Source organism: Paracoccus sp. Z118, from assembly GCF_019061185.1.
Lineage (GTDB): Bacteria > Pseudomonadota > Alphaproteobacteria > Rhodobacterales > Rhodobacteraceae > Paracoccus.
In genome coordinates this window covers 109,451-164,330 of the sequence record NZ_JAHQZU010000002.1, presented here as the reverse complement: position 1 = coordinate 164,330, position 54,880 = coordinate 109,451, and the positions used below count along the sequence as shown (strand labels likewise).

Sequence of the window (54,880 nt, the reverse complement as noted above, 5' to 3'; positions counted from 1 at the left end):
GATGCTGGCGGAACTGATGCGCCTGAAATCCAACATCGCCATCGCCGGAACGCACGGCAAGACCACCACCACGACGATGGTGGCGACCCTGCTCGACGCGGGCGGGTTCGATCCGACCGTCATCAATGGCGGGGTGATCCACGCCTACGGCTCCAACGCGCGGGCCGGGGCGGGTGAGTGGATGGTGGTCGAGGCTGACGAATCGGACGGCAGCTTCAACCGCCTGCCCGCGACCATCGCCATCGTCACCAACATCGACCCCGAGCACATGGATCACTGGGGCAGCTTCGACAAGCTGCGGCAGGGGTTCGTCGACTTCGCCTCGGGCATCCCCTTCTACGGCCTCGCCGTCTGCTGCACCGACGATCCCGAGGTGCAGGCGCTGGTCGGCAAGCTGACCGACCGCCGGGTCGTGACCTTCGGCTTCAACGCGCAGGCTGATGTGCGCGCGATCAACCTGCGCTACGAGAACGGCACCGCGCATTTCGACATCGCGTTGCAGGGCGAGCGCGAGGATGACGGCACCGTGCCGCTGATCGAGGGCTGCACCCTGCCGATGCCGGGCGATCACAACGTTTCCAACGCGCTGTCGGCGGTGGCCGTGTCCCGGCATCTGGGCATCAAGAAGGACGAGATCCGCACCGGCCTCGCCAAGTTCGGCGGGGTGGGGCGGCGCTTCACCAAGGTAGCGGAAATCGACGGCGTGACGATCATCGACGATTACGGCCATCACCCGGTCGAGATCGCGGCGGTCCTCAAGGCCGCACGGCAGGCCACCAAGGGCCGCGTGATCGCCGTGCACCAGCCGCACCGCTATTCGCGCCTGTCGAGCCTCTTCGACGATTTCTGCACCTGCTTCAACGAGGCTGATGTCGTCGCAATCGCCGATGTCTATGCGGCGGGCGAAGAGCCGATCCCCGGCGCCAGCCGCGACGATCTGGTGCAGGGCCTCATCGCCCACGGCCACCGCCACGCCCGCGCGGTGATGGACGAAGCGGATCTGGTCCGTCTGGTGCGCGAGCAGGCGCGGCCCGGCGACATGGTGGTGTGCCTCGGCGCGGGGACGATCTCGGCCTGGGCGAACGCCTTGCCCGACCAGCTGCAGGTGCGCGCGGCATGACGATCCTGCAGCCTCAGCTTTGCGCGGCGATGGCGGTCCTGTGGCTGATCGCCGCAGCCTTCGCAGGCCGTCTGCCACCTGTGCGCCACTGGCAGGCGCTATGGGCGCTGATCGTGGCCGGCGTGCCGCTGCTCGGCTGGCTGACGCTGCACTGGGGCCCGATCGCGGGGCTTGCGGTGTTCCTGATCGGCGCGGTCCTGCTCGCACGGCGGGGGCAGGAGCCCGAATCGGGCGAGCGCGGCGACGGGATGGCCGATGGCGAAGGCGACGTGGCGCGATGATCGACGACTATGCCTTGCCTGCCGCGCTGGCTGTCACGCTGCCCGGTCTGCTCGCATGGCTGGCCGCGCGGCGCTTCGGGCTGTCCGGGCTGATGGGGGTGCTCGTGATCTGCGCCGTCGCGGCGGTTGCGGGCTGGTCGCTCACGCGTGACGTGCTGACGGGCGATCCGCATCTGCGCCGCTCGGGAATGATCTTCTTCGTGATCGTGCCGGGGCTGGTGTCGCTGGTCCTCGGTGCCGTCGCCGGCTTCTGGGAGGCGCTGCGCAGGCGCTGACCCCGCGCCGGGCCCGCAAGACGCTTGACGGGTGCCCCTGCCGGTGAAAGCCGGCGACGAAGGGTGCCGCGCCCGACAGCCAGGACCCCACGGCCTGTCTTTCCCGGCCGGTTGCGCGCGCCTTCCCTGTCGCCTAAGGCCACGCCCGAGCGAAGGAGACACGCCATGCCCGACCTTCCGACCCCGCGCGGCACGCTGACCGAAGGCCGACCCCTGGCCGACCTGACCTGGCTGCGCGTCGGCGGCCCGGCGGACTGGCTGTTCCAGCCGGCCGATCAGGCCGACCTGTCCGCGTTCCTGCGCGGCCTCGATCCCCGCGTCGAGGTCTTCCCGATGGGCGTCGGCTCGAACCTGATCGTGCGCGACGGCGGCATCCGCGGCGTCGTGATCCGGCTGGGACGCGGCTTCAACGACATCACCGTCGAAGGCGACCGGGTGACAGCGGGGGCGGCGGCGCTCGGCACCCATGTTGCCCGTAAAGCGGGCGAGGCGGGGGTGGATCTGACCTTCCTGCGCACCATCCCCGGCAGCGTCGGCGGCGCGGTGCGGATGAACGCGGGCTGCTATGGCACCTACGTCGCGGACGTGCTGGCCGAGATCGAGGTGGTCGCCCGTGACGGCGCCGTGCTGCGGCTGGAGCCGCAGGATCTGGACTTCTCCTACCGGGCCTCGTCGCTGCCCGAAGGCTGGGTGGTGACGCGCGCGACCTTCCGCGGCGGCCTTGGCGATCCGGCGGAACTGGCCGAGCGGATGCGCCAGCAGATCGCCCGCCGCGACGAGAGCCAGCCGACGCGCGAACGCACCGCCGGCTCGACCTTCCGCAACCCGGCGGGCTTCAGTTCCACCGGTCGCGCCGACGACACGCACGAGCTGAAGGCGTGGAAGCTGATCGACGAGGCGGGGCTGCGCGGCTACGCGCTCGGCGGGGCGCAGATGAGCGAGAAGCACCCCAATTTCCTCATCAACACCGGCGGGGCGACGGCGGCCGATCTCGAGTCGCTGGGCGAGCTGGTGCGCGAGCGGGTCCGGGCCGTGACCGGGCGCAAGCTGACCTGGGAGGTGATCCGGGTGGGGGAGCCGCTGCCGACCCCGGCCATCGTCCGCGCCGGATGACTCCGCAGCTGTCTCCCCGGCTGGCGGCGGCGGTTCACGCCCTGCCCCTGCGCGAGGGGATGGCGGTGCTGGAGATCGGCTGCGGTCCGGGGGCGATGGCGCGAGAGACGGCGCGGATCGTTGGCGGCTCGGGGCATGTGCTGGGACTCGACCGTTCGGCCAGGGCCATCGGGCAGGCACGTGCCGCCGGCGGGCCTGCGTGGCTGGACTATGCCGAAGGCGCGATCGAGGATTTTGCCCCTGCGGACCTTGCGGGCCGATTCGATCTGGCCGTCGCGCTCCGCGTCGGCGTGCTGGACGGCCGCCACCCCGAGGGTGAGACCGCCGCGCTGCGCTGCATCGCCCATCTGCTGGCGCCCGGCGGGCAGCTCTTCATCGACGGGCAGGACGCCACGGCTCGCCTTCCTCGCTGAAACCCGCTGCGCGCCGCTCATGCCCCCTTCCGCTGTGCACCGCTTTGTGACTATCATGCCCGCATGACGTGCCGACACAGGCGCGCATCGGGGTTCAGGCAGGCCCCGACAACGATCACCGGGACAAACCCGGCGTGAACGAGGCGAAGACGTGGCGGGCGAGTCGAGCAGGACAGCCCACACCGTAGCGGTTCTGATGGGTGGCCCCTCGGCTGAGCGCGAGGTGTCGCTGTCGTCGGGGCGCGAATGCGCGCATGCGCTGCGGGTGGCGGGGTATCAGGTGGCCGAGATCATTCTCGGCCCGCAGGAGGGCGCGAGCCTTCCCGCCCGGCTGGCCGACGCCCGGCCCGATGTCGTCTTCAACGCGCTGCACGGCAAGATGGGCGAGGATGGGCGCGTTCAGGGCCTGATGGACTGGCTCGGCTATCGCTACACCCATTCGGGCGTGCTCGCCTCGGCGCTGGCGATGGACAAGACCCGCGCCAAGCAGGTGTTCCGCGACGCGGGCCTGCCGGTCGTGGAAAGCCGCCTCGCCTGCGCCGCCGAGGTCCGCGCGCGTCATGTCATGCCGCCCCCTTACGTGGTCAAGCCGAATGACGAGGGATCGTCGGTCGGCGTCTATATCGTGCGCGAGGGGAACAACGGCCCCGCGCAGCTTTCCGGCGACATGCCTGAGCATGTGATGGTCGAAGCCTACGCGCCGGGGCGCGAGCTGACGACCGCCGTGCTGGGCGACCGGGCGCTTGGCGTGACCGAGATCATCACCTCGGGCTGGTATGACTACGACGCCAAATACAGCACCGGCGGCTCGCGCCACGTCATCCCGGCCGAAATCCCGGCCGAGATCGACGCCGCCTGCCGCGACTTTGCCGTGCGCGCCCATGCGGCGCTGGGGTGCCGCGGCCTCAGCCGCACCGATTTCCGCTGGGACGACTCGCGCGGCCTTGCGGGGCTGATCCTGCTGGAGACGAACACCCAGCCGGGCATGACGCCGACCTCGCTCGCCCCCGAACAGGCGGCGCATGTCGGCATGGATTTCACGGCGCTCTGCCGCTGGATCGTGGAGGAAGCGCTGTGCAGGGACTGACGCCCTCCGACCGACCCGTGGCCATCGGCGGCCGTCCCGCGCCCGTCCGCCCGGTCGGCAGCCGCCCCCAGCCGCAGGCCAAGCCCGCGCGGCGCGACCCGGCGCCGTCGCGGCTGGCCTACCGGCTGCACCGGATCTGGCTGACCCCGATCTATCGCCGTGTGCTGCGGGTCGGCCTGCCCGCCTTCGCGTTGGCGATGGTGGTGGGCCTGTATCTGTCGGACGAGACGCGCCGGGCCGAACTCAGCGGCGGCATCACCGCGCTGGTCGAGAAGGTGCAGACCCGCGACGAGTTCATGGTCCACACGCTGCGGGTCGAGGGCGCCTCTCCGGTGGTCGAGAAGGGCCTGCAGGGAATGCTGCCGGTCACGCTGCCCGCGTCCAGCTTCGACATCGACCTCGCCGCGCTGCGCAGCCAGGTGATGAACCTCGACGCGGTCGAAAAGCTGGAATTGCGGATCATGCCGGGGGGCGTTCTGTCCGCCGTCGTGACCGAGCGGACGCCGGCGATGCTGTGGCGCCATGCGCGGGGGATCGAGCTGCTGGACGCGGGCGGGCACCGCGTCGCCTCGGCCACCTCGCGCGACGTGCGCCCCGATTTGCCGATGATCGCGGGCGAGGGGGCGGATGCGGCCGCCGTCGAGGCGATGGCGCTGATCGAGGCCGCCGGGCCGATCCTGCCGCGCCTGCGCGGGCTGGAACGCCGCGGCGCGCGCCGCTGGGACGTGGTGCTGGACCGGGGCCAGCGGATCATGCTGCCCGAGGACCGCGCCGTGCAGGCGCTGGAAAAGGCCATCGCGCTGGACCGGACCGGGGCGCTGCTGTCGCGCGACGTGACGGTGGTTGACCTTCGCGACGCCGATCGCCCGGCCCTGCGGATGGGGATCACCGCGCAGAACACGCTGCGGCGGGCGCGGGGCGAGCCGGAGCTGGGGCCGGACGGGCGGGTGATCGACCCGGAGGAAGCGGCGAAGGCCGCGGCGCAGGCGAAGACGGCGGGCAGCCCGCAGAACGGCTGAGACACCAGGGCACGGGAACAGGGACAAGGGGCGGGCAGTGATGCGGGATCTTTATCAGGCACAGCGGGCGATGCGGCAGATGCGCCGGGCGGCGCTGGCGCGCGGCGTCATGGCGGTGCTGGATATCGGCACCTCCAAGATGTCCTGCATCGTCCTGCAATTCGACGGCCCCGGCCAGTTCCGCGAAGAGGACGGCGTTGGCCCGATGGCCGGGCAGTCCAACTTCCGCGTGATCGGGGCCGCCACCACCCAGTCGCGGGGAATGCGCTTCGGCGAAATCGAGACGATGGCCGAAACAGAGCGGGCCGTCCGCACGGTCGTCTCGTCGGCGCAGAAGCGGGCCGGGGTGCGGGTCGATCACGTCATCGCCTGCCTCTCGGGCGCGCGGCCCTCGTCCTACGGGCTGGCGGGCGAGGTCACGCTGGAAAGCGGCAAATGCACCGAACACGACATCGGCGCGGTGCTGGCCGCCTGCGACGTGCCCGATTTCGGGCGCGGGCGCGAGGTGCTGCACGCCCAGCCGGTCAACTTCGCCATCGACAGCCGCTCGGGCCTGTCCGATCCGCGCGACCATGTCGGCAACCGCCTCGCGGTGGACATGCATGCGCTGACCATCGACAGCGACGCGGCCGGCAACCTCGTCCACTGCATCCGCCGCTGCGATCTGGAACTCGCCGGGGTCGCCTCGGCCGCCTATGTCGCGGGCCGCGCGGCGCTGGTCGAGGACGAGCAGGAGCTGGGCAGCGCCTGCATCGACATGGGGGGCGGGGTCACGGGCGTTTCGATCTTCGTGCGCAAGCACATGATCTTCGCCGACGCGGTGCGGATGGGCGGTGATCTGGTCACGCAGGACATCTCGCGCGGGCTTCGCGTCTCGGCACAGATGGCCGAATGGCTCAAGACCCGCCACGGCGGGATCGAGGCGACGGGCCGCGACGACCGCGAGATGATCCAGGTGGATGGCGGCCAGGAGACGGGCGACTGGGAGCATGACCGCCGCACCGTCAGCCGCGCCGACCTGATCGGGATCATGCGCCCGCGCGTCGAGGAGATCCTCGACGAGGTCCGCGCGGTGCTGGACGCCGCCGGATTCGACCAGCTTCCCAGCCGCCAGATCGTGCTGACCGGCGGCGGCAGCCAGATTCCGGGGCTGGAGACGCTCGCCGCCCGCATCCTCGGCCAGAATGTCCGCATCGGACGGCCGCTGCGGATCCAGGGGCTGGCGCAGAACATGACGACGCCGGGACATGCGGCGACGGTGGGCCTCGCGCTGTTCGCGGCCCATCCGCAGGACGAATGGTGGGACTTCGAAATGCCGGTATCGAGCCACGGCGCGCGCAGCCTCAAGCGCGCGGTCCGGTGGTTCCGCAACAACTGGTAATCAGCGGGAAGGGGTCGGCGATGCCGATTCCACCAGATGATGAGGCGTGAGCAACATACCGCCGAACGAGGCGGTGCCTTACGCCATATTTTGTGGATAAACGGCGTTTCCAAGGTGACGCTGGGTGCAAATCGGGCTAGGGTTGTGGGGAAGCGGGGATTCGACCGGGCGCCCAGACCCGGCGGAAGCGAAAAAGGGCAACGGCGATGAATCTGAACCTGATGATGACCGATCATGACGAGCTGAAGCCGCGGATCACGGTGTTCGGCGTCGGCGGGGCCGGCGGCAACGCGGTCAACAACATGATCGACAAGCAGCTGGAAGGCGTGACCTTCGTCGTCGCCAACACCGACGCGCAGGCCCTGACCCAGAGCCGCGCCGAAAGCCGCATCCAGCTCGGGCCGAAGGTCTCCGAAGGGTTGGGCGCGGGCGCCAAGCCCTCGATCGGCGCCAAGGCCGCCGAGGAAACGATCGAGGATATCGTCGATCACCTGATGGGCGCGCATATGTGCTTCATCACCTGCGGCATGGGCGGCGGCACCGGCACCGGCGCCGCCCCGATCATCGCCCAGGCCGCGCGCGAGATGGGCATCCTGACCGTCGGCGTCGTGACCAAGCCCTTCCAGTTCGAGGGCGTGAAGCGGATGCGCCAGGCCGACGAGGGGCTGGAGGCGCTGCAGAAGGTCGTCGATACGCTCATCATCATCCCCAACCAGAACCTGTTCCGGCTGGCGAACGAAAAGACCACCTTCACCGAAGCCTTCGTCATGGCCGACGACGTGCTGTATCAGGGCGTCAAGGGCGTGACCGACCTGATGGTCAAGCCGGGCCTCATCAACCTCGACTTCGCGGATGTCCGCTCGGTCATGGACGAGATGGGCAAGGCGATGATGGGCACGGGCGAGGGCACCGGCGACAACCGCGCCGTCGAGGCGGCGGAAAAGGCGATCGCCAACCCGCTGCTGGACGAGATCAGCCTGAACGGCGCCAAGGGCGTGCTGATCAACATCACCGGCGGCTACGACCTGACCCTGTTCGAGATGGACGAGGCGGCCGAGAAGATCCGCGAGAAGGTCGATGCCGACGCCAACATCATCGTCGGCTCGACGCTCGACCCGACGATGGAAGGCGCGATCCGCGTCTCGGTCGTCGCGACCGGCATCGACGCCGCCAAGGCCGAGGAGCCCGTCAACCGCCGCAACCTGCGCGAGCCGCTGACCCAGACCCCGCCGGTCGCCCAGCGGGTCGCCCCCGAGGACGACCTGCCGGTTCCCGCCCGCCGCAGCCCGATCGTGGCCGAGCAGCCCGCCCCGCGTCCCGCCGCCCGGCACGAGCAGGAGGCCGAGCTGCCCGCCCCGGCCTATCGCCCGCGCGAGGCAGAGCCCCGCGCCGAGCAGCCTGCCCCCCGGATGGAGCCTCGGGCGGAGGTCCGTCCCGACCCGCGCCACGATCCCCGGATGGCCGACCGGCTGAACGACCCGGCCGAGGCCTATACCGCGCCGGTCCGCCCCGCAGGTCAGAACCGCCCCGAGGCGCAGGACCGCCTGTCCGGCATCCTGGCCCGCGCCGCCGAGGCCCGCGCCGAGAAGGCCCGCCCGCAGCAGCGCGCCCCCGAGCCGCAGCCCGAAGCGCCGCGCGGCCCCTCGCGCATGGCTGGGCTGGGCCGGATGCTGGAGCGGATGACCCATCAGGGCGAAGCCCCGGCCGCGACCCGCGCCCCGACCGGCTCGATCGCCGAGCGGGTCAACGACCGGATGAACCGCGCCCGCGCGACCGAGGCCGACTTCGACGACCTCGCCTCGCCCGACGCGGCGGATGACAACGTGGAAATCCCCGCCTTCCTGCGCCGGCAGGCGAACTGATCTCCACCACCGGATGAACGATCCGCGACAGGCCGCCCCCACCGGGCGGCCTGTCCGCTTTCAGCGCCGGGCTGCGGGCCGCCGATGCCTCACAGGCGCTTGAGCCATCTGCGATTGTTACAGACCGTCACAAATCGTTAATTGTTGGAATCGCACAGCTTTCCTAAATGAGAGTGCAGGCCGGCATGAGATCGGTCGGACAAGCTGGATTCAAGGCGCGACGAAAATGCAGAAGACATTGGCAAGACCGGTCGAGTTCAAGGGCGTCGGCCTGCACTCCGGTGCGGCGGCGCGCATGGTTCTGCGCCCGGCCCCCGCGGGTCACGGCATCGTCTTCCTGCGCACCGACGTGGACGGCGGCGCCCGCATTCCCGCCCGCTGGGATCTGGTGACGCCCTCGCGGCTCTGCACGCTGCTGGAAGGCAAGGGCGGGGTCACGATCTCGACCATCGAACATATCATGGCCGCGCTCGCCGGCACCGGGGTCCACAACGCCCTGATCGAGCTGGACGGGCCGGAAGTCCCGATTCTCGACGGATCGGCCGCGCCTTTCGTGAACGGCATCCTCGAAGCCGGGTTGCGCGGCCAATCCGCCCCCCTGCGCGCCATCCGCGTGCTGAAGACGGTCGTCGTGCGCGAGGGCGAGTCCTACGCCTGCCTGACCCCCGCCGACCATCTGGAGATGGCCTTCGCCATCGATTTCAGCGACGAGGCGATCGGCGCTCAGAAGAAGGAACTGGACCTCGCCAACGGCGCGTTCGTGCGCGAGCTGATGGACAGCCGCACCTTCTGCCGCCAGTCGGATGTCGAGGCGATGCAGGCCAACGGGCTGGCGCTCGGCGGGACCTATTTCAACGCCGTGGTGGTGGACGGCGACCGGGTGCTTTCGCCCGGCGGCCTGCGCCACGAGGATGAGCCCGTGCGCCACAAGATGCTGGACGCCGTGGGCGATCTGGCGCTGGCCGGGGCACCGCTTCTGGCCCGCTATGTCGGCCACCGCGCCGGTCACGCGCTGACGAACCGGCTGCTGCGGGCGCTGTTCGCGGACCCGGACGCCTGGGAATGGACCACCTGCTCCCCCGATCTGGAGGGGCGCCTGCCGGGCGCGGGCGTGACGGCCCCCGCGCCCGTTCCGCCCCAGCGCGCCGTCGCCTGAATCCCGACGCCGGCGCATGACGATTCGCAAGCTCTCCGGCCCGCGCCCTGCAACGGCGCGGGCCTTGCGCGGTTTGCGCCGCAAGGCCGTGACTTGGCTGGCAAACGTCACGGCTTTGCGCTTTTGCGTGGCCTGTTTTTGTATGCTAGTGACAGCCGAGCCGCGTGGTGCATCATCGCCGGCAAGGGTCCAGCGACAGACGGGTGCGGCATGGCAGGTTTGAAATCGGCAGCACGGCATGGGCTTCTTGCCCTGTCCATTGCGGCGCTGGCGGCCTGCGGGGGTTCCCGCGCGGGCGGCGACGGCGACCGGCCGCCGGTCGAGGACTTCACCGCCGAGCAGATCTACAAGCGCGGCGAATACGAACTGGAAAACAGCCGCGACCCCGAGAACGCGGTCTATTTCTTCAGCGAGATCGAGCGGCTCTACCCCTATTCCGAATGGTCCAAGCGTGCGCTCATCATGCAGGCCTACAGTTACCACCGCGACCGCCAGTATGAGGAGGCGCGGGCCGCCGCGCAGCGCTTCATCGACACCTATCCCGGCGACGAGGACGAGGCTTACGCCAGCTATCTGCTCGCGCTCGGCTATTACGACCAGATCGACGAGGTCGGCCGCGACCAGGGCCTGACCTTCCAGGCGCTGCAGGCGCTGCGCGACGTGATCGAGGGCTATCCCGACACCGAATACGCCCGTTCGGCGATCCTGAAATTCGACCTCGCCTTCGACCATCTGGCCGGCAAGGAAATGGAGATCGGGCGCTACTACCTCAAGCGTGGGAACTACGCTGCCTCGATCAACCGCTTCCGCGTCGTGGTCGAGGACTACCAGACCACCAGCCACACGCCCGAGGCGCTGATGCGTCTGGTCGAGGCATATCTGGCGCTCGGCCTGACCGACGAGGCCCAGACGGCGGGCGCGATCCTCGGCCACAACTTCCAGTCCTCGCCGTTCTATCAGGACGCTTTCGCGCAGCTTCGCGGACGCAACCTGACGGCGACGCCGGAAGGGGACAGCTGGCTGACCGCCGTCTATCGGCAGGTCGTGCGGGGCCAGTGGCTGTAAGCCCCGGCGGGGCAGACGGGGGCGCCTGACATGCTGCGCGCGATGGATGTCCGCGACATGCTGCTGATCGACCGGCTGTCGCTGGATTTCGCGCCGGGGCTGAATGTGCTGACCGGGGAAACCGGCGCGGGCAAGTCGATCCTGCTGGATTGCCTCGGCTTCGTGCTCGGCTGGCGCGGCCGGGCCGAACTGGTCCGCGCGGGCGCGGCACAGGGCGAGGTGACGGCGGTGTTCGACCTGCCGCCCGGCCATCCCGCCCGCGAGGTGCTGACCGAAGCCGGGATCGAGCCCGAGGACGAGCTGATCCTGCGCCGCGTCAACGCCGCCGACGGCCGCAAGACCGGCTGGGTCAACGACCGCCGCGTCTCGGGCGAGGTGCTGCGGGCGCTGTCGGAATCGCTGGTGGAACTGCACGGCCAGCACGACGACCGCGGCCTGCTGAACCCGCGCGGGCACCGCAGCCTGCTGGACGCCTTCGCTGCGATCGACCTCGCCCCCGTCCGCGCCGCATGGACCGCCCGCCGCCGCGCCGCGCAGGCGCTGGCCGAGGCCGAAGCGGCACTGGAAGCCGCCCGCAAGGAAGAGGATTTCCTGCGCCACGCGGTCGCCGAGCTGGACAAGCTGGACCCCCAGCCCGGCGAGGAAGCGCAGCTCGACACCGACCGCCGCCAGATGCAGGGGGCCGAGCGCATCCGCGCCGATGTCCTCCGCGCGCTGTCGATCCTGTCGGGGGAAGGTGCCGAGGGCGCGATGGTCGAGGCGGTGCGCTGGCTCGAGGGCGCGGCGGACAGCGCGGACGGCCGGCTCGACGAGCCGCTGGAGGCGCTGAGCCGCGCGCTCGTGGAACTCGGCGAGGCGACCGGCGGGATCGAGGATGCGCTGTCGGCGATGGCCTTCGATCCCGTCACGCTGGACGCGACCGAGGAGCGGCTGTTCGCGCTGCGGGCGCTGGCCCGCAAGCACGACGTGCTGCCGGATGACCTTGCCACCCTGTCGGCCGAGCTGTCGGCCCGGCTCGCGGCGCTGGACGCGGGGCAGGGGCGGCTGGCCGAGCTGACCCGAGCGGTGGCCGAAGCCGGGGCCGCCTATGATGCAGCCGCAGCCACCGTCACCGCCGCGCGGATCGAGGCGGCGGCGCGGCTGGATCAGGCGATGGCCGCCGAACTCGCGCCGCTGAAGATGGAACGGGCGGTGTTCGAGACGCGCGTGACGCCCGCCGAACCGGGTCCCGAGGGCCGCGACGCGGTGGCCTTCACCGTCGCCACCAACCCCGGCGCCCCCGCCGGCCCGCTGGACCGGATCGCCTCGGGCGGCGAGCTGTCCCGGTTCCTGCTGGCTCTGAAGGTGTGCCTTGCGCGGGGCAGCGACACGCTGGTGATGATCTTCGACGAGATCGACCGGGGCGTCGGCGGCGCGACTGCCGACGCGGTGGGCCGCCGGCTCGCCCGTCTCGCCGAAGGGGCGCAGGTTCTGGTCGTGACCCACTCGCCGCAGGTCGCGGCGCTGGGGAACCGGCATTTCCGCGTGGCGAAGTCGGTCGCGGACGGGATGACGACCTCGCGCGTCGAGGACCTGCCGCAGGCCGAACGCGTCGAGGAGATCGCCCGGATGCTGGCCGGCGAGCAGGTCACGCCCGCCGCCCGAGAGGCCGCACGGGCGCTTCTGTCGGCCTGAGCGCGGTCTTCAGCCTGCACGGCGGCACCGGGCGGCGCGCTTGCATGGGTATTTGAACCAGAAAGAAACCGGCACTTTACCCGCCGGGCGTGGCTTCTTTCTGGTCGAAATACCCTTCGGCCGAACCGCAGGCGCGGCGTTCTCAGCCGTTCCGCCCCCGCGCCGCAAGCCGGGGCAGCATCGCCGAAAAGTCGCGCCCGCGCCCGTCCTCGGCTTCCACGAAGCGCCCGTAAAGGTCGGTCGCAAGCTGTCCCATCGGAGTGTCGGCATCGACCGCCTCGGCGGCCTGCTGCGACAGCCGCAGATCCTTCAGCATCAGCTCGGCCGCGAAGCCCGGCTTGTAGTCGTTGTCGGCGGGCGATTTCGGCCCGACGCCCGGCACCGGGCAATAGGCGTTCGACACCCAGGAATAGCCGGACGAGGTGGACACAACGTCGAACAGCTTCTGCGCGTCCAGATCCAGCTTCTCGGCAAGCGCGAACGCCTCGCAGGTGGCGACCATCACCGCGCCGAGGATCATGTTGTTGCAGATCTTGGCGGCCTGACCGGCACCGGCATCGCCGCAATGCACGGCCTTCTGCCCCATGATGTCGAAGAGGGGCCTGACGGTGGCAAAGGCGTCCTCGCCGCCGCCGACCATGAAGGTCAGCGTCCCCGCGCTCGCCCCGCCGATCCCGCCGGATACCGGCGCGTCCAGCGTCCCCAGCCCCGCCGCATGAGCCTGATCCGCCACCGCGCGGGCGCTTTCCACGTCCACGGTGGAGCAGTCGCACAGCACCGCGCCCCGCTCCATCGCCGCGATCACCTGGGCCGCGACGGACCGCAGGATCTGCCCGTTCGGCAGCATGGTGATGACGACCTCGGCCCCTTTCGCCGCCTCGGCGGCGCTGGTCGCGGGGGTCACCCCCTCCACATCCGGCGCGGCGAGGTCGAAGCCCGTGACCTCGTGCCCCGCAGCCGCGAGATTGCGCGCCATCGGCGCGCCCATGTTGCCCAAGCCGATGAAGCCGATCTTCATGCCGGTTGCTCCCATTCCAGTTCGTGCTGCCCGAGAGGGGCCAGCATCTCGTCAACCTTCGCCGCGCTGGCCGCCGCCGTCCAGTTCGGCTTGCGGTCCTTGTCGATGATCTGCGCCCGCACCCCTTCGAGGAAGTCCGAATGTTCCGTCGCGCGATGGGTGAAGCGGTATTCGCGAGCCAGCGAATCGTGCATCCGCCGGTCGCCCCGCGCCGCCCGCACCATCGCCAGTGTCGCCGCCATGGAAAGCGGCGAGTTGCGGCGGATCGGCTTGAGCGTCTCGTCGTCGCCCGCCTTCTCCAGCGCGGCGACGATCTCCTCGACCGTGCGCCCGCCGAAGGCCGAGAGGTCGCGATCCGCCAGTGCGGAGGCCGGCGCGGGCTGGCCCCTGAGGCGGGAGAGATCCCCCGATTGCGCCAGCATCTCCTTGGCCGCGTCCCACTCAGCCTCCGGCAGGTAAAGGTCGGCGAAGTTCGCGTGGATCGCGTCGCCCGCGCCCATCCGTGCTCCGGTCAGCCCCAGATATTCCCCGATCCGGCCCGGCGCGCGGGCCAGAAGCCAGGTGCCGCCCACGTCGGGGATCAGCCCGATCCCGGATTCCGGCATCGCGACCTGCGTCGTGTCGCCGACCACCCGGTGCCCGGCATGGCCGCCGACGCCGACCCCGCCGCCCATGACGAAGCCCTGCATGAAGGCGACGATGGGCTTGGGATATTCCGCGATGGCCGCGTTCATCCGGTATTCGTCGGCAAAGAACACCTGCCCCACATGGTGATCGCCCGCGCGGCCGGCGTGATAGACGGCGGCGATGTCGCCGCCGGCACAGAAGGCGCGCTCGCCCTCGGCGTCGATGATGACCAGCGAGACCTCGGGGTCGTCCTGCCACTCGTCCAGCGCCCTGTGCAGCGCCAGCGCCATGTCGTGCGTCAGCGCGTTCAGCGCCTGCGGGCGGGTGAAGGTGATCCGGCCCGCGCGCCGGTCCTTGCGGATGTTCAGATCTTCCACGGTCAACCCCGCTCGGCCAGAAGGGAGCGGCCGACGATCAGCCGCATGATCTCGTTCGTGCCTTCGAGGATCTGATGCACGCGCAGGTCGCGCACGATCTTCTCGATCCCGTAATCAGCGAGGTAGCCATATCCGCCATGCAGTTGCAGGCACTGGTTCGCCACGTCGAAGCTGGCGTCGGTCACGTAAAGCTTGGCCATCGCGCAGAACTTGGTGGCGTCGGGCGCCTTGTGGTCCAGCTTCCACGCCGCCTGGCGCAGGAAGATGCGGGCCGATTGCAGCGCGGTTTCCAGCTCGGCCAGCCGGAACTGCAACGCCTGGAACTGATCGAGCGTCTTTCCGAAGGCGCGGCGCTCGCCCATGTAGGCCACCGTCCTGTCCAGCGCCGCCTGCGCGCCGCCGAGCGCGCTGGCGGCGATGTTCAGCCGCCCGCCATCCAGCCCCGCCATCGCATAGGTGAAGCCGCGACCTTCCTCGCCGATCAGGTTCTCGGCCGGGATCGCGCAATCGTCGAACTGCACCTGACTGGTCGGCTGCGCGCGCCAGCCCATCTTGTCCTCCAGCGCGCCGAATGACAGCCCCGGCGAGCCGTCCTCGACCACCACGGTCGAAATCCCCTTGGGCCCGTCCTCGCCCGTGCGGACCATGCAGAGATAGGTGTCCGAATAGCTGCCGCCCGAGATGAACGCCTTGGTCCCGTTCAGCGTCCACCCCTCGTTCGTGCGCTCGGCCCGCGTCCGAAGCGCGGCGGCGTCGGACCCGCTGCCGGGTTCGGTCAGGCAGTAGGAGAACACCTTCTCCATGCTGCACAACGCGGGCAGCCAGCGGGCCTTGTCCTCGGGCTTGCCGAATCTGTCGATCATCCCGCCACACATGTTGTGGATCGACAGGAAGGCCCCCACCGCCGGATCGGCCATCGCCAGCGCCTCGAACACAAGCGTCGCATCCAGCCGCGTCAGCCCCGAGCCGCCATATTCCTCGGCTACATACAGTCCGCCGAAGCCAAGCTCGGCCACGCGGGGCCACAACGCCTTCGGGATCGTGCCCGCCGCCTCCCACTCGCGCGAATGAGGGGCGATATGCTCGGCCCCGAACTCGCGCGCCATGTCGAATATGGCCTGCTGTTCCTCGCTCAAGCCAAAATCCATGCGGCCTCCCCCTCGCATCCGCCTGCGGCCAGAGCATCCGGGTTTGCACGCCACGCGCAAGCCCCGAACGCTCCGGCCCATGATCTTCTGTCCCCAAATATCCTGCGGGGGTCAGGGGGCGCAAAGCCCCCTGTCCGGCAGCGATGTCAGTCCATCGCCTTGAAGTTGAAGGCCGACCCTTCCTTGATCCCCGAGGGCCAGCGGCTCGTCACCGTCTTGGTCCGGGTATAGAAGCGGAAGGCGTCCGGCCCGTGCTGGTTCAGGTCGCCGAAGCCCGACTTCTTCCAGCCGCCGAAGGTGAAATAGGCCAGCGGCACCGGGATCGGCACGTTGATCCCGACCATGCCGATGTTGCAGCGGCTGGCGAAGTCGCGGGCGGCGTCGCCGTCGCGGGTGAAGATCGCGGTGCCGTTGCCGTATTCGTGGTCCATCGCCAGCTTCAGCGCCTCTTCATACGAGGCGGCGCGGACGGTGGTCAGCACCGGTCCGAAGATCTCCTTGCGGTAGATGTCCATGTCGGGCGTCACGCGGTCGAACAGATGCGGGCCGACGAAGAAGCCGTCCTCATAGCCCTGCAGGCTGAAGTCGCGGCCGTCCACGACCAGCTCGGCGCCCTGCTGGATACCGGATTCGACCAGCCGCAGGATGTTCTCCTTGGCGGCGGCGGTCACGACGGGGCCGTAATCCACGTCGTCGCCGGCGGTCCAGGGGCCGACCTTCAGCTTCTCGATCCGCGGCACCAGCTTCTCGATCAGCCGGTCGGCGGTTTCCTCGCCGACGGGAACGGCGACGGACAGGGCCATGCAGCGCTCGCCCGCCGCACCGTAAGCCGCGCCCACCAGCGCATCCGCGGCCTGGTCCATGTCGGCGTCGGGCATGATGATCGCGTGGTTCTTGGCGCCGCCGAAGCACTGGGCGCGCTTGCCGGTCGCGGCGGCACGCTCATAGATATACTGCGCGATCGGGGTCGAGCCGACGAAGCCGACCGCCTGAATGATCTCGCTGTCGAGGATCGCGTCCACCGCTTCCTTGTCGCCATGGACGACCTGCAGCACGCCATCGGGCAGCCCGGCTTCCTTGAACAGCGCCGCGATCATGTTGGGCACGGTCGGGTCACGCTCGGACGGCTTCAGGATCACCGCGTTGCCCGAGGCGAGCGCAGGGCCCAGCTTCCACAGCGGGATCATGGCCGGGAAGTTGAACGGCGTGATCGCGGCGACGACGCCCAGCGGCTGGCGCATCGAATACATGTCGATGCCGGGGCCGGCGCCGTCGATGAACTCGCCCTTCAATTGGTGAGGGGCGCCGATCGAGAACTCGATCACCTCCAGCCCGCGCTGGATGTCGCCCTTGGCGTCGGGGAAGGTCTTGCCGTGCTCGGACGACAGCATCTCGGCCATCTTGTCCATGTCGCGGTTCAGCAGGTCCACCATCCGCATCATCACGCGGGCGCGGCGCTGGGGGTTGGTCGCGCCCCATTTCACCTGCGCCTCGGCTGCGCGGGCGATGGCTTCGTCCATCTCGGCCTTGCTGGCGAGATCGAGCTTGGCCTGCACCTCGCCGGTGGCGGGGTTGAAGACATCGGCGGTGCGGCCCGACTTGCCGGGCTGTTCCTTGCCGTCGATCCAGTGGTGAATGGCGCGCATGGTGTTCCCTTCCTGATTTCAGCTTCGGCAGGAAACTGCCTTGCGGATATGCGCGGGTAAAGCGACGATCCGGCAAAAGCGTTTTGCATCGTTGCAAAGGCGGGTGGATGGACTGGGATGATCTGCGCGTGTTCCTCGCCGTGGCGCGGACGGAAAGCCTGTCCGGGGCCGGCCTCCGGCTGGGGATGAACGCCTCGACCGTGGGGCGGCGAATCGCGCGGCTGGAAACCTCGCTCGGCCGGGTGCTGTTCGCCAAGACGCCGCAGGGCTATGCGCTGACGCCCGAAGGTCAGCGGCTGGTTTCCCCGGCCGAGGCCGCCGAGCGCGCCGCGACCGAGGCGGGTGAGGCGCTCGCCGCGCCCGGCGCGCTGACCGGCCAGCTTCGGATCGGGGCGCCGGACGGCTGCGCGAACTACCTGCTGCCGCAGATCGCCGCGCAGCTCTGCGAGGCGCATCCGGGCTTGGAGGTGCAGATCGTCGCCCTGCCGCGCGTCTTCAACCTGACCCGGCGCGAGGCGGACATGGCCATCGCCGTCAGCCGCCCGGAAACGGGCCGCGCGGTGGTGCAGAAGATCACCGATTACCGCCTGCATCTTGCCGCGCACCGCGATTATCTCGCCCGTCATCCGCCGATCCGCAGCCGCGCCGACCTGCGCGGGCACCGGATGATCGGCTATATCAACGACATGATCTTCGACCGCGAACTGGACTATCTTGCCGAGACCGGAGCGGATGCGGCGATGCTGACCTCGAACTCGGTCAGCGTGCAGATGCAGGCGATCCGGGCCGGGGGCGGGGCGGGCGTCGTCCACGACTTCGCCATTCCGTTCGCGCCGGGCGTCGTGCGGTTGCTCGCGGACGAGGTGTCGCTGACCCGCGCCTTCTGGCTGATCCGGCACGAGGATGACCGCCGCTCCGACCGCCTCACCCGTCTGACGGAGGAGGTGGGGGCGGCCCTGCGCAGAGAGGTCGCGCGACTTGAGACGTTGGCCGCCCGACAGGACACCACCGATTACGAGACGGGCACTTGACGAAACAAAAGTTCGCGTCAAGCTGTGGTTGTGCAACAGTTGAAAAAATGGACCAGCCATGATCGTCAAACAGATCCTCGCGATGAAATCCGGCCCGTCCCAGATCGTCACCGTGAAACCGGACGATCCGGTCTCGCGCGCGGTCGAACTGCTCGCCAGCAAGCGGATCGGGGCGGTGGTCGTGTCGGCGAACGGCGACACGCCTGACGGCATCCTGTCGGAACGCGACATCGTGCGCGAGATGGCGCAGGGCGGCGACGTGATGGCGCGGAAGGTGGGCGAGCTGATGACCCGCAAGGTCAACACCTGCCTCTGCGGCGACGACGCCTTCACGGTGCTGGAGCGGATGACCCAGGGCCGCTTCCGGCACATGCCCGTGGTGGACGACGACGGGAAGATGCTGGGGGTGATCTCCATCGGGGATACGGTCTTCGCGCGGCTGAAGGAACTCGCGTTGGAAAAAGAGGCGCTGACCGGGATGATCATGGGCGTCTGACGGATTGCCGCGGCGCGGCATGACGCTTGCACGGCGCGCGGGATTGTGATGCCACTTCGACCAACACCTCAACAGGGGACAGTCATGCGCATCGGCCTTTATCCCGGCACCTTCGATCCGATCACGCTCGGCCACACGGACATCATCGAGCGGGCGCTGGACCTCGTTGACAGGCTGGTGATCGGCGTCGCCATCAACCGTGACAAGGGGCCGCTCTTCTCGCTGGAGGAGCGGGTGGCGATGGTGCAGGCCGAATGCGATGCGATCACCGCGAAATGCGGCGGAGAGATCCTCGTTCATCCGTTCGAGAACCTGCTGATCGACTGCGCCCGCGATGTCGGCGCGCAGATCATCGTGCGCGGCCTGCGGGCGGTGGCCGATTTCGAATACGAGTTCCAGATGGTCGGCATGAACCGGGCGCTCGATTCCTCGGTCGAGACCGTGTTCCTGATGGCCGACGCCCGCCGTCAGGCGATCGCGTCCAAGCTGGTGAAGGAAATCGCCCGCCTCGGCGGCGACATCAGCAAGTTCGTCACCCCGCCGGTGAAGGGCGCGCTGCAGACGAAATACGGCATCACCGCCCCCGCCGCGAGGGATGCGTGATGACCGCCGGGCTCCGCGAGCCCCTGCCCATTCCCGATCCGACCCGCCCGCCGATGCCGAACCCCCAGCCGGACCCGAATCCCGGTCCCCGGCCGGTCCCGCAGCCCGGCGGCCGCGTCGCCCGCGCGGCGGCGGCGGATGCGCCGCACGAGATCCCAGATCCCGCCATCGTCGGCTTCGACGCAATCCCGGCGGCGCTGGCGGCGGGCTGGCGCGATTTCCGCTGCGCCCCGGCCTTCGGGCTGTTCTTTTCCGCCTTCTACGTCGCCGGCGGGATGGTGCTGGCGGCGTTCGCCCGCGCGTCGGGGCAGGACTGGTGGCTGATTCCCTTCATCCTCGGCTTCCCGCTGATCGCCCCGTTCGCCGCCGTCGGCCTTTACGAGATCAGCCACCGGATCGAGAACGGCCAGCGTAACGCGTGGCGCGAGGTGCTGGGCGTCGTCTTCGCCCAGAAGGACCGGCAGGTTCCGTCCATGGCGATGGCGATCCTGCTGATGTTCATGTTCTGGGTGTTCGTCGCCCACACGATCTTCGCGCTGTTCATGGGGGCGGGGGCGCTGACCAACATCACCACGTCCGCCGAGATGCTGGTGCAGCCGCGCGGGCTGTCCATGCTGGTCATCGGCACGCTGATCGGCGCGGGATTCGCGGCGGTGCTGTTCGCGATGACGGTGGCGGGCCTGCCGCTGATCCTCGACCGCGAGGTGGACTTCATCACCGCCATCATCGCCAGCTTTCAGGCGGTGGCGGCAAACAAGGCGGTGATGCTGGGCTGGGGGCTGGTGATCGTCGCGATCCTGGGGCTGTCGATCCTGCCCTGGTTCCTCGGGCTGTTCATCGGCCTGCCGGTGCTGGGCCACGCGAGTTGGCATATGTATCGCCAGCTTGTCCCTGACTGGGACTGAACGGGTTCGGACTGAAAACGCAAAAGGGCGCCCGTGAGGCGCCCTTGTCGTTTCAGCCGGAGCGGCTTCAGACGTTCGCGTCGGCCTTTTCGGCGGCATAGGACGGCGCGGCGAGTTTCGGCGTCTGGCCATTGCCGAGCGGGTCTTCCTGCCGCTGGACCGAACCTTCGAAATGCGCGCCCGATTCGATGGCGATGGTCTTGTGAACGATGTCGCCTTCGACCCGCGCGGTGGCCGACAGGCGCACCTTGAGCCCGCGCACGCGGCCCACGACGCGGCCGTTGACGATCACCTCCTCGGCCACGATCTCGCCCCGGATGGTGGCGCTTTCGCCCACGGTCAGCTGATGGGCGCGGATGTCGCCTTCGACGGTCCCTTCGATCTGGGCGTCGCCTTCGGTGCGGATGTCGCCCTTGACGGTCAGGTCGGCCGACAGGACCGAAGGTCCGTTGCGGCGCGGCTGGTGGGCGGGCAGGTCGTAGGATGTATCCATCGGGCGGCTGCTTTCCGTATCATAGTTGGTGGTAGGCTGGCTACGAGGGCCAGGCTCGGTCACGCGGGTCTTAGAAAACATTCTCTGCAGCCTTGATGAAACTCATGGGGTTCACGGCCTTTCCGTCCACACGCACCTCGTAGTGCAGATGCGGCCCGGTCGAGCGGCCTGTGTTGCCCATATCACCGATGCGACTATTGCGCATCACCTTTTGCCCGACCTTCACCCGAATCTTGGACAGATGGGCATAGCGCGTTTCGGTCCCCAACTCGTGCTGGACCTTGATGAGATAGCCATAGCCGCTCTGCCAGCCGGCGAAGGTCACGGTGCCGTCGCCCGTCGCGTAGATCGGCGTGCCGACCGGCCCGGCGAGATCGACGCCCGCATGCATCCGGCCCCAGCGCGGACCGTAGCCCGAGGTATAGCGGAAGGCGTTCTTGACCGGCATCGCCAGCGGCAGCTTGCTGACGGCGATGCGGTAGCGGTTCACCTTGTCCAGCGAGACGACGATCTCCTGCGCCCGCGCTTCCGATTCGGAAATGGCGGCGTTGCCGCGGGTCGAATAGCCCATCGGCGTCAGCGGTCCGCCCTGGCCGGAATAGCCGTCCCGAACGGTCGCGAGCAGCTTGTCGCTGTCCACCCCGACCTTGCCCAGCATCTCGTCCAGCGGCTTGACCGACAACTCCACCGCGTCTTCCAGCTGGGCGAAGATCTCGTCGTTGCGGGCGACCATCTGGTCGCGCTCGATGGTGGCGGCCATGGCCACGCGCTCGGCCTCGGCGGCCTTGCTTTCCGCCTCGGCGCTGCGGTCGGCGGCGGATTTCAACTCGTCCGCGAGGATATCCAGCGCGACCTTGAACTCCTCGGACCGTTCGGCCTCCGCCGGGGCATCGGTTTCGTCGGCGGCGATCCGGGCGGTCTCACGGTCGGTCAGCGCATCGTGCAGCGAAGCCTGCACCACACCAAGCCCGGCCTCCAGTTCGCGCCGCTTTTCCTCGGACGCGAGCAGTTGCGACTGCATCTGCGACATCTGATCCACGGCGAGCGCAAAGCGTTCCTGCGCCGCCTTGGCTTCGATCGCGCGCGCGTCGCGTTCGGCGGAGAGGGCGTTCAGCTGCTCCTCGAACGCCGCCTGGGTGCGGCCGGGCTGTTCGGCGGGGGAGCCGGCGGTAACGGCATCGGTGACGAGGATCGAGCCGGCGATGATCGACCAGGCCAGAATCAGCGCGGTTCCCCCCAGGGCGGCCGCCTGCGTCGTCGGGCGAAGCCGGATGAACTGCGACGTCTTGTCGTTGGCCAGAAGCACCCGCCGTTCGGGCAACACGCGTTCGAGGGCGGAGTTCAAGCGGTTCGCAAGGCGTAGCGGCACGTTTCCAACCTTCCACAAGGGCGAGGGCGGGCGGGCCTGGGCAACGGCCGCATCCGGGATGGACCCGAATGACGGCAACTGTAACTTTAAAGCAACTAAGTTTTGGTAAACGCGCTTAAGTTGCGCGAGATATCGCCTGAGGCGGCGAATTCTCGCCGATTGCAGGGAACTTTTCTGCAGCTGCGCTGTTGCGCCCGCTTGACTCGCGCCGGTGGGGCAGAGCCCGAACCGGCGCGGTCCCTTGTATTAGTCAGACGTGGATCGCCCCGTCGCCGCAGGCGAGCGCCGCCTCGCGCACCGCCTCGCTGACGGTGGGGTGAGCGTGGCAGGTCAGCGCCACGTCCTGCGCGGCGGCCCCGAACTCCATCGCGACGCAGATCTCGTGGATCATCTCGCCCGCGCCGGGGCCGATGATGTGGCAGCCGAGGATGCGGTCGGTTTCCGCGTCGGCGATCAGCTTCACGAAGCCTTCGGCCTGCAGCATCGCCTTGGCGCGCGCATTGCCCATCAGGGGGAACTTGCCGACCTTGATCTTGCGCCCCGAGGCTTTCGCCGCCGCCTCGGTCAGGCCGACATTGGCGACCTCGGGGGTGGTGTAGATCACGCCGGGGATCACGTCGTAATTCACGTGGCCGTGCTTGCCGGCGATGATCTCGGCCACTGCCATGCCCTCGTCCTCGGCCTTGTGGGCCAGCATCGGGCCGGGCACCGCGTCGCCGATGGCGTAGATGCCGGGGGCGGAGGTGGCGAAATGGTCGTCGATGGCGATCTGGCCGCGCTCGGTCAGCTTCACGCCCGCCGCGTCCAGCCCCAACCCGTCATGGTAGGGACGGCGGCCGGTGGCGACCAGCACCACCTCTGCCTCGATCCGCTGCTCGTCGCCCTTCTTGGGGGTATAGACGACCGTGGCCTTGCCGTCCGCCGTCTCGACCGAGGAGACCGCCGCGCCGAGCACGAACTTGAAGCCCTGCTTGGTCAGGATGCGCTGGAACTGCTTCTGCACCTCGCCGTCCATGCCGGGGGTGATCGCGTCCAGATATTCGACCACCGTGACCTTGGTGCCGAGCCGATTATAGACCGAGCCGAGCTCCAGCCCGATCACGCCGGCGCCGATCACGACCATCGTTTCGGGGATCTTTCCCAGCGCCAGCGCGCCGGTGGAATCGACCACGACGCCGGCGTCGTTATCGACCTCGACACCCTTCAGCGCCGACGGGACGGAGCCCGAGGCGATGACGATATTCTTCGTCTCGTGAGTCTGGTCGCCGACCTTGACCTTGCCGGGGCCGGCGATCTCGGCCCAGCCCTTGATCCAGTCGATCTTGTTCTTCTTGAACAGGAACTCGATGCCCTTGGTATTCGTGCCGACAGTCTCGTCCTTGTAGGCCCGCATCCGGTCCCAGTCGATGTCCGCATGGGCGTTCATCAGGCCGAGCGTGGCGAAGTTCTCGTGCATCTCATGCGCCATGTGGGACGCGTGCAGCAGGGCCTTGGACGGGATGCAGCCGACATTCAGGCAGGTGCCGCCCAGTGCCTCGCGCCCCTCGACGCAGGCGACTTTCAGCCCCAGCTGCGCGGCGCGGATGGCGCAGACATAGCCGCCGGGCCCGGCGCCGATCACGATCACATCATACATCACATGGTCCTTTGTTCTGGACGCAGGACCGGGGGCTTCGCGCCCCCGGACCCCCGCGGGATATTTGCAGACAGAAGATGGTCACAGGATTGCCGCGGGGATCATGGCCATCGTCGCGGCGAAGCCAACTGCGAAGATCAGCGACCGCCAGGGCGACCAGCCGAGCGCATAGGCCGGGACATAGAGGGTGCGGGCGGCGAGGTAGATCCAGGCGCAGGCGGCGGTGAAGGCGCCGTTCGACTGCGTGAACTCGACCAGCACCACGGCGATGGTGAAGAAGGCCAGCGCCTCGAAGTGGTTGTTCACGGCGCGACGCAGGCGGCTGGTCCGGGGCGAGAATTGCGGCTCGAAGTCGCGGGGGCCGGCGTTCCATTTCGCCAGCCCGTCGCGGTTCATCGACCATCCGGCCAGCGCGATCTGGACCGCCTGGAGGAATGCCGCCAGCGCAAGCGCCAGCAGCTCGGTCGATGGGGGAGTGCTCATGCCGTTTCGACCCAGTGGAACTCGGCCCTGGTGACGCCCGCTTGGCGGGCGAACAGCTCTTCCGCGCCGCCGACATATTCACGGGCGCGGGCTGGGTTCGCCACCTGATAGAGCACCCAGGCCGTGTTCTGCCCTTCGTGCCAGATCTGAAGCACCGTCAGCGAGGCATTGCCGCGATCCTCGGCGTCCGCGTCGAAGGCGGCCTTGAAGCGGGCGTGGTCGGGGAAGTCGTAGCGGGCGAGAAGCTGGTGGGTCATCTGTCCGGTCCTTTCGTGAAGCGGGCGTTTCCCGAAGGAAACGCCCGGTCCGGGTCAGAGGTCCATCAGCAGCCGGCGCGGGTCTTCCAGCGCTTCCTTGACGCGGACGAGGAAGGTCACCGCCCCTTTGCCGTCCACGATCCGGTGGTCGTAGCTCAGCGCCAGATACATCATCGGACGGATCACGATCTGGCCGCCGACCACGACCGGGCGGTCCTGGATCTTGTGCATGCCCAGAATGCCCGACTGCGGCGGGTTCAGGATCGGCGACGACATCAGCGAACCATAAACGCCGCCATTCGAGATGGTGAACGTGCCGCCCTGCATGTCGGCCATGGTCAGCTTGCCGTCGCGGGCGCGGGCGCCGAGTTCGCCGATTTCCTTCTCGATATCGGCGAAGGACTTCTGATCCGCGTCGCGCAGGACCGGCACGACCAGCCCCTGCGGGGTGCCGACTGCCACGCCCATATGGACGAAGTTCTTGTAGACCACGTCGCCGCCGTCGATCTCGGCGTTGACCTCGGGGACTTCCTTCAGCGCGTGCGAGCAGGCTTTCACGAAGAAGGACATGAAGCCCAGCTTGACCTTGTGCTTCTTTTCGAAGGCGTCCTTGTAATCCTTGCGGATGTCCATGACGCCCGACATGTCAACCTCGTTATAGGTCGTCAGGATCGCGGCGGTGTTCTGCGCGTCCTTGAGGCGGCGGGCGATGGTGGCGCGCAGGCGGGTCATCTTCACCCGTTCCTCGCGGCGCGCATCCTCGGCGCTGGACGGGGCGCGCGGCGTCTGCGCCGGGGCAGGGGCCGTCGATTGCTGTGCGGGGCGCGGCTGCGAGGCGGCGCGGGCGACGTCTTCCTTCATCACGCGGCCGTCCTTGCCGGAACCCTGAACCTGATCGCGCGACAGGCCCTGTTCGGCCATCGCCTTTTTCGCCGACGGCGCATCCTCGACATCGCCGCGCGGGGTCGTCTGCTCGGGGCCCGCGCCGGGCGAGCCGACCGCGCCTGCGGTCACGCCATCCTCGCCGCCGGAGGCGCTGCCGACCGGGTTGGCCGGCACGCCACCCGCAGCGCCTTCGGTGATGATCGCGAGCTTCGCCTTGGCGTCCACGGTCGCGCCTTCCTCGGCGAGGATCTGCGCCAGCACGCCCGAAGCCGGGGCGGGAACCTCGACCGACACCTTGTCGGTTTCCAGCTCGCACAGCATCTCGTCCTGCTGGACGCTGTCGCCGGCCTTCTTGAACCACGTCGCCACGGTCGCCTCGGTCACGCTTTCGCCGAGCGAGGGAACCATGACATCGACCGACTTGCCCGAGGCGGCCTGCGGCTGGCTGGTCTGAGCCTGCGGGGCAGCGGCGGCCGCCGCCGGGGCAGTCGCTGCCGCGCCTTCCGTGATCTGCGCGAGCAGCCCGTTCGGGCCGACCGTCTCGCCCTCGGCGGCGACGATCTCGGCCAGAACGCCGGCGACCGGTGAGGGGACCTCGACCGTCACCTTGTCAGTTTCCAACTCGCACAGCATCTCGTCCACCGCGACGGCGTCGCCGGGCTTCTTGAACCACGTCGCGATAGTGGCTTCGGTGACGCTTTCGCCCAGTGCGGGCACGCGGACTTCGGTGGTCATGCTTGCTTCTCCAGTCCCAGCGCGGCGTTCACCAGCGCCTCTTGTTCAGCCTTGTGGCGGGATGCGAGGCCGGTCGCGACCGACGCCGCGGCGTGGCGGCCGACATAGGCCGCGCGCTTGGCGCGCGCGCCGATCCGGTCCAGCACCCATTCGAGGTTCGGTTCGACGAAGCTCCAGGCACCCTGATTCTTGGGCTCTTCCTGACACCAGATCACCTCGGCATCCTTGAACCGCTCCAGCTCCTTCATCATCGAGTGGCTCGGGAATGGGTAGAACTGTTCCAGCCGCAGCAGATAGACGTCCTCGAGCCCCGCTTCGTTCCGTGCCGCGAGCAGATCGTAATAGACCTTGCCCGAACAGATCACGACGCGGCGGATCTTGTCGTCCGGGGTCAGCTGGAAATCGACCTTGCCGCGCTCTGCGTCGTCGCAGAGGACGCGGTGGAACGTCGAGCCGTTCGTGAACTCGTCCGCCGAGCTGACCGCCTGCGGATGGCGCAGCAGCGATTTCGGGGTCATCAGCACCAGCGGCTTGCGGAAGCCGCGGTGAAGCTGGCGGCGCAGGATGTGGAAGTAGTTCGCCGGGGTCGTGCAGTTGGCCACGATCCAGTTGTCCTCGGCCGACATCTGCAGCCAGCGTTCCAGCCGCGCGGACGAGTGTTCGGGCCCCTGACCCTCGAACCCGTGCGGCATCAGCATGACGAGGCCCGACATCCGCAGCCATTTCTTTTCGCCCGACGAGATGAACTGGTCGAACATGATCTGCGCGCCGTTGGCGAAGTCGCCGAACTGGGCTTCCCACAGGGTCAGGGCGTTCGGCTCGGCCATGGAATAGCCGTATTCAAAGCCCAGCACCGCATATTCCGAGAGCATCGAGTCGATGACCTCGTAACGGGCCTGCCCGCTGCGGATGTTGTTCAGCGGGTAATGGCGGTCCTCGGTCGTCTGATCGACGAAGGCGGAATGCCGCTGGCTGAACGTGCCGCGCGCCGAATCCTGCCCCGACAGGCGCACCGGGTGCCCCTCGACCAGCAGCGAGCCGAAGGCCAGCGCCTCGCCCGTCGCCCAGTCGAAGCCCTGCCCGGATTCGAACATGCCCTTCTTGGCTTCCAGCAGACGCGCCACGGTCCTGTGCATGTCGAAGCCGTCCGGCGCGCGGGTCAGCGCGGCGCCGATCTCGGCCATCGTCTGTTCCGAGATGCCGGTTTCGCCGGGATGGTATTCCTGCCCCTCGGGGCCGAGGCCCGACCATTTGCCGTCCAGCCAGTCGGCCTTGTTCGGCTTGAAGTTCTTGCCGGCCTCGAACTCGGTGTTCAGATGGGCCTGGAAGGCGGCCTTCATGTCCTCGATCTCGCCCTCGGGGATCAGCCCGTCCTTGACCAGCCGCTCGGTGTAAAGCTGCAACGTGGTCTTGTGGGCCTTGATCTCCTTGTACATCGCCGGGTTGGTGAACATCGGCTCGTCGCCTTCGTTGTGACCGAAGCGGCGATAGCAGATGATGTCGATGACCACGTCCTTGTGGAACTTCTGCCGGAACTCGGTCGCGACCTTGGCGGCGTGGACCACGGCTTCCGGGTCGTCGCCGTTGACGTGGAAGATCGGCGCCTCGACCATCAGGGCGATGTCCGTGGGGTAGGGGCTCGTCCGCGAGAAATGCGGCGCGGTGGTGAAACCGATCTGGTTGTTCACGACGACATGGATCGTGCCGCCGGTGCGATGGCCGCGGATGCCCGAAAGCTGCAGGCATTCCGCCACTACGCCCTGACCGGCGAAGGCGGCGTCGCCGTGCAGCAGCACGGGAATGACGCTGCTGCGCTGCACGGTGTCGTTCAGCTGGTCCTGCTTGGCGCGCGCCTTGCCCAGCACGACGGGGTTCACCGCCTCGAGGTGCGAGGGGTTGGCGGTCAGCGACAGGTGGACGGTGTTGCCGTCGAAATCGCGGTCGGACGAGGCGCCGAGATGGTATTTCACGTCCCCCGAGCCGTCCACGTCCTCGGGCTTGTAGCTGCCGCCCTGGAATTCGTGGAAGATCGCGCGGAACGGCTTGCCCATGACGTTGGCCAGCACCGACAGCCGGCCCCGGTGGGGCATCCCGATGGCGACTTCCTTCGCCCCCAGCGCGCCGCCGCGCTTGATGATCTGTTCCATCGCCGGGATCAGCGCCTCGCCGCCGTCGAGGCCGAAGCGCTTGGTCCCCATGTATTTGACGTGCAGGAACTTCTCGAAGCCCTCGGCCTCGACCAGCTTGTTCAGGATGGCGCGGCGGCCTTCCTGGGTGAAGGCGATCTCCTTGCCGTAACCCTCGATCCGCTCCTTCAGCCAGGCCGCCTGCTCGGGGTCCGAGATGTGCATGAACTGCAGCGCGAAGGTGCCGCAATAGGTGCGGCGCATCAGTTCCGTGATCTGGCGGATCGAGGCGACCTGAAGCCCCAGCACGTTGTCGATGAAGACCGGCCGGTCGAGGTCCGACGGGGTGAAGCCGTAGGTTGCGGGGTCAAGTTCGCCCGAGGGCGGCATCTCGCGCATCCCCAGCGGGTCGAGATCGGCGAACAGGTGCCCGCGGATACGGAAGGCGCGGATCAGCATCAGCGCGCGGATGCTGTCCAGCACGGCGCGGCGCAGCTGATCCTCGGTCGCGGCGACGCCCTTTTCCTCGGCCTTCTGGGTGATCTTCTTCATCGCGGACTTGGCGGCGGCGTCGGACGCCATCGGCCATTCGCCGGTCAGCGCGGCGGTGTTTTCATCCGCAGGCGCGGGCGGCCAGTCGGCGCGCGCCCAGCTTGCGCCCTGCGCCTGACGCACGGCCGCGCCCTGCTCGTCGCCGAGCGAGCGGAAGAATTCGTCCCAGGCCTGATCCACGGCGGCGGGATCGTTCGCCCATTGGCCGTAAAGCTGCTCGACATAGGCCGCGTTGGCCCCCTGAAGGAATGAGCTGTCGCGGAAGGCGTCGTTGGGGGATTGATCGTTCATTGCACCTGGTCCTGGCCCGGGATGAAACTTGTGGAAACGGCGCCGGGCGAAAAACGCGCGGCACCATGGATATCAGATTGTCGCCCCCGCCAGCCTAGGCGGGGGCAGCCATTCGGCCAAGTGCCTCAGCGGCCCATGGCCTTCAGCACGGCCTCGCCCAGCCCGGCGGGGCTGTCCGCGACGATGATGCCGGCGGCCTTCATCGCCTCGATCTTGCTTTCGGCATCGCCCTTGCCGCCCGACACGATCGCGCCGGCATGGCCCATGCGGCGGCCGGGGGGGGCCGTGCGCCCGGCGATGAAACCGGCGGTCGGCTTCCAGCGGCCGCGCTTCTTCTCGTCGGCGAGGAACTGCGCCGCCTCTTCCTCGGCCGAGCCGCCGATCTCGCCGATCATGATGATCGACTCGGTCTCGTCGTCGGCCAGGAACATCTCCAGCACGTCGATATGCTCCATCCCCTTGATCGGGTCGCCGCCGATGCCGACCGCCGAGGACTGGCCGAGGCCCACATCCGAGGTCTGCTTCACGGCTTCATAGGTCAGCGTGCCCGACCGGGACACGACGCCGACCGAGCCGCGGCGGAAGATGGAGCCGGGCATGATCCCGATCTTGCATTCGTCGGGCGTCATGATGCCGGGGCAGTTCGGCCCGATCAGGCGGCTGGACGAGCCTTCCAGCGCGCGCTTGACCTTCATCATGTCCAGCACCGGGATGCCTTCGGTGATGCAGACGATCAGCGGCACCTGCGCGTCGATCGCTTCCAGGATCGAGTCCGCCGCGAAAGGCGGGGGGACGTAGATGACCGAGGCGTTCGCGCCGGTTTTTTCGACGGCCTCGTGGACCGAGTTGAAGACCGGCAGGTCCAGATGCGTCGTGCCGCCCTTTCCGGGGGTCACGCCGCCGACCATCTGCGTGCCATAGGCAATCGCTTGCTCGGTGTGGAAGGTCCCCTGCGAGCCGGTGATGCCCTGGGTGATGACCTTGGTGTTCTTGTCAACGAGAATGGCCATGTGTGGCTTTCCTTGAAACTTGTGGAAGGTGGGGCAGGGCGCGGTCGCCCTGCCGTCACGATCAGCCCTTGACGGCCTTCACGATCTTCTCCGCCGCATCCGAAAGATCATCGGCGGGGATCACGTTCAGCCCGCTCTCGCGGATGATCTGTTTGCCGAGGTCCACGTTCGTGCCTTCCAGCCGCACGACCAGCGGGACTTGCAGGCCGACGTCCTTCACCGCGGCGATGATGCCCTCGGCGATGATGTCGCAGCGCATGATGCCGCCGAAGATGTTGACCAGGATGCCCTTCACGTTCGGGTCCGAGGTGATGATCTTGAACGCCTCGGTGACTTTTTCCTTGGACGCGCCGCCGCCGACGTCGAGGAAGTTCGCCGGTTCCGCGCCATACAGCTTGATGATGTCCATCGTCGCCATGGCGAGGCCCGCGCCGTTCACCATGCAGCCGATCTCGCCGTCCAGCGTGATGTAGTTCAGGTCGTGCTTGGAGGCTTCGAGTTCCTTGGGATCTTCCTCGGTCTCGTCGCGCAGGGCCATCACCTCTTTCTGGCGATACAGCGCGTTGTTGTCGAAGCTGACCTTGGCGTCCAGAACCTTGATCTGCCCCTGCTCGGTCACGATCAGCGGGTTGATCTCCAGCATCTCCATGTCGCGTTCGACGAAGACTTTATACAGCAGCTTGACCAGCGCCACGCACTGCTTGACCTGATCGCCTGACAGGCCGAGCGCGAAGGCGACCTTGCGGCCGTGGAAATCGCTGAGGCCGCTGGCCGGATCGACCGAGAAGCTGACGATCTTCTCGGGGGTGGAGGCCGCGACTTCCTCGATGTCCATGCCGCCTTCGGTGGACGCCACGAAGCTGATGCGCGAGGTCGAGCGGTCCACCAGCAGCGCGAGGTAAAGCTCGCGCGCGATGTCCGAGCCGTCCTCGATATAGATGCGGTTCACCTGCTTGCCGGCGGGGCCGGTCTGGTGGGTGACGAGGGTGCTGCCGAGCATCTGGCGCACGTTCTCGGTCACTTCCTCGATCGACTTGGCAAGGCGGACGCCGCCCTTCTCGCCGGCTTCGGCTTCCTGGAACTTGCCCTTGCCGCGGCCGCCGGCGTGGATCTGCGACTTGACCACCCACAGGGGGCCGGGCAGTTCACGGGCCTTGGCTTCGGCTTCGTCTGCGTTCAGGACGGCGCGGCCTTCGGAAACCGGCGCGCCATATTCCTTGAGCAGCGCCTTGGCCTGATATTCGTGAATGTTCATCGCGAACCCTCGCTGGAAAATCTGGCCACGGGCATCGCATATCGGCGGGCGAAAGCAAACTGTCTTGGCGGGGAAGGGCGGAGAGCGGCGCAAAAACCCGCTGACGTGATCACAGGCGGCGAGGGTGTGATCACAAGCGCCGTGCGCTTTGGTATACAGGCAATCGCCCGAGTGATTCCCTGCGCGGACACGAAAAAGGCCGCCCGTTTGCGGGGCGGCCTTCGCTTTTCGGGAATGACTTGGCGATCAGGCCAGCGAGTTGTCGATGCCCTTGCAGGCTTCCACGAGACCCTTCACCGCGTCGATGGACTTCTGCATCATCGCCTTCTCGTCGCCGTCGAGCTCGATCTCGATCACCTTCTCGATCCCGCCCGCGCCGATCACGGTCGGAACGCCGACATACATCCCGTCGAGCCCGTAGGCACCCTTCACATAGGCGGCGCAGGGCAGGACGCGCTTCTGGTCCTTCAGATAGGCTTCCGCCATCTCGATCCCGGCCGTCGCGGGGGCGTAGAAGGCCGAGCCGGTCTTCAGCAGGCCCACGATCTCGGCGCCGCCATCACGCGTGCGCTGGACGATCGCGTCCAGCTTCTCCTGCGTGGTCCAGCCCATCTTCACGAGGTCGGGCAGCGGGATGCCGGCGACGGTGGAATAGCGGGTCAGCGGCACCATCGTGTCGCCATGGCCGCCCAGCACGAAGGCGGTCACGTCGCGCATGGACACGCCGAATTCGAGGCTCAGGAAATGCCGGAAACGGGCCGAGTCCAGCACGCCCGCCATGCCCACGACCTTCTCGTGCGGCAGGCCGGAAAACTCGCGCAGCGCCCAGACCATCGCGTCCAGCGGGTTGGTGATGCAGATGACGAAGGCGTTCGGGGCGTGCGCCTTGATGCCCTCGCCCACGGCCTTCATGACCTTCAGGTTGATGCCCAGCAGGTCGTCGCGGCTCATCCCCGGCTTGCGCGGAACGCCCGCCGTCACGATGCACACGTCGGCGCCCGCGATGTCGGCGTAGTCGTTGGCGCCCTTGAAGCTGCCGTCGAAGCCTTCGGACGGGCCGGACTGCGCGATATCCAGCGCCTTGCCCTGCGGGGTGCCTTCCGAGATGTCGAACAGGACGACATCGCCCAGTTCCTTGATGGCGGCGAGATGCGCCAGCGTGCCGCCGATCTGACCGGCGCCGATCAGGGCAATCTTGGGACGAGCCATGGAAATCCTCCGTCAGGTTTGATTGCCCCGCCGATTAGTCCTTTGACCCTCGCCGCGCAAGCGCGATGCCCTCGGCCGCGCCCGCCGAACGGAAAACGGCCCGCCACGGGGGGCGGGCCGGAGCGTTGTCTGCGGTCAGTCGGTCTTATTCCTCGCCCTCGCCTTCGCCCTCGTCATCATCGCCCATCGCGGCGTCGTTGATGCCGTCCTCGGCCAGATCCGACAGGGTCTCGTCGGCGGCGGCCTCTTCCTCCAGGATCTCGTTGAGCAGGTCGGCCACGTCGTCCATGCCCAGCATCTCGGCATAGGTGCGCAGGCTGCCGTAGCGGGTGATCTCGTAATGCTCGACCGCCTGCGCGGCGAAGATGATTGCCGCGTCGCCCGCCGGGGTGCCGCCGAATTCCTTCAGCAGCGAGTCGCCTTCCTTGAGGATGCCGTCCATGGCGTCGCATTTCTCGCCGGTGGGCTTCTTGTCCATGGCCTCGAAGCATTTCTCGAGATTCTCGATCTGCCCTTCGGTTTCCTTGCGGTGCTTCTCGATCGCATCGCGCAGGTCGTCATCCTGGGCCGCCTTGGCCATTTTGGGCAGCGCCTTCAGGATCGCCTTCTCGGCGTAATACATGTCCTTCAGGCCGTGTTCGAGCAGATCTTCGAGGGTCTTGTCGGTGGTCGTCGCCATGGTCGGTCCTTCCTCGGTGCTGTGCCGGATCGGCACGGTCTGTCCACCAACCAACTGAGCCGTCGCGGGTTTCGGGCCCGCGCAAATATTCATCGGCGCGCGCGGGGCAGGCCGGGGTTGCCGCGCGGGCGGATATCGGCAAGGAGTTCGGAACAACGCCGCAGAGGATAGAAGATGAGCCTGTCACGCCCCTTCCGCTCCGTCCTTTACCTGCCCGCCGCGAATGCGCGGGCGCTGGAGAAGGCGCGCGGCCTGCCTGCCGACGCCATCATCTTCGACCTGGAGGATGCGGTCGCGCCTTCGGAAAAGATCGCCGCGCGGGCCGCGCTGCGCGAGGCATTGCAGCAGGATTACGGCCGCCGCGCCCGGATCGTGCGGATCAACGCGCTGGAAACGGAGTGGGGGCGCGAGGATGCGCGCGCCTTCGCGACCGGCGCGGATGCGGTGTTGATCCCCAAGGTGAACACGCCCGCCGATCTGGACGCGGTCGCCGCGCTGGTGCCGGAAACGCCGCTCTGGGCAATGATGGAAACGCCGCTGGGGATGCTGAACGCCGCCGCCATCGCCGCCCATCCGCGGCTGGAAGGCATGGTGATGGGCACCAACGATCTCGCCAAGGAGCTCGGCAGCCGCTTCCGTGCCGACCGGCTGGCGATGCAGGCGGGGCTGGGGCTGTGCCTGCTGGCGGCGCGGGCGCATGGGCTGGCGATCGTCGACGGCGTCTTCAACGCCTTCAAGGATGAGGACGGTCTGCGCGCCGAATGCGAGCAGGGGCGCGACATGGGTTTCGACGGCAAGACGCTGATCCATCCGGCGCAGCTTGCCATCGCGAACGAGGTCTTCGCGCCGTCGGGCGATGAGGTGACGCTCGCCCGCCGCCAGATCGAGGCGTTCGAGGAAGCGGTGGGGCAGGGCAAGGGCGTCGCCGTGGTGGACGGCAGGATCGTCGAGAACCTGCATGTCGAGACCGCCCGCCGCACGCTGGCCAAGGCCGACGCCATCGCGGCGATGGCCGGCTGAAACAGGAAAGGAACGTGACATGCTGCTGCTGATCCTCGGGGTCGCCCTCTGGTGGGGCGCGCATTTCTTCAGGCGGGCCGCGCCGGGCGCCCGCGCCGGCATGGGACAGTCGGGCAAGGGCGCTGTCGCGGCCGCGCTGATCCTGTCGGTGGTGCTGATGGTGATCGGCTACCGGGGCGCCGGGGGGCCGGTCTGGTGGGGGCCGAGCCCGATGCTCAACGGCATCAACAACCTGCTGGTGCTGATCGCCTTCTACCTGTTCGCCGCCGCCGGGGCGAAGTCGCGTGTCGGCGTCAGGATGCGGCACCCGCAGCTGACCGGCTTTGCGCTGTGGGCCTTCGCGCATCTGCTGCCGAACGGCGATCTGCCGTCCTTCGTGCTGTTCGGGGGGCTGCTGCTCTGGGCGCTGGTCGAGATGGCGGTCATCAACCGGGCCGAGCCGGGCTGGACGCCGCCGACCCGCGCGATCCCGATGCGCAAGGAATGGACCACCGCGCTTGCCGCGCTGGTCGTCTATGTCGTCGTCGGCCTGATCCACGGCTGGATCGGCCCGAACCCGTTCGGCTGAGGAGGGGAGCCCAGATGCCCGTGATCTATCGCCTGCTGACCGAGGACGACACCTCGGCCTTCTGCCACAAGATCAGCCTCGCCCTGTCGAAGGGTTGGGTGCTGCACGGCCCGCCCACCATGGCCTTCGACGCCGCCCGCGGCGTGATGCGCTGCGGACAGGCGGTCACGAAGGAGATCGGGGCCGACTACCACCCCGACATGAAGCTGGGCCAGCAATGACCAAGACCAATCCGGGCCGCTTCTTCGAGGATTACCGCGTCGGCGAGGTGATCCGCCACGCCGTCCCGCGCACGGTTTCGGGGGGCGAGCGGGCGCTTTACCACGCGCTCTATCCCGCCCGCCACGCGATCCATTCCAGCGACGAGTTCGCCCGCGCCTGCGGGCTGAAGGCCGCGCCGCTGGACGATCTGATCGCCTTCCACACGGTGTTCGGCAAGACGGTGCCCGACATCTCGCTGAACGCGGTGGCTAATCTGGGCTACGCGCAGGGGCGATGGCTGGCGCCGGTCTGGCCCGGCGACACGCTGCGCGCGGAATCAGAGGTGATCGGCCTGCGCCAGAACTCCAACGGCAAGTCCGGGACGGTCTATGTCCGCACGCGCGGGCTGAACCAGTCGGACGAGGCGGTGCTGGACTATGTGCGCTGGGTGATGGTCCGCAAACGCGACCCGGAAGCCCCCGCGCCAAAGGCCGTGGTGCCCGATCTGCCGCAGGTGGTGCCTCCCGATTCGCTGGCGATCCCGGCGGGCCTGGATTTCACCCGCTACGACTTCACCTTTGCGGGCGAGCCGCATCGCTGGGGCGACAACGCGGTGGGCGAGATCATCGACCATGTGGACGGCGTGACGGTCGAGGAGGCCGAGCACATGCTCGCCACCCGGCTGTGGCAGAACACCGCCAAGGTCCATTTCGACGCCACCTTCCGCGAGGACGGGCGGCGGCTGATCTATGGCGGCCATGTCATCAGCCTGGCGCGGGCGCTGTCCTTCAACGGGCTGGCGAACGCGCAGTTGATCGTGGGGCTGAACGGCGGCGCGCACGCCAACCCCTGCTATGCGGGCGATACGGTGCGGGCCTGGTCCGAGGTGCTGGACAAGGCCGAAACCGACGCGCCGGGCGTCGGCGCGATCCGCCTGCGGCTGGTCGCGCATACCGGGCGGGCGGGCGATCACGCGCTGCGCGGCGAGGATGGCCGCTACGCCCCGCATGTGCTGCTGGACCTCGATTACTGGGCGCTGATGCCGCTGTGACCGAGTCCCGCGCTGTGCGCCGTGCCTGTGATCACGCGAGCCCCGCTCGTGATCACAACCGGCGGGAAAATGCGGATATCCGCCTTGGCTCTGGCGCGGCGGCGTGACAGCGGGCATAACCGGCGCTAGACGACCGCAAATCCAGCCAGCCCGCCCCGCTGCACCGCAGCGCCGCCGGGCGCCAATGACAGGAGCGCCCCATGGGTGACATCCCCCGCGGCAACCGGCCGCTGTCCCCGCATCTGCAGGTCTATCGCCTTCCCATCTCGGCCGTGACCTCGATCCTGAACCGCGCCACCGGCCACGCGATGCTCGCGGGCGTGCTGCTGCTGGTCTGGTGGCTGGTCGCCGCCGTCACCAGCGAGCGGGCGTTCCTGACCGCCGACTGGGTGCTGCGCTCGTGGTTCGGCTTCATCGTGCTGGTCGGCTCGCTGTGGTCGCTGTGGTTCCACTTCCTCGCCGGCATCCGCCACTTCTTCTACGATGCGGGCCACATGCTGGAAATCGACCAGGGGCAGAAGACCAGCTGGGCGATCATCTGGGGCTCGGTGATCCTCACGGTCATCAGCCTGCTTCTGTTCTTCTTCGGCTGAGAGGGCTTCCCATGCGCTACATCACCCCGCTGAAGGCCGCCAAGGGGCTGGGGGCCGCCGGGCCCTCGACCGGCACCCTGCATCACTGGACGCTGACCGTCACCTCGGTCGGGCTCGCGATCCTGACCCCCGCCTTCCTGCTGGTCATGGGCAGCGCCATCGGCCTGCCCCGCGCGGGCGTGCTGGCCTATTTCAGCCAGCCCTATCCCGCCATCGTCACCGCGCTGTTCCTGATTGTGGGGATGTATCACTTCGTGAAGGGCACCCGGAACATGATCGACGACTATCTCGACGGGACCGAGCGCAAGGTCGCGATCATCTTTTCCGAAATCTTCGGCTGGGCCGTCATTGCCGCCGCCGGCTACGCGCTGGCCCGGATGGCGCTGACCGCCATCATTCTCTGAGAGGCCGTTCATGTCCGCATCCGCCGCATATCCGTATGAAACGCATGATTACGACGTGGTCGTCGTCGGGGCAGGGGGCGCGGGTCTGCGCGCCACGCTCGGCATGGCCGAACAGGGGTTGAAGACCGCCTGCGTCACCAAGCTGTTCCCGACCCGCTCGCACACCGTCGCGGCGCAGGGCGGCATCGCCGCATCCCTGGGCAACATGGGCCCCGACAGCTGGCAGTGGCATCTTTACGACACTGTCAAGGGCTCGGACTGGCTGGGCGATACCGACGCGATGGAATATCTCGCGCGGGAAGCCCCCAAGGCCGTCTACGAGCTGGAACATTACGGCGTGCCGTTCTCGCGCACCGAATCCGGCCGCATCTACCAGCGCCCCTTCGGCGGCCACACGACCGAATACGGCGAGGGCCCGCCCGTGCAGCGCACCTGCGCCGCTGCCGACCGCACCGGCCACGCGATCCTGCACACGCTGTATGGGCAGAGCCTGAAGGAAAAGGCCGAGTTCTTCATCGAATACTTCGCCATCGACCTCATCATCACGGATGGCGTCTGCACCGGCGTCGTCTGCTGGAAGCTGGATGACGGCACGATCCACGTCTTCAACGCCAAGATGGTGGTGCTGGCGACCGGCGGTTACGGCCGCGCCTATTTCAGCGCGACCTCGGCTCATAGCTGCACCGGCGACGGCGGCGGCATGGTGGCCCGCGCCGGGCTGCCGCTGCAGGACATGGAGTTCGTGCAGTTCCACCCGACCGGCATCTACGGCTCGGGCTGCCTCATCACCGAAGGGGCGCGCGGCGAGGGCGGCTATCTGACCAACTCGGAAGGCGAGCGGTTCATGGAGCGCTACGCCCCGACCTACAAGGACCTGGCCTCGCGCGACGTGGTGTCGCGCTGCATGACGCTGGAAATCCGCGCCGGCCGCGGGGTGGGACCGGACAAGGACCACATCTTCCTGCATCTGTCGCATCTGCCGCCGGAAACGCTGCATGAGCGCCTGCCGGGCATCAGCGAAAGCGCCCGCATCTTCGCCGGCGTGGACCTGACGCGCGAGCCGATCCCGGTGCTGCCGACCGTCCACTACAACATGGGCGGGGTGCCGACGAACTACTGGGGCGAGGTGCTGGCGCCGACGCCGGACAATCCCGACGCCGTGTTCCCCGGCCTGATGGCGGTGGGCGAGGCGGGCTGCGCCTCGGTCCACGGGGCCAACCGGCTCGGCTCGAACAGCCTGATCGATCTGGTGGTGTTCGGCCGCGCCGCCGCGATCCGCGCGGGCGAGGTCATCGACCGCGACGCTTCCATCCCCGGCACCAACAAGGCCGAGGTGGACCGCGCCCTGTCCCGCTTCGACATGCTGCGCCATGCCAATGGCGGCACCCCGACCGCGAAGCTGCGGCTGGAGATGCAGCGCACCATGCAGGCCGACGCCGCCGTGTTCCGCACCGACAAGACGCTGGCGGAAGGGGTCGAGAACATGAGCCGGATCGCCGCGCAGATGGCGGACCTTAAGGTCACCGACCGCAGCCTGATCTGGAACAGCGACCTGATGGAAACGCTGGAGCTGACGAACCTGATGCCGAACGCGCTGGCGACCATCATCGCCGCCGAGGCGCGCAAGGAATCGCGCGGCGCTCACGCTCATGAGGACTATCCTGAGCGGGACGACGCCAACTGGCGCAAGCACTCCCTTGCGTGGGTGGAAGGGAATGATGTCAAACTCGCGTATCGCCCTGTTCATCTGGAGCCGCTGACAACGGCCGAGGAAGGCGGGATCGACCCCAAGAAGATTGCTCCGAAAGCGAGGGTTTACTGATGCGCCTGTCCTTCCCCGTCATTGCCGCCGCCGCGCTTGCGCTGTCGGGCTGCGTCGCCGCCGTTCCCGTCGGCACCGTGCCGGCGCCGGTCGTCGTGACCCCGGCCCCGTCCGGCGTCAGCGGCGCCACCCGCGCCGCCGCGAGCCAGGTCGTCAACGTCGAGATGGCCCGCCGCCTGCCGGGCCGCAACGTCGCGCCCTATACGGCCTGCGTCCTCGACAACGCGACCCAGGCGGAAATCGCCGATCTCGCGACCCTCTCGGGTCAGGCCGGGGCCGCCGACGCGGTGGCCGGGATCGTGCGCCGGTCGGGCACGACCGCCTGCATCTCGCGCGTGTCGGTCGCCTGATGATGCGCGGGCGCGCCATCCTTGCAGCGGCGGCCCTGTCGCTGGCGGGGCTGGCCGCCTGCGGCCCGCAGACGGTCGCGCAGGCCGAACGCAGTTGCATGGACGACGCGCGGCTCGCCATCCACCCCCGCACCGAAGTCGCGCTGGGGATCGGCAGCGGCGGCCGCAGCGCCGTCGGCATCTCGACCTCGCTGTCCTCGGATTACCTGACGGGGCGCGATCCCGCCGACGTGTTCGACCGCTGCGTCCTGCGGCGGTCGGGCGAACTTCCCACCCGCCCGCTGGCCGCCCAGCCGGGATGGAGGGGTTAGACGATTTCCGCCGGGGCATTCGCGCCGGTTCGACCCACGTGATGTCGGCCAACTGAGTGGCCCCGCAGACCGAAGGACAAGATCATGGTCCAGTTCAACCTTCCCAAGAACAGCCGCGTCACGGTGGGCAAGACCTGGCCCAAGCCCGAGGGCGCGACCCGGCTCAAGCGGTTCAATATCTACCGCTACGACCCGGAGACGGGGGCAAATCCGCGGATCGACACCTACTGGCTCGACCTCGACAAATGCGGGCCGATGGTGCTGGACGCGCTCATCAAGATCAAGAACGAGATCGACCCGACGCTGACCTTCCGCCGGTCCTGCCGCGAGGGGATCTGCGGCTCCTGCGCCATGACCATCGACGGCGGCAACCATCTCGCCTGCACCTGGGGCATCGACGAGGTGAAGGGCGACCTGAACATCTATCCGCTGCCGCACATGCCGGTGGTCAAGGACCTGATCCCGGACCTGACGCATTTCTACGCCCAGCATGCCAGCGTGAACCCCTATCTGATGACCGAAACGCCCGCCCCGACGAAGGAATGGCGGCAGTCGATCGAGGACCGCAAGAAGCTGGACGGGCTCTATGAGTGCATCATGTGCGCCTGCTGCTCGACGGCCTGCCCGTCCTACTGGTGGAACGGCGACCGCTATCTCGGCCCGGCGGCCCTGCTGCACGCCTATCGCTGGATCATCGATTCCCGCGACGAGGCGACGGGAGAGCGGCTGGACGCGCTGGAAGATCCGTTCAAGCTGTATCGCTGCCACACGATCATGAACTGCACCAACACCTGCCCCAAGGGTCTGAACCCGGCCAAGGCGATCGGGGCGATCAAGCACATGATGGTGGATCGGGCGGTCTGACCTGCCCTGCCTCAAACCGCGCAAGGCCGCCCGTTTGGGCGGCCTTTTGCTTGCGCGGGCGGGCTTTGTGGCGGGAACGTGACGTCATGCCACTGGCTTTTGCTGCAACGCAGCACGATATGGGGCGTTGGGAGGAGAAGGTAAGCAACAGAGAAGATCAATGTCCCATACCCCCGTTCCGTTCACTAAACGTCCCGCCGCCAACGCGCCGACCGCGCAGCAACGCGCGCTCGCCGTGCTGGACCAGATGTTCGCCTATTACGACTACGAAGCGCCGGTCGTCGCCGAGGATTACAGCCGCGCGGCCTGAGCCGCGTCAGCCATCGTCCTCGCGCATCTGCTCCTGCAGGTAGCGCTCGAAATCATCCAGGTCGATCGGGTCGAGTTGCCCGAACGACCTCATCCAGACCGAGGCGCCCCGCATCCCGTCGGGGTCCAGCATGCACCAGGTGATCCGGCCGCGGCGTTCCTGCCGGATCAGCCCGGCCGCCGCCAGCGTGGCCAGGTGCTTCGAGATCGCCGCAAGGCTGATGCCGAACGGCTCGGCCACGTCGGTCACGGCCATGTCGTCCTCCAGCAGCATCGACAGGATCGCCCGCCGCGTCGGATCGGCGAGGGCGGAGAAAACCGCATCCAGATCAACAGGCAGGGCAGGGCGGTCGGACAGCGGCTCTTCTTTCATGTTCAACTGAACGGTTGAATGATGGCGCGCGCGCCGCGTGGCCGCAAGGCCGGCCGGCCCATCCGCCAGCTTAGCAATATCAAGTACTTGCGACGGTTCCCCCGCGCGGTTGACTCCCGCAGCGGCTGCCCCTATCAGCACCGCAATCGAAGCGAGGATGCCGGGCGTGGGCAAGGACAGCCAGCACGACACGGACCGCGCCGCCGACGCCGAACGCCTTCGGGCGCTGGAAGCAGGGCTGGCGCGCGCGCGTGGAGAGAAGCTGCCCATCGTGTCGGGCGGGGACAAGTATCACCAGGCCAACAACGCCTGGCGGATGGTGATCGAACTTGTGGCCGGTCTGGGGATCGGCTTCGGGATCGGTTACGGGCTGGACCGGCTTTTCGGCACGCTGCCGATCCTGCTGGTCGTCTTTACCCTTCTGGGCTTTGCGGCCGGGGTGAAGACGATGCTGCGGACGGCGGCCGAGCTGAGCGGCCCGCCCGCAAAGAAAACGCCGGACAGTCCGGCAGAGAACACGCCGGATCATCCGGCAGGCGACACGCCGGCAGGGCCGGCCAGGACGAAGGGGACGCAGCGTGGCGACTGAAGCGGAAACGGGTCTTGTCTTCCACCCGATGGACCAGTTCATCGTGACGCCGCTGTTCCGCGACATCGTGCCGGGCACCTGCAATCCCGCCGCCGGACTGACCGATGGCTGCGTGCGCTGGTATGAGCCGACCAACGTCACCCTGTGGCTGGCGATCACCGTCATCGCCATCTTCGCGCTGTTCATGCTGGGCACCCGCGGCCGGGCGCTGATCCCGTCGCGCGTCCAGTCGATCGCCGAGCTGAGCTACGGCATGATCCACAAGATCGTCGAGGATGTCGCGGGCAAGGAAGCCCTGAAATACTTCCCGTATGTCTTCACGATGTTCACCTTCGTGCTGTTCGCGAACTTTCTCGCGCTGATCCCGATGTCATTTTCCACCACCTCGCATATCGCCACCACGGCGGTGCTGGCGCTGCTGGTGTTCCTCGGCGTGACGATCCTCGGCTTCGTCAAGAACGGGGCGCGTTTCCTCGACCTGTTCTGGGTCCGCTCGGCCCCGCTGGCGGTTCGCCCGGTGCTGGCGCTGATCGAGGTGATCTCGTATTTCGTGCGCCCCGTCAGCCACTCCATCCGACTTGCCGGCAACATCATGGCGGGCCACGCGGTGCTCAAGGTGTTCGCGGCCTTCGCCGCCATCGTCTGGGTCGCGCCGGTGTCGATCCTGGGCATTGTCGCGATGTATGCGCTGGAAGTGCTGGTCTGCGCCATCCAGGCCTATGTCTTCACCATGCTGACCTGCGTCTATCTCAAGGACGCGCTGCATCCCTCGCACTGACGGTCAGTCCCCCACCACCCTCTCTTTCCATACCCTCAAGGAGCTTTACGCATGGAAACCGAAGTCGTCACCGCCGTCGCAACCGGAGACTGGGGCAAGTATCTGGGCGCGGGCATCGCCTGCCTCGGCATGGCCGGCGCCGCCCTCGGTGTGGGCAACGTGGCCGCCGCCTATCTGAACGGCTCGCTGCGCAACCCCTCGGCCGCCGCGTCGCAGACCGCCACGCTGTTCATCGGCATGGCCTTCGCGGAAGCGCTCGGCATCTTCTCGTTCCTGGTCGCGCTGCTGCTGCTGTTCGCAGCCTGATCCTGACGCCAACTCCTTGCTTTTGGGTGGGGGCGTCGCACGACCCCTCACCCGATTGCCAACCGCAGGCCAGGGACAGGACATGATCAGCCTTTTGCAGCAGACCGCCCCCGCCGCGGTCGAAACGACCACTACCGGATCGGTCACGACCTATACCGTGCCCCTGTCCGACGCCCCCGGAACTGCGACCGTCACCGCGCAGTCCGAGACCACCGTCATTTCGCCGGTCCAGCCCGACGCCATCGTCGTGCCGGCCGACCCGCCGACATTCGCGACCGACGCCATCGTCGTGCCGAACGCGACCGGCGCTGAAAACGTCCCGCCGCTGGCGCAGCCCGGCATGGGCCACGCCCCGGTGCTGGACGGCAGCGGCGTTGCCGCCGTCACTACCGCGCCCTCGGGCGAGCCGGTCATCATCCACGGCGCCCCCGGCACCGACGCCGCGCAGGACATCGCTGCGGGCGGGGCCGACGCGGCCGCCGCGGTCGGGATGCCGCAGCTCGACGCCTCGACCTTCGGCAACCAGATCTTCTGGCTGCTGATCGCGCTCGCCGTCATCTACCTCACGCTGTCGCGGGTCGCGCTGCCGCGCATCCGCCGCATCCTGGCCGACCGCCAGGGGCTGATGACCACTGACCTGATGGCCGCCGAGGACTTCAAGCAGAAGGCCAAGGAAGCCGAGGCGGCCTATGACAAGGCGCTGGCCGACGCGCGGGGCGAGGCGAACAAGATCGTCGCCGCGAACCGGGCCGAGATCCAGGCCGATCTGGACGCCGCCATCGCCAGGGCCGACGCCGAGATTTCCGCCCGCACGGTGGAGTCCGAGCGCCGCATCAACGAGATTCGCGCCACCGCCACGCAGGCCGCGCGCACCGTCGCGCAGGATGTCGCCGCCGAGCTGGTGCGGACCTTCGGCAGCCAGCCCGACATGGCCGCGGTGGAATCCGCCGTTGACGACCGCATGAAGGGAGCCGCGCAATGACCGCCCGCCTGTCCGCCCTGCTGATCCTGCTGGCCAGCCCCGCGGCGGCCGCGAGCGGTCGGTTCTTCTCGCTCCGCAACACCGACTTCATCGTCCTGCTGGGCTTCCTCGCCTTCATCGGCATCCTGCTCTACTACCGCGTGCCCGCGAGCATCGGCAGGCTGCTGGACAACCGGGCCGAGGGCATCCGCGCCGATCTGGCCGAGGCCCGGCGCCTGCGCGACGAGGCGCAGGAGATCTATGCCAGCTACGAGCGCCGCCAACGCGAGGTGATGGGCCAGGCCGACGAGATCGTGGCCAACGCCAAGCGCGAGGCGACCGCCCAGGCGAAGAAGGCGAAAGCCGATCTGGAGCAGTCGATCGAGCGCCGCCTGAAGGCCGCCGAGGATCAGATCGCCTCGGCCGAGGCGGAGGCCGTCCGCGCCGTCCGCGATCAGGCCGTGCAGGTCGCCATCGCCGCCGCTTCGGACGTGCTCGGCCGTCAGGCCAGCGCAGCCGACCGCAGCGCCGGCATCGACCGCGCCATCGACGACCTGTCCCGCCAGCTGAACTGAACTCAGCGCCGGCAATGCGCCGAAATGAAGAACCCCGGTCCTTGCGGCCGGGGCTCTTGCCTGTTGCGGGGCGGGCCGCACTGGCCCGCCGCTCTCCCGATCAGCGGTTCGGGATGATGATGATCTCGACCCGGCGGTTCTGCGCGCGGCCCGTCTCGGTCGCGTTGGACGCGATCGGCTGGGTCGCCCCGCGGCCCGCGATGGCGAGCCGGTTGGCAGGCACGCCGCCGGCAACGATGATGTTGGCGACCGACTGGGCCCGACGCTCCGAGAGCTGCTGGTTGTAGGCCGCGGCGCCGGTGCTGTCGGTGTGGCCGACGATCTGCACGGTCGAGTTCGGATACTGGCGCAGGTTGGTGGCGACCGCCCGCAGGTCGGCCTGCGCGGGGCCGGACACCGCCGCGCTGTCGAAGGCGAACAGGACGCCTTCCGGCAGGATCACGTTCAGCGTCTCCCCGGTATTGACCACCTGCACGCCCGGCGTCGTCATCTGCGCTTCCAGCGCCCGCTGCTGCGCGTCGAGGGCCGACCCGATCGCCCCGCCCGCAAGCCCGCCGACGATGGCGCCCCGCGCCGCGTCACGGCCCTGGTTGCCGCCGGCGGTGACCGCGCCGATGACCGCACCGGTCGCGGCGCCCGCGATGACGCCCTGCTGGGTGCGTGACATCTGCCCCGTCGGGTTGTTGGGATCGGTGCAGGCGCCCAGTGCGATGATGCCGACGCCGGCAGCCAGCAGGGAAATGCGTGTGTTCATGGTCCGGTTCCTTTCACGTCTCGTGCGGCCGCTGCCGCGGGATGTCTTGCCCCTCAACAAGGGTGGGGCGGGTTTGGTTGCCTTCGCGCGGCGCAGATTGGCGGAAAATCTCTCGCGCCGCCATCACGTTAGAGAGAAGCAGCGGTTACCCGCCGCTTGCCCCGCCGCGCCGGCCGTTGCATCAGGGAGCCATGGCCCGCAATCGCACCACCCCAGCATCCGACAGCCCGCCGCCGAAACCCAGGCGCGCGACTGCTCGCGCCAAGCCGACCGGCCGGATTCCGCCGCCCTTGCCCTACCGGCAGCAGGTCGAAGCCTTCACCCGCCTCAGCGCCGGCAACCCCGAGCCGGAGACGGAGCTTCACTACCGCGACGCCTTCACCCTGCTGGTGGCCGTGGCGCTCTCGGCGCAGGCGACCGATGCGGGGGTGAACCGGGCAACCGGGGCGCTGTTCGACGCCGCCCCGGACCCCGCGGCGATGGTGGCGCTGGGGGTCGAGGGCGTGACCGAGCATATCAAGACCATCGGCCTCTTCCGGCAGAAGGCCAGGAACGTCGTCGCGCTGTCGCAGAAGCTGCTGGACGAATTCGACGGCATGGTCCCGTCCTCGCGCGCGGCGCTGACGTCGCTGCCGGGTGTGGGGCGCAAGACGGCGAACGTGGTGCTCAACAGCGTCTGGGGCGTTCCGGCGCAGGCGGTGGACACCCATATCTTCCGCGTCGGCAACCGGACGCAGCTCGCCCCCGGCCGCGACGAGGCCGAGGTCGAGCGCGCGATCGAGGACAACGTGCCAGCCGAGTTCCAGCAGAACGCCCATCACTGGCTGATCCTGCACGGCCGCTACATCTGCCAGGCGCGGCGGCCCCGCTGCCCGATCTGCCCGATCCGCGACCTCTGCCCCTACGAGCCGAAGACCGTGGACCCCTGATCCGGGCTCCTGACTTGCGGGCGTCCGGTCCGCAGGGCATGGAGTGCCGGTCTCAGGAAAAGGGGTTCTCATGGGCCATCGGGTCATCGGCATCGGCAACGCGGTCATGGACGTGATCGCCCCCATCTCCGACGAGGAACTCGCGGATCTGGGCGTTCAGAAAGGCATCATGCAGCTGATCGAGCGCGACCGCGCCGAGGCGCTGACGGCCGCCGGGGACGGGCAGTTCCGGCTGGTGGCGGGTGGATCGGTGGCGAACACGCTGGCGGGTCTGGGGCGGCTGGGGCTGACCACGGCCTTCATCGGCCGGGTCGCCGACGACGACCTCGGCCGGGCTTATGCGGAGGACATGGCGCAGGATGGCACCGACTTCGTGAACCCTCCGGCGATGGATGGGGCGCTGCCGACCTCGCGGTGCATCATCTACGTGACGCCCGACGGCGAGCGGTCGATGAACACCTATCTGGGGATTTCGGCCGAGCTGGGCGAGGCTGATGTCGATCCCACGCTGTTCGCGGCCGGGACGTGGCTGTTCCTGGAAGGTTATCTTTTCGACAAGCACGCCGGCAAGGCCGCGTTCCTGAAGGCGGCCGGGGCGTGCCACGCCGCCGGCGGACAGGCCGGCATCGCGCTGAGCGATCCGTTCTGCGTGGACCGCCACCGCGCCGATTTCCGGCGGCTGGTGGCGGGGCCGATGGACTACGTCATCGGCAATATCCACGAATGGCAGTCGCTCTATCAGGTCGAGGATCTGGAAGAGGCGCTGGCTCTTGCCTCGGCCGATTGCGGGACGGTGATCTGCACCCGCTCGGGCGAGGACGCGATCCTGATCCGCGAAGGCGAGCGGGTGACGGCGCCGGTCCACCGCATCACGCCCGTGGACGCGACCGGGGCGGGGGACCAGTTCGCGGCGGGCCTGATCTATGGGCTCGCGACCGGCAAGCCGCTGGCGGCGGCGGGCCGCATGGGCTGCATCGCCGCAGCCGAGGTCATCAGCCATATCGGCGCCCGTCCCGAGCGTGACGTGATGGCGCTGTTCCGGGCCGAGGGGCTGGCCTGACGGCGCTGCCGGCTGGGGGCTGACTGCCCCCAGACCCCCGTGGATATTTGGGCGAAGAAGAAAGAGCCGCAGACCGGCGAGTCTCGCTTCTTCTTCGTGAAAATATCCCCGCCGGAGGCAGGCCGGACCGCAGGGCCCGGCCTTTTCTGTTTACGCGGCTTTCTTCGCGCGGGTGCCGAAGCGGCCGTAGAAGGATTCGCCCTTCTCGGCCATCTCGCGCAGCAGGGCGGGCGGGGCGAAGCGTTCGCCGTGGGTTTCCGCGAGGTGGTCTGCCAGCGCGACCGCCCGCTCCGCGCCGAGGATATCGAGCCAGCCGAACGGCCCGCCGGTCCACGGGGCGAAGCCCCAGCCAAGGATTGCGCCCACGTCGCCTTCGCGGATGTCGGTCAGCACGCCCTGTTCCAGCGCGCGCACCGCCTCCAGCGCCTGAATGAACATCAGGCGCTGCTGCACCTCGGTCAACTCCGGCTGCTCGTCGGCGCGCGGGAAGCGCTGGCCGAGGCCGCTCCACAACCCGTCGCGCTTGCCGGCCTCGTCATAGGCATAGAAGCCCGCTTTCGCCTTGCGGCCCATCCGACCCTGATCGGCCAGCGAGAAGATCACCTCGTCCACGCTGCTGTCGGGATAAGCGTCTCCCATCGCCGCCTTCGTCGCCTTGGCGATCTTGACGCCCAGGTCGATGGACGTCTCGTCGATCAGTTGCAGCGGACCGAGAGGCATCCCCACCATCCTGGCCGCGTTCTCGATCAGTGTCGGGTTCACCCCTTCCGCGACCATCCGCACGCCCTCGTTGATATAGGGGATGATGCAGCGGTTGGCGTAGAAGAACCGGGCGTCGTTCACCACGATGGGGGTCTTGCGGATCTGGCGCACGAAATCGAGCGCCTTGGCCACCGCCCGCTCGCCCGTCTGCTTGCCGCGGATGATTTCCACCAGCGCCATCTTGTCCACCGGCGAGAAGAAGTGGATGCCGATGAACTGCTCGGGCCGCTGACTCGCCTTCGCCAGATCGCTGATGGGCAGGGTCGAGGTGTTGGTGGCGAAGATCGCATCCTCGGGGATCACCGTCTCGGCGCGGGCGGTCACCTCGGCCTTGACCTTCGGGTCCTCGAACACGGCTTCGACGATCAGGTCGCAGCCTTCCAGCGCACCGTAATCGGTGGTGGCGGTGATGCGGGCCAGAACCTCGGCCTTCTTCTCCTCGGTCACTTTCTTGCGGGCGATGCCCTTGTCCAGCAGCCCCTCGGAATGGGCCTTGCCGCGATCCGCCGCCTCCTGGGCGCTGTCGATCAGCACGACCTCGATTCCCGCAAGCGCCGAGACATAGGCGATCCCCGCGCCCATCATCCCCGCGCCGAGAATCCCGACCTTGCGGACCGTCTGGTCCGGGACGTCGGGGCGGTTCGCGCCCTTTTCCAGCGCGCCCTTGTTGATGAACAGGCTGCGGATCATGTTGCCCGAGGACGGGTTCATCAGCACGTTGGTGAACCACCGCGCCTCGATCTTCAGCGCCGTGTCGAAGGGCACCAGCGCCCCTTCATAGACCGCGCTCAGCAGCGCCTTCGCCGCCGGATAGACGCCCATCGTCTTGCCATGCACCATCGCCGCCGCGCCGAGGAAGGTCATGAACCCCGCCGGGTGGAAGGGCGTGCCGCCGGGCATCTTGTAGCCCTTCTGGTCCCATGGCTTCACCAGATCGGCGTTGGACGCCTTCAGCACCCACTCCTTGGCCGCCGCGACCGGGTCGTCCACCACCTCGTCCACCAGCCCGTTGGCCTTTGCCCTCGCGGGATCGTAGAGCTTGCCCTCCAGCAGCGTCGGGGCCGCCGCCATCGCGCCCAGCTTGCGCGCCAGCCGCGTGGTGCCCCCCGCGCCGGGGAAGATGCCGACCATGATCTCGGGCAGGCCGATCCTGGCCTTGGGGTTGTTCGCGGCGAAGATGCGGTGGGTCGCCAGCGGCAGTTCCAGCCCGATCCCCAGCGCCGTGCCGGGCAGGGCGGCCGCGATCGGCTTGCCGCCCTTGAGCGTCTTGGGGTCCATTCCCGCCCGCTCGATCTTCCGCAGCAGGCGATGCAGCGCCATCACCCCGTCGAACACCCCCTGCGCGCCGCCCGCGTCCTTCATGCCCGCCAGCGCGTTCAGGTCCATCCCGGCGGCGAAATCCGGCTTGCCGCTGGTGATGACGATGCCCTTGACGGCATCGTCCCCCAGCGCGTCGTCGATCAGGCCGTTCAGCGCCGCGGCCGCCTCCATGGACAGCACGTTCATCGACTTGCCCGGCACGTCCCAGGTGATGACGGCGACGCCATCGTCGCCCTTTTGCATGGTGAAATCGGTCATCTCATTCTCCCTTGCGAGGCAAATCGCGGGGCCCGGCCCAGTCGCTGCCGTCATGATGGGCCAGGCGGCCCGCGCCGCCCGCGTTATGAATCTGCATGTCCACGTCCGCGTAAGTCGTGATCTCGTCGGCCGCATGGGTTCCTGCGACAAGGAACCGCGCCACCGCGCCCGAGCGGTTGACCAAGCGGTGCCCGTTCGCCACCCCCGCTTTCCACGCGGCGCAGTCGCCGGGGCGCATGGGCGTCTCCCCCGCGTCCTCGATCAGGACCAGTTCGCCTTCGGTGACGATGGCGAACTCGTCCTCCTTCAGGTGCCAGTGGCGCAGACTGGCCGCCGCGCCCGGCTCCAGCGTGACGAGGTTCACTGCGAACTGCGTCAGCCCGGCCAGATCCCCCAGCCGGCGCGAGGACCGGCCCGCCACCTCGGCCCTGTAGGGGGCGGGATAGTCCGATCCGGTGTCCAGCGGCGCGGCCTCGATGTCGAGCTTCGGCATCACACCCGCTCGATGATGGTGGCCGCGCCCATGCCCGAGGCGACGCAGAGCGTGGCGAGGCCGGTTTCCTTGTCCTGCCGTTCCAGTTCGTCCAGCAGCGTGCCGATCAGGATCGCGCCGGTCGCGCCCAGCGGATGGCCCATGGCGATGGCGCCGCCGTTGACGTTGACCTTCCCTGGATCGACCTGGAACGCCTGCATGAAGCGCAGCACGACCGAGGCGAAGGCCTCGTTCACCTCGAACAGGTCGATGTCGCCGATGGACATGCCGGCGGCGTCCAGCACCCGCTCGGTGACGGGGACCGGGCCGGTCAGCATGATGGTCGGGTCGGTGCCGATCTTGGCCGTGGCGCGGATGCGGGCGCGGGGTTTCAGGCCCATCGCCTCGCCCCATTCCTTTGTGCCGACCAGCACTGCGGCGGCGCCGTCCACGATGCCCGACGAGTTCCCGGCATGATGGATGTGGTCGATCCGGTCCAGATGCGGGTATTTCAGCATCGCCACCTTGTCGAAGCCGGGCATCACCTCGCCCATCTCCTTGAAGGCGGGCTTGAGCTTGGCCAGATCCTCCATCGTGGTGCCCGGGCGCATGTATTCGTCTCGGTCGAGGATCGTAAGCCCGTTCTGGTCCTTGACCGGCACGATGGATTTCTCGAACCGGCCTTCCTCCCACGCGCGGGCGGCGCGGCGCTGTGATTCCACCGCCAACGCGTCCGCCTCCTCGCGGGTGAAGCCGTATTCGGTGGCGATGATGTCGGCGGAAATGCCCTGCGGGACGAAATAGGTCTTCATGGCGAGGCTCGGGTCCACCGCGATGGCGAAGCCGTCGCTGCCCATCGCCACCCGGCCCATCATCTCGACCCCGCCGGCCAGATAGGCTTCGCCCGCGCCGCCCCTGATCTGGTTGGCGGCCATGTTCACCGCTTCCAGCCCGCTGGCGCAGAAGCGGTTGATCGAGACGCCGGGAATCGTCTGGTCGAGGTCGGAGGCCAGCACCGCCGAGCGGGCAAGGCAGCCGCCCTGTTCCATCACCTGGGTGACGTTGCCCCAGATCAGGTCCTCGACCGCGTGGCCTTCCAGCCCGTTGCGTTCCTTGACCGCATTCAGCAACCGGGCGGACAGCGCCAGCGAAGTGACCTCGTGCAGGCTGCCGTCCGTGCGGCCCTTGCCGCGGGGGGTGCGAACGGCGTCGAAGATATAGGCGTCGGTCATGCGTCCTCCTTCACGCCCGGTCGGCAGGGCTGCCGGGCATCAGATCATAGGGGTGCTTCCAGCCGGGCAGGGCCGCGATGCGGTCCAGCCAGGCGTCGATATGCGGCCAGTCGGCGCGGTCGAAACCGAAGGGCTCGGGGTAATACAGATAGCCGCAGCAGGCGAAATCGGCGACGGTCGGCTCGGTGTCGGCGATCCAGTGGCGGGCGCTGAGGCGCTCGTCCAGCACCTTGTAGGCGGCTTTCAGGCGGCCCTGCTGAAAGGCGATCACCTCGGCCGGGCGCTTCTCGGGTGGCAGGAAGTTCGCGAGGAACCGGGTGGAGCCCGCGACGCCCGACAGCTTGTGGTTGTCCCAGAACAGCCAGCGCAGCACCTCGTCGCGGTCCGCGCCGCCGAAACGGCCGGTGCGCCCGGCGACGTGAAGCTGAATCACCGCAGACTGGGTCAGCGTCAGATCGCCGTCGCGCAGGACCGGCACCTCGGCCATCGGGTTGAGGGCGCGGAACGCGGGCCCGCGCGCCTCGCCGCCGAAGAAATCCACCTTCACCGGTTCCCAGTCGTGGCCCGCCAGTTCCATCGTCAGCGCGGCCTTGTAAGAGTTGCCGGATTCGCCGAAGCACCAGAGTTTCGCCGTCATGCCTTCCTCCTCTGCCGCAGCGGGGGCTTCGCGCCCCCGCGAACGGGGCTGCGTCCCGTTCTCCCCCGCGGGATATTTCTGCGAAGAAGAATGGGCCTCAATAACGATTTCTCAACCATTACCTGCGAAAGAGGGCGGGCGGTACAGGCTGGGAAGCCGATGACCGCCGGAGGAGAAAGCCCCGGACCCGCCATTGATGCCAACGGCCGCGCCGGTCCGGGGCCGCCCGCCCTGCTTCTTCTTCGCCCAAATATCCCCGCCGGAGGCGCCGGAGCGGTGCCGCAGGCCCGGCGCAGCTGCCTTGCGGCGGGACGGTTGTGCATCGCTCAGAACCGCGCGGCGTCGAGCGCCATCACCACATCCCCGCCCGAGCGGATGCGGGCCAGATGCGTGCCCGTCATCGGCAGGTGGCGCGCCATGTAGTAGCGGCCTGTGGTCAGCTTGTCGCGCAGGAACCCCTCGTCGCCCTCGCCGGCCGCGAGAGCAGCCTTCGCCGCGACCGCAATGCGGCCCCACATCAGCCCCAGCGCCACATGTCCGAACAGGTGCATGAAGTCATAGCTGCCCGCCAGCGCGTCGTTCGGGGTCTTCATGCCGCGCTCCATGAAGAACATGGACGCCGCTTGCAGGTCCTTGGACGCGGCCTTCAGCGGGTCGAGGAAATCCGCCTTCAGCTCCTCGTCGCCCTCATGCTCGCGGATGAAGCCCTTGACCATCTCGAAGAACGCCATGACGTGCCTGCCGCCGTCCAGCGCCAGCTTGCGGCCGACGAGGTCCAGCGCCTGGATGCCGTTCGCGCCTTCGTAGATCATGGCGATACGGGCGTCGCGGACGAACTGCGACATGCCCCATTCCTCGATATAGCCGTGGCCGCCATAGACCTGCTGCGCCTGCACGGTCCCGTCGAAGCCCTTGTCGGTGAGGAAGCCCTTGATGACCGGCGTCATCAGCGAGATCAGGCCATGCGCGTCCTGATCGCCGGCATCGGCCTTGTCGATCATGTGCGCGGCCCAGAAGGCGAGCGCCCGCGCCCCTTCCAGAAACGAGCGCTGGTCCATCAGCATCCGCCGCACGTCGGGATGGACGATGATCGGGTCGGCGGGGCCGGAGGGGTTCTCGGCCCCCGTCACCGCGCGGCCCTGAAGCCGGTCGCGGGCGTAGTCCACGGCGTTCTGGTAGGCCGCCTCCGCCGCGGCATAGCCTTGCAGGCCGACGCCCAGCCGCGCCTCGTTCATCATCGTGAACATGGCGCGCATGCCCTTGTGCAGGTCGCCCAGCAGCCAGCCTTTCGCGCCGTCATAGTTCATGACGCAGGTGGCGTTGCCGTGGATGCCCATCTTTTCTTCCAGCTTGCCGACCGAGACCGGCTGCCGTTCGCCCAAGGACCCGTCCTCGTTCACGAGGAACTTCGGCACGATGAACAGGCTGATGCCCTTCGTCCCCTCTCCGCCGCCCGGCGCCTTCGCCAGCACCAGATGGATCACGTTGTCGGCCAAGTCGTGGTCGCCGGCCGAGATGAAGATCTTCTGCCCGGTGATGAGATAGCTGCCATCGTCCTGCGGCTCGGCTTTCGTGCGCAGCAGGCCGAGATCGGTGCCGCAATGCGGCTCGGTCAGGTTCATCGTGCCGGTCCATTCGCAGGACACCATCTTCGGCAGATAGGTGCGTTTCTGCGCGTCGGTGCCGTGGGCGTGGATCGCGGAATAGGCGCCGTGGGTCAGGCCCTGATACATGTTGAAGGCGAGGTTGGCCGACACGAACATCTCGCCCGTCGCCAGCCCGAGGACATAGGGCATCCCCTGGCCGCCATATTCGGGGTCGCAGTCGAGGCCGGTCCAGCCCCCTTCGCGCACGGCATCGAACGCGGCCTTGAAGCCGTCCGGTGTCCGCACCACGCCGTTTTCAAGCACGCAGCCCTGTTCGTCGCCGACGCGGTTCAGCGGCTCCAGCACGTCCGAGGCGAGTTGCCCGGCAGCGTCGAGAATGGCGGCGGTGAAATCGCGGTCCAGTTCGTCATGTCCCGGCAGGCCCGATTGCGGCAGCTTCAGCACGTCGTGCAGCAGGAACTGCATGTCCTGGATCGGGGCGGTATAGCGGGTCATGGCCATCTCCTCACTGGTCGGTGACGAGGGAGTATAGGCGGCTGATTTTCAACGGCGATCCTGAACGTCGCGTCACCGGCGCCCCGATCCGGCCGAGTGCCCCCGCGTCACGGACCCGCTGAACGGCTGCGATCAGCCGCGCGCGCGGCCGTCCTTGCTGCCCATTTCGCTGGTGGTGGCGGCAGCCTCGTCGCGCAGGTTGCGCAGATCGACGATCGCCGCGTCGAGATCCTGCCGCTGCTTTTCCAGCATCGCGAGCTGCCGCGTGGCGTGTTCCACCAGCACCGCATACTGCTCGTGCGAGCCCTTCTGCTCGTAGATCAGCAGCCACTGGCGGATGTCTTCGAGGCTGAAGCCGAAGCGGCGGCCGCGCATGATCAGCTTCATGCGGGCAATCTCGCGCGGGCCGTAGAAGCGCGAGCGGCCTTCGCGGCGCGGGCTCAGCAGTTCGATATATTCGTAATAGCGCAGGGTGCGCGGCGTGACGTCGAAACGCGCGCACATCTCCTTGAAGCTGACGTAACTCTGCTCCGGCATGACCGCTCCGCCCCGGTTGCGGGACCTTAACCCGCTGGACGGGCGTGTTCAACCCGCACGGGCGCGGCTTGCGCGGGCGGCGGGTCCGGGGCTAAGCGATGGCGGGTGACATCCGGGGACGGGCGATGCAGCAGGACGACGACAGGGCACGGGCCGCGAAGCAGTTCTTCGAGACGCTGCCGCATCTGCGGGCGCTCGGCGGGCGGCTGGTCGGCTTCGGCGACTCGCGGGCCGAGATCGAGATGGACTGGCGGGCCGAACTGGTGGGCGATCCGCGCAGCGGGGTCATCCATGGCGGCGTCGTGTCGGCGCTGATGGATACCAGCGGCGGCGCGGCGGTGATGGCGCATCCGGACAGGCCGAACGGCACCGCCACCATCTCGCTGCGGATCGACTACATGCGGGCGGCGACGCCGGGTTCGAAGCTGCGGGCGCGGGCGGAGTGTTTCCACATGACCCGCTCGG

General features: G+C 68.4%; 58 protein-coding genes (2 of these 58 cut by a window edge). 35 read left to right on the top strand and 23 right to left on the bottom strand.

The window, feature by feature from the left end; translation table 11 throughout:
• The 12 genes from murC to recN all read left to right on the top strand — a co-directional run.
• Window positions 1-1,120, top strand: the 3' portion of a protein-coding gene (gene murC / locus KTN05_RS02365) for a UDP-N-acetylmuramate--L-alanine ligase (RefSeq protein ID WP_217327766.1). The gene continues 305 nt to the left of window position 1, outside the view; the window shows 1,120 of its 1,425 coding nt (coding positions 306-1,425); its start codon lies beyond the left edge, outside the window; the stop codon is at window positions 1,118-1,120.
• Window positions 1,117-1,401, top strand: coding sequence for a DUF2484 family protein (locus tag KTN05_RS02360; protein WP_254367919.1), 285 nt, complete (start codon window positions 1,117-1,119; stop codon window positions 1,399-1,401). The genes murC and KTN05_RS02360 overlap by 4 nt, the downstream gene beginning before the upstream one ends.
• Window positions 1,398-1,676 carry a hypothetical protein gene (locus tag KTN05_RS02355; RefSeq protein WP_217327765.1) on the top strand — a complete coding sequence of 93 codons (279 nt, stop codon included), beginning with the start codon at window positions 1,398-1,400 and terminating at the stop codon, window positions 1,674-1,676. Before KTN05_RS02360 ends, KTN05_RS02355 begins: the two co-directional genes overlap by 4 nt.
• A gap of 165 nt (window positions 1,677-1,841) precedes the next feature.
• Window positions 1,842-2,789, top strand: a complete 948-nt coding sequence (murB, locus tag KTN05_RS02350; protein ID WP_217327764.1) for a UDP-N-acetylmuramate dehydrogenase — start codon at window positions 1,842-1,844, stop codon at window positions 2,787-2,789.
• A complete protein-coding gene (locus KTN05_RS02345) occupies window positions 2,786-3,202 on the top strand; it encodes a bifunctional 2-polyprenyl-6-hydroxyphenol methylase/3-demethylubiquinol 3-O-methyltransferase UbiG (RefSeq protein WP_217327763.1) in 417 nt (138 codons plus the stop codon). Before murB ends, KTN05_RS02345 begins: the two co-directional genes overlap by 4 nt.
• 196 nt (window positions 3,203-3,398) lie before the next feature.
• Window positions 3,399-4,289: a D-alanine--D-alanine ligase gene (locus KTN05_RS02340; protein ID WP_254367918.1), complete on the top strand. Its 891-nt coding sequence runs from the start codon at window positions 3,399-3,401 to the stop codon at window positions 4,287-4,289.
• Window positions 4,277-5,308, top strand: coding sequence for a cell division protein FtsQ/DivIB (locus KTN05_RS02335; protein WP_371823253.1), 1,032 nt, complete (start codon window positions 4,277-4,279; stop codon window positions 5,306-5,308). The genes KTN05_RS02340 and KTN05_RS02335 overlap by 13 nt, the downstream gene beginning before the upstream one ends.
• A 40-nt stretch (window positions 5,309-5,348) precedes the next feature.
• The gene (gene ftsA / locus KTN05_RS02330) at window positions 5,349-6,689 is read left to right on the top strand and encodes a cell division protein FtsA (RefSeq protein WP_217327761.1); all 1,341 of its coding nucleotides are present in this window, start codon (window positions 5,349-5,351) and stop codon (window positions 6,687-6,689) included.
• A gap of 206 nt (window positions 6,690-6,895) precedes the next feature.
• Window positions 6,896-8,551 carry a cell division protein FtsZ gene (ftsZ, locus tag KTN05_RS02325; protein WP_217327760.1) on the top strand — a complete coding sequence of 552 codons (1,656 nt, stop codon included), beginning with the start codon at window positions 6,896-6,898 and terminating at the stop codon, window positions 8,549-8,551.
• A gap of 226 nt (window positions 8,552-8,777) precedes the next feature.
• Window positions 8,778-9,707 (top strand): UDP-3-O-acyl-N-acetylglucosamine deacetylase, encoded by a 930-nt coding sequence (gene lpxC, locus KTN05_RS02320; protein ID WP_217327759.1) that lies wholly within the window; start codon window positions 8,778-8,780, stop codon window positions 9,705-9,707.
• A 210-nt stretch (window positions 9,708-9,917) separates the two neighbouring features.
• On the top strand, window positions 9,918-10,772 hold the full coding sequence (locus tag KTN05_RS02315; RefSeq protein ID WP_217327758.1) for an outer membrane protein assembly factor BamD: 855 nt from the start codon (window positions 9,918-9,920) through the stop codon (window positions 10,770-10,772).
• Window positions 10,773-10,802: 30 nt separating this feature from the next.
• On the top strand, window positions 10,803-12,446 hold the full coding sequence (gene recN, locus KTN05_RS02310; protein WP_217327757.1) for a DNA repair protein RecN: 1,644 nt from the start codon (window positions 10,803-10,805) through the stop codon (window positions 12,444-12,446).
• 142 nt (window positions 12,447-12,588) lie between these two features.
• Here the strand turns inward: recN and mmsB are convergent, their stop codons facing one another.
• The 4 genes from mmsB to KTN05_RS02290 all read right to left on the bottom strand — a co-directional run bounded on the left by mmsB (window position 12,589) and on the right by KTN05_RS02290 (window position 17,262).
• The gene (gene mmsB, locus KTN05_RS02305; RefSeq protein WP_254367917.1) at window positions 12,589-13,464 is read right to left on the bottom strand and encodes a 3-hydroxyisobutyrate dehydrogenase; all 876 of its coding nucleotides are present in this window, start codon (window positions 13,462-13,464) and stop codon (window positions 12,589-12,591) included.
• A complete protein-coding gene (locus tag KTN05_RS02300) occupies window positions 13,461-14,468 on the bottom strand; it encodes an enoyl-CoA hydratase/isomerase family protein (protein ID WP_217327882.1) in 1,008 nt (335 codons plus the stop codon). The genes mmsB and KTN05_RS02300 overlap by 4 nt, the downstream gene beginning before the upstream one ends.
• 2 nt (window positions 14,469-14,470) lie before the next feature.
• Window positions 14,471-15,616 carry an acyl-CoA dehydrogenase family protein gene (locus KTN05_RS02295; protein WP_217327755.1) on the bottom strand — a complete coding sequence of 382 codons (1,146 nt, stop codon included), beginning with the start codon at window positions 15,614-15,616 and terminating at the stop codon, window positions 14,471-14,473.
• Window positions 15,617-15,762: 146 nt separating this feature from the next.
• On the bottom strand, window positions 15,763-17,262 hold the full coding sequence (locus KTN05_RS02290; protein WP_217327754.1) for a CoA-acylating methylmalonate-semialdehyde dehydrogenase: 1,500 nt from the start codon (window positions 17,260-17,262) through the stop codon (window positions 15,763-15,765).
• Window positions 17,263-17,369: 107 nt separating this feature from the next.
• On the opposite strand from KTN05_RS02290, the gene KTN05_RS02285 reads away from it, so the two are divergent.
• From KTN05_RS02285 to KTN05_RS02270, 4 genes are all read left to right on the top strand, one after another.
• On the top strand, window positions 17,370-18,293 hold the full coding sequence (locus KTN05_RS02285; protein WP_217327753.1) for a LysR family transcriptional regulator: 924 nt from the start codon (window positions 17,370-17,372) through the stop codon (window positions 18,291-18,293).
• Window positions 18,294-18,351: 58 nt separating this feature from the next.
• Window positions 18,352-18,789, top strand: coding sequence for a CBS domain-containing protein (locus tag KTN05_RS02280; protein WP_217327752.1), 438 nt, complete (start codon window positions 18,352-18,354; stop codon window positions 18,787-18,789).
• A gap of 84 nt (window positions 18,790-18,873) precedes the next feature.
• Window positions 18,874-19,392, top strand: coding sequence for a pantetheine-phosphate adenylyltransferase (gene coaD, locus KTN05_RS02275; protein ID WP_217327751.1), 519 nt, complete (start codon window positions 18,874-18,876; stop codon window positions 19,390-19,392).
• Window positions 19,392-20,297 (top strand): DUF2189 domain-containing protein, encoded by a 906-nt coding sequence (locus KTN05_RS02270; RefSeq protein WP_217327750.1) that lies wholly within the window; start codon window positions 19,392-19,394, stop codon window positions 20,295-20,297. Before coaD ends, KTN05_RS02270 begins: the two co-directional genes overlap by 1 nt.
• Window positions 20,298-20,364: 67 nt before the next feature.
• On the opposite strand, the gene KTN05_RS02265 is transcribed toward KTN05_RS02270, so the two are convergent.
• The 11 genes from KTN05_RS02265 to KTN05_RS02215 all read right to left on the bottom strand — a co-directional run bounded on the left by KTN05_RS02265 (window position 20,365) and on the right by KTN05_RS02215 (window position 33,277).
• Window positions 20,365-20,871 (bottom strand): polymer-forming cytoskeletal protein, encoded by a 507-nt coding sequence (locus KTN05_RS02265; protein ID WP_217327749.1) that lies wholly within the window; start codon window positions 20,869-20,871, stop codon window positions 20,365-20,367.
• Entirely contained in the window at window positions 20,861-22,159 is a 1,299-nt protein-coding gene (locus KTN05_RS02260; protein ID WP_217327748.1) for a DUF5930 domain-containing protein, read from the bottom strand. The genes KTN05_RS02265 and KTN05_RS02260 overlap by 11 nt, the downstream gene beginning before the upstream one ends.
• A gap of 250 nt (window positions 22,160-22,409) precedes the next feature.
• Entirely contained in the window at window positions 22,410-23,795 is a 1,386-nt protein-coding gene (lpdA, locus tag KTN05_RS02255; protein WP_217327747.1) for a dihydrolipoyl dehydrogenase, read from the bottom strand.
• Between the two features lie 81 nt (window positions 23,796-23,876).
• Window positions 23,877-24,278, bottom strand: coding sequence for an MAPEG family protein (locus KTN05_RS02250; RefSeq protein ID WP_217327746.1), 402 nt, complete (start codon window positions 24,276-24,278; stop codon window positions 23,877-23,879).
• A complete protein-coding gene (locus tag KTN05_RS02245) occupies window positions 24,275-24,535 on the bottom strand; it encodes a hypothetical protein (RefSeq protein ID WP_217327745.1) in 261 nt (86 codons plus the stop codon). Before KTN05_RS02245 ends, KTN05_RS02250 begins: the two co-directional genes overlap by 4 nt.
• Before the next feature lie 54 nt (window positions 24,536-24,589).
• On the bottom strand, window positions 24,590-26,155 hold the full coding sequence (odhB, locus tag KTN05_RS02240; protein ID WP_217327744.1) for a 2-oxoglutarate dehydrogenase complex dihydrolipoyllysine-residue succinyltransferase: 1,566 nt from the start codon (window positions 26,153-26,155) through the stop codon (window positions 24,590-24,592).
• A complete protein-coding gene (locus tag KTN05_RS02235) occupies window positions 26,152-29,124 on the bottom strand; it encodes a 2-oxoglutarate dehydrogenase E1 component (RefSeq protein ID WP_217327743.1) in 2,973 nt (990 codons plus the stop codon). Before KTN05_RS02235 ends, odhB begins: the two co-directional genes overlap by 4 nt.
• Before the next feature lie 125 nt (window positions 29,125-29,249).
• Window positions 29,250-30,134 carry a succinate--CoA ligase subunit alpha gene (gene sucD / locus KTN05_RS02230; protein WP_217327742.1) on the bottom strand — a complete coding sequence of 295 codons (885 nt, stop codon included), beginning with the start codon at window positions 30,132-30,134 and terminating at the stop codon, window positions 29,250-29,252.
• Window positions 30,135-30,195: 61 nt separating this feature from the next.
• Window positions 30,196-31,389: an ADP-forming succinate--CoA ligase subunit beta gene (gene sucC, locus KTN05_RS02225; protein ID WP_217327741.1), complete on the bottom strand. Its 1,194-nt coding sequence runs from the start codon at window positions 31,387-31,389 to the stop codon at window positions 30,196-30,198.
• A 246-nt stretch (window positions 31,390-31,635) separates the two neighbouring features.
• Window positions 31,636-32,598, bottom strand: a complete 963-nt coding sequence (gene mdh / locus KTN05_RS02220; protein WP_217327740.1) for a malate dehydrogenase — start codon at window positions 32,596-32,598, stop codon at window positions 31,636-31,638.
• A gap of 145 nt (window positions 32,599-32,743) precedes the next feature.
• Complete coding sequence (locus tag KTN05_RS02215) at window positions 32,744-33,277, bottom strand: ferritin-like domain-containing protein (protein WP_217327739.1); 534 nt, start codon at window positions 33,275-33,277, stop codon at window positions 32,744-32,746.
• 174 nt (window positions 33,278-33,451) lie between these two features.
• Between KTN05_RS02215 and KTN05_RS02210 the strand changes: the two genes are divergently transcribed.
• The 11 genes from KTN05_RS02210 to KTN05_RS02160 all read left to right on the top strand — a co-directional run bounded on the left by KTN05_RS02210 (window position 33,452) and on the right by KTN05_RS02160 (window position 40,771).
• Window positions 33,452-34,297: a CoA ester lyase gene (locus tag KTN05_RS02210; protein WP_217327738.1), complete on the top strand. Its 846-nt coding sequence runs from the start codon at window positions 33,452-33,454 to the stop codon at window positions 34,295-34,297.
• A 19-nt stretch (window positions 34,298-34,316) separates the two neighbouring features.
• Window positions 34,317-34,865 (top strand): NnrU family protein, encoded by a 549-nt coding sequence (locus KTN05_RS02205; RefSeq protein WP_217327737.1) that lies wholly within the window; start codon window positions 34,317-34,319, stop codon window positions 34,863-34,865.
• Window positions 34,866-34,879: 14 nt separating this feature from the next.
• Entirely contained in the window at window positions 34,880-35,086 is a 207-nt protein-coding gene (locus KTN05_RS02200; RefSeq protein ID WP_217327736.1) for a DUF1737 domain-containing protein, read from the top strand.
• Complete coding sequence (locus KTN05_RS02195; protein ID WP_217327735.1) at window positions 35,083-36,117, top strand: MaoC family dehydratase; 1,035 nt, start codon at window positions 35,083-35,085, stop codon at window positions 36,115-36,117. The genes KTN05_RS02200 and KTN05_RS02195 overlap by 4 nt, the downstream gene beginning before the upstream one ends.
• A 200-nt stretch (window positions 36,118-36,317) precedes the next feature.
• On the top strand, window positions 36,318-36,710 hold the full coding sequence (gene sdhC, locus KTN05_RS02190; RefSeq protein ID WP_217327734.1) for a succinate dehydrogenase, cytochrome b556 subunit: 393 nt from the start codon (window positions 36,318-36,320) through the stop codon (window positions 36,708-36,710).
• Between the two features lie 11 nt (window positions 36,711-36,721).
• On the top strand, window positions 36,722-37,114 hold the full coding sequence (locus KTN05_RS02185) for a succinate dehydrogenase, hydrophobic membrane anchor protein (RefSeq protein WP_217327733.1): 393 nt from the start codon (window positions 36,722-36,724) through the stop codon (window positions 37,112-37,114).
• A 10-nt stretch (window positions 37,115-37,124) separates the two neighbouring features.
• Window positions 37,125-38,936, top strand: coding sequence for a succinate dehydrogenase flavoprotein subunit (sdhA, locus tag KTN05_RS02180; RefSeq protein WP_217327732.1), 1,812 nt, complete (start codon window positions 37,125-37,127; stop codon window positions 38,934-38,936).
• Window positions 38,936-39,286, top strand: a complete 351-nt coding sequence (locus KTN05_RS02175) for a hypothetical protein (RefSeq protein ID WP_217327731.1) — start codon at window positions 38,936-38,938, stop codon at window positions 39,284-39,286. Before sdhA ends, KTN05_RS02175 begins: the two co-directional genes overlap by 1 nt.
• Window positions 39,286-39,597 (top strand): hypothetical protein, encoded by a 312-nt coding sequence (locus tag KTN05_RS02170; RefSeq protein WP_217327730.1) that lies wholly within the window; start codon window positions 39,286-39,288, stop codon window positions 39,595-39,597. Before KTN05_RS02175 ends, KTN05_RS02170 begins: the two co-directional genes overlap by 1 nt.
• A gap of 84 nt (window positions 39,598-39,681) precedes the next feature.
• Window positions 39,682-40,461: a succinate dehydrogenase iron-sulfur subunit gene (locus KTN05_RS02165; RefSeq protein WP_217327729.1), complete on the top strand. Its 780-nt coding sequence runs from the start codon at window positions 39,682-39,684 to the stop codon at window positions 40,459-40,461.
• 160 nt (window positions 40,462-40,621) lie between these two features.
• A complete protein-coding gene (locus KTN05_RS02160; RefSeq protein ID WP_217327728.1) occupies window positions 40,622-40,771 on the top strand; it encodes a hypothetical protein in 150 nt (49 codons plus the stop codon).
• A gap of 6 nt (window positions 40,772-40,777) precedes the next feature.
• On the opposite strand, the gene KTN05_RS02155 is transcribed toward KTN05_RS02160, so the two are convergent.
• Window positions 40,778-41,143, bottom strand: coding sequence for a helix-turn-helix transcriptional regulator (locus tag KTN05_RS02155; protein ID WP_217327881.1), 366 nt, complete (start codon window positions 41,141-41,143; stop codon window positions 40,778-40,780).
• Between the two features lie 157 nt (window positions 41,144-41,300).
• On the opposite strand from KTN05_RS02155, the gene KTN05_RS02150 reads away from it, so the two are divergent.
• From KTN05_RS02150 to KTN05_RS02130, 5 genes are all read left to right on the top strand, one after another.
• Window positions 41,301-41,732, top strand: coding sequence for an AtpZ/AtpI family protein (locus KTN05_RS02150; protein WP_217327727.1), 432 nt, complete (start codon window positions 41,301-41,303; stop codon window positions 41,730-41,732).
• On the top strand, window positions 41,722-42,510 hold the full coding sequence (locus KTN05_RS02145; RefSeq protein WP_371823252.1) for a F0F1 ATP synthase subunit A: 789 nt from the start codon (window positions 41,722-41,724) through the stop codon (window positions 42,508-42,510). The genes KTN05_RS02150 and KTN05_RS02145 overlap by 11 nt, the downstream gene beginning before the upstream one ends.
• A gap of 51 nt (window positions 42,511-42,561) precedes the next feature.
• Window positions 42,562-42,816, top strand: coding sequence for a F0F1 ATP synthase subunit C (locus KTN05_RS02140; RefSeq protein WP_217327726.1), 255 nt, complete (start codon window positions 42,562-42,564; stop codon window positions 42,814-42,816).
• 490 nt (window positions 42,817-43,306) lie between these two features.
• Window positions 43,307-43,798 carry a F0F1 ATP synthase subunit B' gene (locus tag KTN05_RS02135; protein ID WP_254367936.1) on the top strand — a complete coding sequence of 164 codons (492 nt, stop codon included), beginning with the start codon at window positions 43,307-43,309 and terminating at the stop codon, window positions 43,796-43,798.
• Window positions 43,795-44,352: a F0F1 ATP synthase subunit B gene (locus KTN05_RS02130; protein WP_217327725.1), complete on the top strand. Its 558-nt coding sequence runs from the start codon at window positions 43,795-43,797 to the stop codon at window positions 44,350-44,352. Before KTN05_RS02135 ends, KTN05_RS02130 begins: the two co-directional genes overlap by 4 nt.
• Before the next feature lie 100 nt (window positions 44,353-44,452).
• On the opposite strand, the gene KTN05_RS02125 is transcribed toward KTN05_RS02130, so the two are convergent.
• The gene (locus tag KTN05_RS02125; RefSeq protein WP_217327724.1) at window positions 44,453-45,106 is read right to left on the bottom strand and encodes an OmpA family protein; all 654 of its coding nucleotides are present in this window, start codon (window positions 45,104-45,106) and stop codon (window positions 44,453-44,455) included.
• A 278-nt stretch (window positions 45,107-45,384) separates the two neighbouring features.
• On the opposite strand from KTN05_RS02125, the gene nth reads away from it, so the two are divergent.
• Complete coding sequence (gene nth, locus KTN05_RS02120; protein WP_371823259.1) at window positions 45,385-46,035, top strand: endonuclease III; 651 nt, start codon at window positions 45,385-45,387, stop codon at window positions 46,033-46,035.
• A gap of 70 nt (window positions 46,036-46,105) precedes the next feature.
• Window positions 46,106-47,095 (top strand): adenosine kinase, encoded by a 990-nt coding sequence (locus KTN05_RS02115; RefSeq protein WP_217327722.1) that lies wholly within the window; start codon window positions 46,106-46,108, stop codon window positions 47,093-47,095.
• A gap of 150 nt (window positions 47,096-47,245) precedes the next feature.
• Here the strand turns inward: KTN05_RS02115 and KTN05_RS02110 are convergent, their stop codons facing one another.
• The 6 genes from KTN05_RS02110 to KTN05_RS02085 form a co-directional block, all read right to left on the bottom strand.
• Window positions 47,246-49,435: a 3-hydroxyacyl-CoA dehydrogenase NAD-binding domain-containing protein gene (locus tag KTN05_RS02110; protein ID WP_217327721.1), complete on the bottom strand. Its 2,190-nt coding sequence runs from the start codon at window positions 49,433-49,435 to the stop codon at window positions 47,246-47,248.
• Window position 49,436: 1 nt separating this feature from the next.
• Entirely contained in the window at window positions 49,437-49,928 is a 492-nt protein-coding gene (locus tag KTN05_RS02105) for a cupin domain-containing protein (protein ID WP_217327720.1), read from the bottom strand.
• Entirely contained in the window at window positions 49,928-51,139 is a 1,212-nt protein-coding gene (locus KTN05_RS02100; protein ID WP_217327719.1) for an acetyl-CoA C-acetyltransferase, read from the bottom strand. Before KTN05_RS02100 ends, KTN05_RS02105 begins: the two co-directional genes overlap by 1 nt.
• Window positions 51,140-51,149: 10 nt before the next feature.
• Window positions 51,150-51,776, bottom strand: coding sequence for a glutathione S-transferase family protein (locus KTN05_RS02095; protein WP_217327718.1), 627 nt, complete (start codon window positions 51,774-51,776; stop codon window positions 51,150-51,152).
• A 326-nt stretch (window positions 51,777-52,102) separates the two neighbouring features.
• A complete protein-coding gene (locus tag KTN05_RS02090) occupies window positions 52,103-53,878 on the bottom strand; it encodes an acyl-CoA dehydrogenase C-terminal domain-containing protein (RefSeq protein WP_217327717.1) in 1,776 nt (591 codons plus the stop codon).
• A 132-nt stretch (window positions 53,879-54,010) separates the two neighbouring features.
• The gene (locus KTN05_RS02085) at window positions 54,011-54,415 is read right to left on the bottom strand and encodes a MerR family DNA-binding transcriptional regulator (protein ID WP_217327716.1); all 405 of its coding nucleotides are present in this window, start codon (window positions 54,413-54,415) and stop codon (window positions 54,011-54,013) included.
• 98 nt (window positions 54,416-54,513) lie between these two features.
• On the opposite strand from KTN05_RS02085, the gene KTN05_RS02080 reads away from it, so the two are divergent.
• Window positions 54,514-54,880 carry the 5' portion of a PaaI family thioesterase gene (locus KTN05_RS02080; RefSeq protein ID WP_254367914.1) on the top strand. 86 nt of this gene lie beyond the right edge of the window, so only the first 367 of its 453 coding nucleotides appear in the window; its start codon is at window positions 54,514-54,516; its stop codon lies off the right edge, out of view.

Bases quoted from the DNA above. Each gene is read 5' to 3' on its own strand.
- KTN05_RS02360 (WP_254367919.1), top strand. From the start codon at position 1,117: ATGACGATCCTGCAGCCTCAGCTTTGCGCGGCGATGGCGGTCCTGTGG.
- KTN05_RS02355 (WP_217327765.1), top strand. From the start codon at position 1,398: ATGATCGACGACTATGCCTTGCCTGCCGCGCTGGCTGTCACGCTGCCC.
- murB (WP_217327764.1), top strand. From the start codon at position 1,842: ATGCCCGACCTTCCGACCCCGCGCGGCACGCTGACCGAAGGCCGACCC.
- KTN05_RS02345 (WP_217327763.1), top strand. From the start codon at position 2,786: ATGACTCCGCAGCTGTCTCCCCGGCTGGCGGCGGCGGTTCACGCCCTG.
- KTN05_RS02340 (WP_254367918.1), top strand. From the start codon at position 3,399: ATGGGTGGCCCCTCGGCTGAGCGCGAGGTGTCGCTGTCGTCGGGGCGC.
- ftsA (WP_217327761.1), top strand. From the start codon at position 5,349: ATGCGGGATCTTTATCAGGCACAGCGGGCGATGCGGCAGATGCGCCGG.
- ftsZ (WP_217327760.1), top strand. From the start codon at position 6,896: ATGAATCTGAACCTGATGATGACCGATCATGACGAGCTGAAGCCGCGG.
- lpxC (WP_217327759.1), top strand. From the start codon at position 8,778: ATGCAGAAGACATTGGCAAGACCGGTCGAGTTCAAGGGCGTCGGCCTG.
- KTN05_RS02315 (WP_217327758.1), top strand. From the start codon at position 9,918: ATGGCAGGTTTGAAATCGGCAGCACGGCATGGGCTTCTTGCCCTGTCC.
- recN (WP_217327757.1), top strand. From the start codon at position 10,803: ATGCTGCGCGCGATGGATGTCCGCGACATGCTGCTGATCGACCGGCTG.
- mmsB (WP_254367917.1), bottom strand. From the start codon at position 13,464: ATGAAGATCGGCTTCATCGGCTTGGGCAACATGGGCGCGCCGATGGCG.
- KTN05_RS02295 (WP_217327755.1), bottom strand. From the start codon at position 15,616: ATGGATTTTGGCTTGAGCGAGGAACAGCAGGCCATATTCGACATGGCG.
- KTN05_RS02290 (WP_217327754.1), bottom strand. From the start codon at position 17,262: ATGCGCGCCATTCACCACTGGATCGACGGCAAGGAACAGCCCGGCAAG.
- KTN05_RS02285 (WP_217327753.1), top strand. From the start codon at position 17,370: ATGGACTGGGATGATCTGCGCGTGTTCCTCGCCGTGGCGCGGACGGAA.
- KTN05_RS02280 (WP_217327752.1), top strand. From the start codon at position 18,352: ATGATCGTCAAACAGATCCTCGCGATGAAATCCGGCCCGTCCCAGATC.
- coaD (WP_217327751.1), top strand. From the start codon at position 18,874: ATGCGCATCGGCCTTTATCCCGGCACCTTCGATCCGATCACGCTCGGC.
- KTN05_RS02270 (WP_217327750.1), top strand. From the start codon at position 19,392: ATGACCGCCGGGCTCCGCGAGCCCCTGCCCATTCCCGATCCGACCCGC.
- KTN05_RS02265 (WP_217327749.1), bottom strand. From the start codon at position 20,871: ATGTTTTCTAAGACCCGCGTGACCGAGCCTGGCCCTCGTAGCCAGCCT.
- lpdA (WP_217327747.1), bottom strand. From the start codon at position 23,795: ATGTATGATGTGATCGTGATCGGCGCCGGGCCCGGCGGCTATGTCTGC.
- KTN05_RS02250 (WP_217327746.1), bottom strand. From the start codon at position 24,278: ATGAGCACTCCCCCATCGACCGAGCTGCTGGCGCTTGCGCTGGCGGCA.
- KTN05_RS02245 (WP_217327745.1), bottom strand. From the start codon at position 24,535: ATGACCCACCAGCTTCTCGCCCGCTACGACTTCCCCGACCACGCCCGC.
- odhB (WP_217327744.1), bottom strand. From the start codon at position 26,155: ATGACCACCGAAGTCCGCGTGCCCGCACTGGGCGAAAGCGTCACCGAA.
- KTN05_RS02235 (WP_217327743.1), bottom strand. From the start codon at position 29,124: ATGAACGATCAATCCCCCAACGACGCCTTCCGCGACAGCTCATTCCTT.
- sucD (WP_217327742.1), bottom strand. From the start codon at position 30,134: ATGGCCATTCTCGTTGACAAGAACACCAAGGTCATCACCCAGGGCATC.
- sucC (WP_217327741.1), bottom strand. From the start codon at position 31,389: ATGAACATTCACGAATATCAGGCCAAGGCGCTGCTCAAGGAATATGGC.
- mdh (WP_217327740.1), bottom strand. From the start codon at position 32,598: ATGGCTCGTCCCAAGATTGCCCTGATCGGCGCCGGTCAGATCGGCGGC.
- KTN05_RS02215 (WP_217327739.1), bottom strand. From the start codon at position 33,277: ATGGCGACGACCACCGACAAGACCCTCGAAGATCTGCTCGAACACGGC.
- KTN05_RS02210 (WP_217327738.1), top strand. From the start codon at position 33,452: ATGAGCCTGTCACGCCCCTTCCGCTCCGTCCTTTACCTGCCCGCCGCG.
- KTN05_RS02205 (WP_217327737.1), top strand. From the start codon at position 34,317: ATGCTGCTGCTGATCCTCGGGGTCGCCCTCTGGTGGGGCGCGCATTTC.
- KTN05_RS02200 (WP_217327736.1), top strand. From the start codon at position 34,880: ATGCCCGTGATCTATCGCCTGCTGACCGAGGACGACACCTCGGCCTTC.
- KTN05_RS02195 (WP_217327735.1), top strand. From the start codon at position 35,083: ATGACCAAGACCAATCCGGGCCGCTTCTTCGAGGATTACCGCGTCGGC.
- sdhC (WP_217327734.1), top strand. From the start codon at position 36,318: ATGGGTGACATCCCCCGCGGCAACCGGCCGCTGTCCCCGCATCTGCAG.
- KTN05_RS02185 (WP_217327733.1), top strand. From the start codon at position 36,722: ATGCGCTACATCACCCCGCTGAAGGCCGCCAAGGGGCTGGGGGCCGCC.
- sdhA (WP_217327732.1), top strand. From the start codon at position 37,125: ATGTCCGCATCCGCCGCATATCCGTATGAAACGCATGATTACGACGTG.
- KTN05_RS02175 (WP_217327731.1), top strand. From the start codon at position 38,936: ATGCGCCTGTCCTTCCCCGTCATTGCCGCCGCCGCGCTTGCGCTGTCG.
- KTN05_RS02170 (WP_217327730.1), top strand. From the start codon at position 39,286: ATGATGCGCGGGCGCGCCATCCTTGCAGCGGCGGCCCTGTCGCTGGCG.
- KTN05_RS02165 (WP_217327729.1), top strand. From the start codon at position 39,682: ATGGTCCAGTTCAACCTTCCCAAGAACAGCCGCGTCACGGTGGGCAAG.
- KTN05_RS02160 (WP_217327728.1), top strand. From the start codon at position 40,622: ATGTCCCATACCCCCGTTCCGTTCACTAAACGTCCCGCCGCCAACGCG.
- KTN05_RS02155 (WP_217327881.1), bottom strand. From the start codon at position 41,143: ATGAAAGAAGAGCCGCTGTCCGACCGCCCTGCCCTGCCTGTTGATCTG.
- KTN05_RS02150 (WP_217327727.1), top strand. From the start codon at position 41,301: ATGCCGGGCGTGGGCAAGGACAGCCAGCACGACACGGACCGCGCCGCC.
- KTN05_RS02140 (WP_217327726.1), top strand. From the start codon at position 42,562: ATGGAAACCGAAGTCGTCACCGCCGTCGCAACCGGAGACTGGGGCAAG.
- KTN05_RS02135 (WP_254367936.1), top strand. From the start codon at position 43,307: ATGCCGCAGCTCGACGCCTCGACCTTCGGCAACCAGATCTTCTGGCTG.
- KTN05_RS02130 (WP_217327725.1), top strand. From the start codon at position 43,795: ATGACCGCCCGCCTGTCCGCCCTGCTGATCCTGCTGGCCAGCCCCGCG.
- KTN05_RS02125 (WP_217327724.1), bottom strand. From the start codon at position 45,106: ATGAACACACGCATTTCCCTGCTGGCTGCCGGCGTCGGCATCATCGCA.
- KTN05_RS02115 (WP_217327722.1), top strand. From the start codon at position 46,106: ATGGGCCATCGGGTCATCGGCATCGGCAACGCGGTCATGGACGTGATC.
- KTN05_RS02110 (WP_217327721.1), bottom strand. From the start codon at position 49,435: ATGACCGATTTCACCATGCAAAAGGGCGACGATGGCGTCGCCGTCATC.
- KTN05_RS02105 (WP_217327720.1), bottom strand. From the start codon at position 49,928: ATGCCGAAGCTCGACATCGAGGCCGCGCCGCTGGACACCGGATCGGAC.
- KTN05_RS02100 (WP_217327719.1), bottom strand. From the start codon at position 51,139: ATGACCGACGCCTATATCTTCGACGCCGTTCGCACCCCCCGCGGCAAG.
- KTN05_RS02095 (WP_217327718.1), bottom strand. From the start codon at position 51,776: ATGACGGCGAAACTCTGGTGCTTCGGCGAATCCGGCAACTCTTACAAG.
- KTN05_RS02090 (WP_217327717.1), bottom strand. From the start codon at position 53,878: ATGACCCGCTATACCGCCCCGATCCAGGACATGCAGTTCCTGCTGCAC.
- KTN05_RS02085 (WP_217327716.1), bottom strand. From the start codon at position 54,415: ATGCCGGAGCAGAGTTACGTCAGCTTCAAGGAGATGTGCGCGCGTTTC.